General features: G+C 60.0%; 58 protein-coding genes and 1 tRNA gene (2 of these 59 only partly in view). 27 read left to right on the forward strand and 32 right to left on the reverse strand.

Annotated elements, in window-relative coordinates; genetic code table 11:
- On the reverse strand, positions 1–843 hold the 5' portion of the coding sequence (locus tag GGD50_RS18175) for an alpha/beta hydrolase (protein WP_181316002.1). Its footprint begins 462 nt before the window's first position; only the first 843 of its 1305 coding nucleotides appear in the window; it begins with the start codon at positions 841–843; the stop codon falls past the left edge of the window.
- Between the two features lie 277 nt (positions 844–1120).
- Here GGD50_RS18175 and GGD50_RS18180 point away from each other — a divergent pair, with 277 nt between their 5' ends.
- Positions 1121–1318 (forward strand): hypothetical protein, encoded by a 198-nt coding sequence (locus tag GGD50_RS18180; protein WP_181315993.1) that lies wholly within the window; start codon positions 1121–1123, stop codon positions 1316–1318.
- Between the two features lie 190 nt (positions 1319–1508).
- Here GGD50_RS18180 and GGD50_RS18185 read toward each other — a convergent pair whose 3' ends face one another.
- Both GGD50_RS18185 and GGD50_RS18190 read right to left on the reverse strand, forming a co-directional pair.
- On the reverse strand, positions 1509–2390 hold the full coding sequence (locus tag GGD50_RS18185; RefSeq protein ID WP_107106870.1) for an aldo/keto reductase: 882 nt from the start codon (positions 2388–2390) through the stop codon (positions 1509–1511).
- Between the two features lie 28 nt (positions 2391–2418).
- Positions 2419–3267 carry an oxidoreductase gene (locus tag GGD50_RS18190; RefSeq protein ID WP_107106869.1) on the reverse strand — a complete coding sequence of 283 codons (849 nt, stop codon included), beginning with the start codon at positions 3265–3267 and terminating at the stop codon, positions 2419–2421.
- 132 nt (positions 3268–3399) lie between these two features.
- Here GGD50_RS18190 and GGD50_RS18195 point away from each other — a divergent pair, with 132 nt between their 5' ends.
- The gene (locus tag GGD50_RS18195) at positions 3400–4329 is read left to right on the forward strand and encodes a LysR family transcriptional regulator (RefSeq protein ID WP_107106868.1); all 930 of its coding nucleotides are present in this window, start codon (positions 3400–3402) and stop codon (positions 4327–4329) included.
- A 2-nt stretch (positions 4330–4331) separates the two neighbouring features.
- Here the strand turns inward: GGD50_RS18195 and GGD50_RS18200 are convergent, their stop codons facing one another.
- Positions 4332–4985 (reverse strand): TetR family transcriptional regulator, encoded by a 654-nt coding sequence (locus GGD50_RS18200; RefSeq protein ID WP_107106867.1) that lies wholly within the window; start codon positions 4983–4985, stop codon positions 4332–4334.
- A 12-nt stretch (positions 4986–4997) separates the two neighbouring features.
- The gene (locus GGD50_RS18205; protein ID WP_107107043.1) at positions 4998–5687 is read right to left on the reverse strand and encodes a class I SAM-dependent methyltransferase; all 690 of its coding nucleotides are present in this window, start codon (positions 5685–5687) and stop codon (positions 4998–5000) included.
- Between the two features lie 221 nt (positions 5688–5908).
- On the opposite strand from GGD50_RS18205, the gene GGD50_RS18210 reads away from it, so the two are divergent.
- From GGD50_RS18210 to GGD50_RS18245, 8 genes are all read left to right on the forward strand, one after another.
- Entirely contained in the window at positions 5909–6856 is a 948-nt protein-coding gene (locus GGD50_RS18210) for an SDR family oxidoreductase (RefSeq protein ID WP_107106866.1), read from the forward strand.
- A 145-nt stretch (positions 6857–7001) separates the two neighbouring features.
- Positions 7002–7451: a MarR family winged helix-turn-helix transcriptional regulator gene (locus GGD50_RS18215; protein ID WP_107106865.1), complete on the forward strand. Its 450-nt coding sequence runs from the start codon at positions 7002–7004 to the stop codon at positions 7449–7451.
- Positions 7448–9004, forward strand: a complete 1557-nt coding sequence (locus tag GGD50_RS18220; RefSeq protein ID WP_107106864.1) for an MDR family MFS transporter — start codon at positions 7448–7450, stop codon at positions 9002–9004. Before GGD50_RS18215 ends, GGD50_RS18220 begins: the two co-directional genes overlap by 4 nt.
- Before the next feature lie 139 nt (positions 9005–9143).
- Entirely contained in the window at positions 9144–9824 is a 681-nt protein-coding gene (locus tag GGD50_RS18225) for a hypothetical protein (protein ID WP_107106863.1), read from the forward strand.
- 452 nt (positions 9825–10276) lie between these two features.
- Positions 10277–11104, forward strand: coding sequence for a hypothetical protein (locus tag GGD50_RS18230; protein ID WP_146143971.1), 828 nt, complete (start codon positions 10277–10279; stop codon positions 11102–11104).
- 170 nt (positions 11105–11274) lie between these two features.
- Positions 11275–11544, forward strand: coding sequence for a PsiF family protein (locus tag GGD50_RS18235; protein ID WP_107106861.1), 270 nt, complete (start codon positions 11275–11277; stop codon positions 11542–11544).
- A 249-nt stretch (positions 11545–11793) separates the two neighbouring features.
- Positions 11794–12696 carry a GNAT family N-acetyltransferase gene (locus GGD50_RS18240; protein ID WP_107106860.1) on the forward strand — a complete coding sequence of 301 codons (903 nt, stop codon included), beginning with the start codon at positions 11794–11796 and terminating at the stop codon, positions 12694–12696.
- Positions 12697–12950: 254 nt separating this feature from the next.
- Entirely contained in the window at positions 12951–14492 is a 1542-nt protein-coding gene (locus tag GGD50_RS18245) for an FAD-dependent monooxygenase (protein WP_107106859.1), read from the forward strand.
- 38 nt (positions 14493–14530) lie between these two features.
- On the opposite strand, the gene GGD50_RS18250 is transcribed toward GGD50_RS18245, so the two are convergent.
- The 3 genes from GGD50_RS18250 to GGD50_RS18260 all read right to left on the reverse strand — a co-directional run bounded on the left by GGD50_RS18250 (position 14531) and on the right by GGD50_RS18260 (position 18425).
- Positions 14531–14607: transfer RNA gene (locus tag GGD50_RS18250), tRNA-Arg, on the reverse strand.
- Positions 14608–14732: 125 nt separating this feature from the next.
- A complete protein-coding gene (locus GGD50_RS18255) occupies positions 14733–16253 on the reverse strand; it encodes a sensor histidine kinase (RefSeq protein WP_107106858.1) in 1521 nt (506 codons plus the stop codon).
- A 168-nt stretch (positions 16254–16421) separates the two neighbouring features.
- Positions 16422–18425 (reverse strand): HAMP domain-containing methyl-accepting chemotaxis protein, encoded by a 2004-nt coding sequence (locus GGD50_RS18260; protein ID WP_107106857.1) that lies wholly within the window; start codon positions 18423–18425, stop codon positions 16422–16424.
- 420 nt (positions 18426–18845) lie between these two features.
- On the opposite strand from GGD50_RS18260, the gene rpmH reads away from it, so the two are divergent.
- Genes rpmH through yidC form a run of 3 tightly spaced genes read left to right on the forward strand, consistent with a single transcriptional unit; the run spans position 18846 to position 21211 of the window.
- Positions 18846–18980, forward strand: a complete 135-nt coding sequence (gene rpmH, locus GGD50_RS18265; RefSeq protein ID WP_041677194.1) for a 50S ribosomal protein L34 — start codon at positions 18846–18848, stop codon at positions 18978–18980.
- 21 nt (positions 18981–19001) lie between these two features.
- Entirely contained in the window at positions 19002–19403 is a 402-nt protein-coding gene (rnpA, locus tag GGD50_RS18270; RefSeq protein ID WP_107106856.1) for a ribonuclease P protein component, read from the forward strand.
- On the forward strand, positions 19403–21211 hold the full coding sequence (yidC, locus tag GGD50_RS18275) for a membrane protein insertase YidC (RefSeq protein WP_107106855.1): 1809 nt from the start codon (positions 19403–19405) through the stop codon (positions 21209–21211). Before rnpA ends, yidC begins: the two co-directional genes overlap by 1 nt.
- 56 nt (positions 21212–21267) lie before the next feature.
- On the opposite strand, the gene GGD50_RS18280 is transcribed toward yidC, so the two are convergent.
- Positions 21268–22170 (reverse strand): dihydrodipicolinate synthase family protein, encoded by a 903-nt coding sequence (locus GGD50_RS18280; RefSeq protein ID WP_107106854.1) that lies wholly within the window; start codon positions 22168–22170, stop codon positions 21268–21270.
- Positions 22171–22269: 99 nt separating this feature from the next.
- On the reverse strand, positions 22270–22878 hold the full coding sequence (locus tag GGD50_RS18285) for a LysE/ArgO family amino acid transporter (protein ID WP_107107042.1): 609 nt from the start codon (positions 22876–22878) through the stop codon (positions 22270–22272).
- 97 nt (positions 22879–22975) lie between these two features.
- On the opposite strand from GGD50_RS18285, the gene GGD50_RS18290 reads away from it, so the two are divergent.
- Together GGD50_RS18290 and yihA are read left to right on the forward strand one after the other, a co-directional pair.
- Positions 22976–23881: a LysR family transcriptional regulator ArgP gene (locus GGD50_RS18290; protein WP_107106853.1), complete on the forward strand. Its 906-nt coding sequence runs from the start codon at positions 22976–22978 to the stop codon at positions 23879–23881.
- A 109-nt stretch (positions 23882–23990) separates the two neighbouring features.
- Positions 23991–24650, forward strand: coding sequence for a ribosome biogenesis GTP-binding protein YihA/YsxC (gene yihA, locus GGD50_RS18295; RefSeq protein ID WP_107106852.1), 660 nt, complete (start codon positions 23991–23993; stop codon positions 24648–24650).
- Between the two features lie 56 nt (positions 24651–24706).
- Here yihA and GGD50_RS18300 read toward each other — a convergent pair whose 3' ends face one another.
- The 3 genes from GGD50_RS18300 to GGD50_RS18310 all read right to left on the reverse strand — a co-directional run bounded on the left by GGD50_RS18300 (position 24707) and on the right by GGD50_RS18310 (position 26618).
- Complete coding sequence (locus tag GGD50_RS18300; RefSeq protein ID WP_107106851.1) at positions 24707–25264, reverse strand: fasciclin domain-containing protein; 558 nt, start codon at positions 25262–25264, stop codon at positions 24707–24709.
- A gap of 107 nt (positions 25265–25371) precedes the next feature.
- Entirely contained in the window at positions 25372–26082 is a 711-nt protein-coding gene (locus GGD50_RS18305; RefSeq protein WP_107106850.1) for an anti-sigma factor, read from the reverse strand.
- Complete coding sequence (locus tag GGD50_RS18310) at positions 26079–26618, reverse strand: sigma-70 family RNA polymerase sigma factor (RefSeq protein ID WP_107106849.1); 540 nt, start codon at positions 26616–26618, stop codon at positions 26079–26081. The genes GGD50_RS18305 and GGD50_RS18310 overlap by 4 nt, the downstream gene beginning before the upstream one ends.
- Before the next feature lie 205 nt (positions 26619–26823).
- Here GGD50_RS18310 and argB point away from each other — a divergent pair, with 205 nt between their 5' ends.
- Positions 26824–27711 carry an acetylglutamate kinase gene (argB, locus tag GGD50_RS18315; protein ID WP_028751062.1) on the forward strand — a complete coding sequence of 296 codons (888 nt, stop codon included), beginning with the start codon at positions 26824–26826 and terminating at the stop codon, positions 27709–27711.
- Between the two features lie 100 nt (positions 27712–27811).
- Here the strand turns inward: argB and GGD50_RS18320 are convergent, their stop codons facing one another.
- Positions 27812–28582, reverse strand: a complete 771-nt coding sequence (locus GGD50_RS18320; protein WP_107106848.1) for an isocitrate lyase/PEP mutase family protein — start codon at positions 28580–28582, stop codon at positions 27812–27814.
- A gap of 216 nt (positions 28583–28798) precedes the next feature.
- On the opposite strand from GGD50_RS18320, the gene GGD50_RS18325 reads away from it, so the two are divergent.
- Complete coding sequence (locus GGD50_RS18325; protein WP_107106847.1) at positions 28799–29503, forward strand: pyrimidine 5'-nucleotidase; 705 nt, start codon at positions 28799–28801, stop codon at positions 29501–29503.
- Between the two features lie 113 nt (positions 29504–29616).
- Positions 29617–30279 (forward strand): EF-hand domain-containing protein, encoded by a 663-nt coding sequence (locus GGD50_RS18330; protein ID WP_107106846.1) that lies wholly within the window; start codon positions 29617–29619, stop codon positions 30277–30279.
- A gap of 71 nt (positions 30280–30350) precedes the next feature.
- Here GGD50_RS18330 and GGD50_RS18335 read toward each other — a convergent pair whose 3' ends face one another.
- Positions 30351–31223 (reverse strand): LOG family protein, encoded by an 873-nt coding sequence (locus GGD50_RS18335; protein WP_107106845.1) that lies wholly within the window; start codon positions 31221–31223, stop codon positions 30351–30353.
- Between the two features lie 211 nt (positions 31224–31434).
- Between GGD50_RS18335 and dapD the strand changes: the two genes are divergently transcribed.
- From dapD to GGD50_RS18355, 4 genes are all read left to right on the forward strand, one after another.
- Positions 31435–32292: a 2,3,4,5-tetrahydropyridine-2,6-dicarboxylate N-succinyltransferase gene (dapD, locus tag GGD50_RS18340; protein WP_107106844.1), complete on the forward strand. Its 858-nt coding sequence runs from the start codon at positions 31435–31437 to the stop codon at positions 32290–32292.
- Positions 32293–32451: 159 nt separating this feature from the next.
- Positions 32452–33645 carry a succinyl-diaminopimelate desuccinylase gene (dapE, locus tag GGD50_RS18345; RefSeq protein WP_107106843.1) on the forward strand — a complete coding sequence of 398 codons (1194 nt, stop codon included), beginning with the start codon at positions 32452–32454 and terminating at the stop codon, positions 33643–33645.
- Positions 33632–34231 (forward strand): hypothetical protein, encoded by a 600-nt coding sequence (locus GGD50_RS18350; RefSeq protein WP_107106842.1) that lies wholly within the window; start codon positions 33632–33634, stop codon positions 34229–34231. The genes dapE and GGD50_RS18350 overlap by 14 nt, the downstream gene beginning before the upstream one ends.
- A gap of 142 nt (positions 34232–34373) precedes the next feature.
- Complete coding sequence (locus GGD50_RS18355) at positions 34374–34796, forward strand: GNAT family N-acetyltransferase (protein ID WP_107106841.1); 423 nt, start codon at positions 34374–34376, stop codon at positions 34794–34796.
- A gap of 658 nt (positions 34797–35454) precedes the next feature.
- Here GGD50_RS18355 and truA read toward each other — a convergent pair.
- The 5 genes from truA to def form a co-directional block, all read right to left on the reverse strand.
- Positions 35455–36246 carry a tRNA pseudouridine(38-40) synthase TruA gene (gene truA, locus GGD50_RS18360; protein WP_107106840.1) on the reverse strand — a complete coding sequence of 264 codons (792 nt, stop codon included), beginning with the start codon at positions 36244–36246 and terminating at the stop codon, positions 35455–35457.
- A complete protein-coding gene (fmt, locus tag GGD50_RS18365) occupies positions 36246–37193 on the reverse strand; it encodes a methionyl-tRNA formyltransferase (RefSeq protein ID WP_107106839.1) in 948 nt (315 codons plus the stop codon). The genes truA and fmt overlap by 1 nt, the downstream gene beginning before the upstream one ends.
- A 78-nt stretch (positions 37194–37271) precedes the next feature.
- On the reverse strand, positions 37272–37691 hold the full coding sequence (locus GGD50_RS18370; protein ID WP_107106838.1) for a type II toxin-antitoxin system VapC family toxin: 420 nt from the start codon (positions 37689–37691) through the stop codon (positions 37272–37274).
- 21 nt (positions 37692–37712) lie between these two features.
- The gene (locus GGD50_RS18375; RefSeq protein WP_107106837.1) at positions 37713–37973 is read right to left on the reverse strand and encodes a FitA-like ribbon-helix-helix domain-containing protein; all 261 of its coding nucleotides are present in this window, start codon (positions 37971–37973) and stop codon (positions 37713–37715) included.
- Positions 37974–38038: 65 nt separating this feature from the next.
- Positions 38039–38554 (reverse strand): peptide deformylase, encoded by a 516-nt coding sequence (gene def / locus GGD50_RS18380; protein ID WP_107106836.1) that lies wholly within the window; start codon positions 38552–38554, stop codon positions 38039–38041.
- A 184-nt stretch (positions 38555–38738) separates the two neighbouring features.
- Here def and GGD50_RS18385 point away from each other — a divergent pair, with 184 nt between their 5' ends.
- The 3 genes from GGD50_RS18385 to GGD50_RS18395 all read left to right on the forward strand — a co-directional run bounded on the left by GGD50_RS18385 (position 38739) and on the right by GGD50_RS18395 (position 43570).
- Positions 38739–39935, forward strand: coding sequence for a DNA recombination protein RmuC (locus GGD50_RS18385; RefSeq protein WP_107106835.1), 1197 nt, complete (start codon positions 38739–38741; stop codon positions 39933–39935).
- 204 nt (positions 39936–40139) lie between these two features.
- Positions 40140–41039: a ribokinase gene (locus tag GGD50_RS18390; RefSeq protein ID WP_107106834.1), complete on the forward strand. Its 900-nt coding sequence runs from the start codon at positions 40140–40142 to the stop codon at positions 41037–41039.
- Positions 41040–41227: 188 nt separating this feature from the next.
- On the forward strand, positions 41228–43570 hold the full coding sequence (locus GGD50_RS18395) for a methyl-accepting chemotaxis protein (RefSeq protein WP_107107041.1): 2343 nt from the start codon (positions 41228–41230) through the stop codon (positions 43568–43570).
- A 72-nt stretch (positions 43571–43642) separates the two neighbouring features.
- Here the strand turns inward: GGD50_RS18395 and GGD50_RS18400 are convergent, their stop codons facing one another.
- Positions 43643–44587 (reverse strand): nucleoside hydrolase, encoded by a 945-nt coding sequence (locus tag GGD50_RS18400; RefSeq protein ID WP_107106833.1) that lies wholly within the window; start codon positions 44585–44587, stop codon positions 43643–43645.
- 231 nt (positions 44588–44818) lie between these two features.
- Between GGD50_RS18400 and GGD50_RS18405 the strand changes: the two genes are divergently transcribed.
- Positions 44819–45250, forward strand: coding sequence for an Hsp20 family protein (locus tag GGD50_RS18405; protein WP_107106832.1), 432 nt, complete (start codon positions 44819–44821; stop codon positions 45248–45250).
- A 45-nt stretch (positions 45251–45295) separates the two neighbouring features.
- Entirely contained in the window at positions 45296–45553 is a 258-nt protein-coding gene (locus GGD50_RS18410; protein ID WP_107106831.1) for a BQ00720 family protein, read from the forward strand.
- A gap of 75 nt (positions 45554–45628) precedes the next feature.
- On the opposite strand, the gene GGD50_RS18415 is transcribed toward GGD50_RS18410, so the two are convergent.
- From GGD50_RS18415 to GGD50_RS18465, 11 genes are all read right to left on the reverse strand, one after another.
- Positions 45629–46036, reverse strand: coding sequence for a DUF4279 domain-containing protein (locus GGD50_RS18415; RefSeq protein ID WP_107106830.1), 408 nt, complete (start codon positions 46034–46036; stop codon positions 45629–45631).
- 59 nt (positions 46037–46095) lie between these two features.
- Positions 46096–46797 carry a tRNA (guanine(46)-N(7))-methyltransferase TrmB gene (gene trmB / locus GGD50_RS18420; protein ID WP_107106829.1) on the reverse strand — a complete coding sequence of 234 codons (702 nt, stop codon included), beginning with the start codon at positions 46795–46797 and terminating at the stop codon, positions 46096–46098.
- A complete protein-coding gene (gene metK / locus GGD50_RS18425) occupies positions 46794–48047 on the reverse strand; it encodes a methionine adenosyltransferase (protein ID WP_107106828.1) in 1254 nt (417 codons plus the stop codon). The genes trmB and metK overlap by 4 nt, the downstream gene beginning before the upstream one ends.
- Positions 48048–48236: 189 nt before the next feature.
- The gene (locus tag GGD50_RS18430; RefSeq protein ID WP_107106827.1) at positions 48237–48656 is read right to left on the reverse strand and encodes a helix-turn-helix domain-containing protein; all 420 of its coding nucleotides are present in this window, start codon (positions 48654–48656) and stop codon (positions 48237–48239) included.
- 152 nt (positions 48657–48808) lie between these two features.
- The gene (lnt, locus tag GGD50_RS18435) at positions 48809–50407 is read right to left on the reverse strand and encodes an apolipoprotein N-acyltransferase (RefSeq protein WP_107106826.1); all 1599 of its coding nucleotides are present in this window, start codon (positions 50405–50407) and stop codon (positions 48809–48811) included.
- A gap of 79 nt (positions 50408–50486) precedes the next feature.
- Positions 50487–51662 carry a hemolysin family protein gene (locus GGD50_RS18440; RefSeq protein ID WP_107106825.1) on the reverse strand — a complete coding sequence of 392 codons (1176 nt, stop codon included), beginning with the start codon at positions 51660–51662 and terminating at the stop codon, positions 50487–50489.
- Positions 51663–51687: 25 nt separating this feature from the next.
- Complete coding sequence (gene ybeY / locus GGD50_RS18445) at positions 51688–52194, reverse strand: rRNA maturation RNase YbeY (protein ID WP_107106824.1); 507 nt, start codon at positions 52192–52194, stop codon at positions 51688–51690.
- Positions 52194–53252, reverse strand: coding sequence for a PhoH family protein (locus GGD50_RS18450; RefSeq protein WP_107106823.1), 1059 nt, complete (start codon positions 53250–53252; stop codon positions 52194–52196). The genes ybeY and GGD50_RS18450 overlap by 1 nt, the downstream gene beginning before the upstream one ends.
- 29 nt (positions 53253–53281) lie before the next feature.
- A complete protein-coding gene (miaB, locus tag GGD50_RS18455; RefSeq protein WP_107106822.1) occupies positions 53282–54694 on the reverse strand; it encodes a tRNA (N6-isopentenyl adenosine(37)-C2)-methylthiotransferase MiaB in 1413 nt (470 codons plus the stop codon).
- Positions 54695–54754: 60 nt separating this feature from the next.
- Complete coding sequence (olsA, locus tag GGD50_RS18460) at positions 54755–55552, reverse strand: lyso-ornithine lipid O-acyltransferase (protein WP_107106821.1); 798 nt, start codon at positions 55550–55552, stop codon at positions 54755–54757.
- A gap of 30 nt (positions 55553–55582) precedes the next feature.
- Positions 55583–55734, reverse strand: the 3' end of a protein-coding gene (locus GGD50_RS18465; protein WP_107106820.1) for a Fur family transcriptional regulator. Its footprint extends 277 nt past the window's final position; only the last 152 of its 429 coding nucleotides appear in the window; the start codon falls outside the window, past its right edge — the gene reads right to left on this strand; its stop codon occupies positions 55583–55585.

Below are 55734 nucleotides of genomic sequence, written 5' to 3' on the forward strand. Positions count from 1 at the left end.
CCGGTCGTCGCGTGAGACGAACAGGGTGAAATGCGGCTTGTCCTTGCCGAGCGCTGCAAATTGCTGGCCGAAGACATCGACGTCAAGATCGGGAGACGCAAGAATGACGTTCTTGATCTTCGGCGCGACACGGCCATCGCGGATCGCCATCTGCCTCAAGGCCTCGACGGCGAGCCAGGTGCCCATGGAGTGAGCCATGACGGTGATATCGCCGACGGAAGGATTGGAGGAAGCGCGGCGCAGCAGCTCTTCCAGCGCATCGCGGGAATAGTTGGCGCTTTCCTTGTCGTAGGCATAGTCGAAAATGCTGGCGCGCGACGGCCAGGTGAAAACGACCGGCGCGACATCGGCATGGGAATCATGGACGATCTGCGCAAAGCGATAGACCGAATCCTCATAGCGATTGTTGAAGCCGTGCACGAAAATCAGCACGCGCTTGTTCTTCGGCAGATGCGTACGCAGCCACGCCTGATTGTCGGCTACACCCGTCATCGACTGGACGGAGGTGGTGACGAAATTCTTCATGGGATCGCCGGGCAGCCGGCTCGGCCACTGCACCTGACCAGCCTTGCGATTGGCCTCCGGCGGGATCGAGACGCTGACAGCATCTACCTTCAAACCGGGGCCGCGCTCTCCGGAAAACAGGATCGCCGGGTCCTTGTCCGGCAGGCGAGTGGTGGCGACCAGCAGATCGACCTTGGAGGTGCCCGGGACACTGTCGACGACCGGCTGCATGACGCCGATCGGACGGCCGCCGCAGGCGGTGAGCGACAGAGCAGCAGTAACGGCGATAGCCCGGAAGAAGGCCTTCCCGCATCGGCCAGCATCTTCCATGCGCTGCATCGCGCCAACCCTCTTCATCGCAATTCCAATGTCGCCGCCAACATACCCATGGAGGGTCACCGTGCAAGCGACGTTCGCTGTCTTCGCAACGTGATGTGGTGCTAATTCATGGGAGCGAGGCAAAGGCGCAACGGTGGGTTGGAAGAAACGACCACAATCAAGACCGACAGGAATCTTAGAGAACAGGGGGAAATAAAAAGAGCCCGACGCGGGAGGAGGATGCATCGGGCTCTTGATCCGGATTGGCAACTGGGAGGAGGAGGAGTGTTGCCAATCTATGAAGGAGCGCTGGGAGGAGGAGTGCGCTGCCTTCGAGGGATTAGATATAACCGCCGGGCAGGCATTAACAGACTGGCTTTCGCAATGCAGCAATGCACTGAGCGCAAGGCTTTTATCGCATTTACTTGAAATACCGCATATCACTGGCAATTGGAGCATTTCCATCGCCTATTTTACAGTCGCAAATGACGAATGAATGAGATTTACATAGTCGTGATCCGTCATTTTTGCCCGTGCGCCTAACGAGCCCGAGAAGCATCATCGCCGATGAAATAGCGCAGGAGACCGCTGCCATCCGCTACCGATTCGCAAATAAGGACAGGCCGCAGACGTAAAAGAGCGGCCGCTTCGCCAGCGACCGCCCTCATATTCACTCAAGACGACCATTAAGCAGCCGCAAACGCCTTCTTGCCCTCGGCATCCAGCGCCGAGAACTCGTCATCGGACAGCGTGATGTTCACTGCCGCCGTGTTCTCTTCGAGATGCTTGACTTTGCCGGTGCCGGGGATCGGCAGCATGACGGGGCTGCGTTTCAGGACCCAGGCAAGCGCGATCTGGCTCGGAGCGGCGCCATGTTTCTTGGCGATGATGTCGAGCAGCGAGCCCTCCTTGGCGAGGTCGCCGGCAGCAAGCGGATACCAAGGGATGAAGCCGATATTGTGCTTGGCGCAATAATCGAGAACGTCCTCGCTGGTACGGTCGACAAGGTTATAGCGGTTCTGGACCGTCGCCACCTTGAAATGCTTCGAGGCGGCTTCGATGTCGGCGACCGATACTTCGCTGAGGCCTGCGTGGCGGATCATCTTGGCATCGAGCAGCGATTTGACGGCACCGAACTGTTCGGCGGCAGGCACTTTGGGATCAATGCGGTGAAGCTGCCAGAGATCTATCTGCTCGACACCGAGATTGCGCAGGCTCTTATGCGCCTGCTGGATCAGATACTCCGGGCGGCCCAGAGGAATCCACTGGTCGGGACCGGTGCGGGTCAGACCTCCCTTGGTGGCGACGACAAGTTTGTCGCCATAGGGGTGCAGCGCCTCCTTGATCAGACGTTCGGAAACATCGGGGCCATAGGAATCGGCCGTGTCGATGAAATTGATACCAAGCTCCGGCAGGCGCTTGAGGGTGCGGACGGATTCGGCGTGATCCACAGGCTCGCCCCAGATGCCGGAACCGGTGATGCGCATGGCACCGAAACCGAGGCGATTGACGGTGAGGTCGCCGCCGATCTTGAATTGACCGGACTTGGCTGCGTTTAGATCTGACATGGTTTTCGTCCCTATAGTCTGGTTGACGTTATTCGAAATCCGTGGAAGCCGAGACCTGTTCCCAGGCGTCGAACTCGGTCTTGAGCAAGCCGAGCTTTTCGCGAACGAGACTGATGGCGTCGCGACCTAAGAGTAGATGGGTCGGTGGGTTTTCCGAGGCAATGAGCTGCAACATAACTTGTGCCGCCTTCTTCGGATCGCCGGGCTGTTTGCCGCTGCGTTCGAGGCGGCGCTGGCGCAACGGTTCGAAGACCTCGTCATAATCGGGGATCGAGCGCTCGGCCCGCACCATCGAGCGGCCGGCCCAATCGGTGCGGAAGCCGCCCGGCTCGATAGCGGTCACATGGATGCCGAAGCTCTTGACCTCTTTCCCGAGGCTTTCGGAAATCCCCTCCAGCGCGAATTTGCTGCCGTGATAGAAGGAAATGCCCGGCAGAGTGATGATACCGCCCATCGAGGTGATGTTGAGAATGTGGCCGGCTCGGCGCTTGCGCATATAGGGCAGCACCGCCTGGATCACGGCGACGGGGCCGAAGACATTGACCTCGAACTGGCGGCGCAGCTCTTCGATCGTCGATTCCTCGACCAATCCTTCATGCCCATAGCCGGCATTGTTGACGAGAACGTCGATCGCGCCGATCTCGTTCTCGACCTCGGCGATAACAGGCGCGATGGCGGCTGTGTCGGTGACGTCGAGCAGCTTGGCGAAGGCGAAGCCTGGCTTCAGCGCTTCGAATGCGGCGCGGCCGGCTTCCTTGCGCAGCGTGCCGACGACCTTATGACCGGCAGCAAGGGCGGCCTCGGCGAGTGCCCGGCCGAAGCCCGTGGAAACGCCGGTGATGAAAAGTACCTTGGTATCGGATTTTATCGCAGACATAGCGATGTCTCCTTGTTGGATGAAGGCAAGATAGGCCGAGGCGACATTTTCGATAATCTCATCAATCGAAGATGACCTTTTTAGAAAAACTGATTAATCTCGGACAAAATCAAAGTCGTTCGGAGAGCGCTGATGCGTCAGGACGTGTTGGACGGACTGGTGACCTTCGTCATCGTCGCGGAGGAAAAGAGCTTTTCGGCCGCGGCCGTGCGGCTCGGCGTGTCGCCCTCGGCCGTCAGCCAGTCGATCAGCAAACTGGAAGGCCGGATGCGGCTCGCGCTCTTCAACCGCACCACGCGCAGCGTCAGCTTGACCGAGGCCGGGCTACGCTATCTCGAACGTGTCGTACCCGCCGTGCATGATCTAACGGCGGCCGCCCAGGAGCTTGGCGAGTCGGTCGACAGGCCCGCCGGACTGCTACGCATCAACGTGGCGCGCGCCGGCTATATGATCGCGCTTCAACCGATCCTGCGCGATTTCCTCGACGCCTATCCGGAAATCGAGCTGGAGGTGCGCATCGAGGGCTCCTTGGTCGATATTGTCGGCCAGGGCTTCGATGCCGGCATCCGCTTTGGCGATCTGGTGCAGCGCGACATGGTGGCGGTGAAGATCGGGCCGCCGATATCAGCTCATATCATTGCCGCGCCCAGCTATCTCGGCCGGTACGGCATGCCGAAACATCCGCACGATCTGCTCAACCACAATTGCATCGGCTTTCGTCATTCCTCCAGCGGGCAGGTCGAGCGCTGGGAATTCGAGAAGAACGGCGAGAAGACCGAACTTGCCGTCAACGGCCGGCTGATCCTCAACGATTCCGCGGCGCTGACGCAGGCAGCATTGGACGGCATCGGCATTGCCTACATGATCAACGGCTATATCGACCGGTTTCTCGACGACGGGCGGCTAGTGCGCATCCTGTCCGACTGGAGCCCGGCGCTGGCCGGCCTGACGCTGTACTATGCTGACCGCCGTCGCGTGCCGGCAAAGCTTCGGGCGTTGATCGATTTCCTGCGCCATCGACGGCAGGTCGAACCACCGCAAACGGCAGGCGCCTTGACCTGAAATCAGCTCTTCGGATTGCGTTGCCGCAACAGCGTTCCGAGATCGGCGAGCGCGGTCCAGAGCTCTTCGAAGACGCGGTGGGTGAAATCCTGCAGCGACATTTCCTGCGGGCCTTCGTTCCAGCGCTTGCCACCGATACGCAGCGTGCTGACGACGATCGCCGATAGCAGGCGCAATTGGAAATGCTCCTCTTCGTCTCCGCCGGAGCGGGCGAAGAGTGCGTCCGTCAGTTTCTCTTCGAGCTTGGCATATTTCAACTGGTCGCGGGCGCAAAGCGCCGGCGTGTCGCGGATCAGGACGGCGATGGCGAGACGCTGCGGGTCCGAGGAGGCGGCGAGCAGCGCCGACCTTAGAGCACCCTCAATGACCTCGACGACCGACGCATCCTTCGGCTGCGCGGCAACGGCATCGGCGAGTTCGTCGGAAAAGCTGTCCTGCCAGGCGAAGACCACCTCTTCCTTGCTTGGAAAATAATCAAAGAAGCTGCGTTTGGAGACATCGGCGGCCTCGGTAATGTCCTCGATCGTCGTGCCGTCGAAGCCGCGTGCGAGAAAGAGCGACAGCGCCGCCGCCTCGATGCGCTCGCGCGTCTGGCGGCGCTTGCGTTCGCGCCGGCCTTCCTTCACCTCGCCGTCGATCTCTTTCGCATCCGCCATGAACTGCCCCTGCTATGCACCCGCTTCCGGCCGCCCCATATCGGCTTCGGCAGTGTAGGCTGCGATCCCGGCACCCTCTTCCCTGCTGTGATATCTGGAGCGATCGATCGAGATCTCCAGCGGTTTTCTGCGCGAGATTCGGTAGACGCCGGCCGGCGGAATGTTGCGCACCGTGCCGCCGATGCGCTCCGCTTTCAGGCCGAGACGATCGAGGATCGAACGCGACACCGGGCAGCGCGGGCCGTAAGTGAACTGGTAGAAAGAGCCGCCGGACCTCATCGTCGCAAAGGCGCCGCCGACGATCGCGGCGATCTTATCGGGAGACATGGAGAGCAAAGGCAGGCCGCTGACGACGGCGCCGAAGGGCGCATCGGCAAACAGGCCGCATTGGGTAAGCTGCGCCGCATCCATCTGCACCACGCGCGCCTCGGGAAAGCGGCCACGCAATCGAGCGGCAAACTCTTCGCCGAATTCGATCAGCGTCAAGTCGCTCTCCGGAACGCCGCGCCCCATCAGCGCGCGGGTGAAAACGCCGGTGCCGGGGCCAAGTTCGAGGATCGGGCCGTCGAGCGCCTCGATCTCCTGCGTCATCAGACGGGCCAATCGCTCACCGGACGGCGCAATCGCTGAGACACGCATGGGATTGCTGACCCAGGAGCGGAAGAACTGCACGAATTCGGCGCATGTCGTCTTTGTCGTCATCCCAGGAATCCAATCTTTAGCAGAAATATCGAATACGACGCGATCAAGGTCCGAGCAGCGTGGCAATTCGAAGGCACCACAGGCAATTGCGCGGCCAATGTTGCCGATACGCAAATCATAATTGCGATCTCTAGGCAATGCATTTTTTAAACAGTTGTATTTTTGCGTTTAGCGCAATAATTAATCGAATACAAATTTGCAAATCTTCCCAGGAGATCGTCATGCCGAATTGGACCGTGAAAGACATTCCCCCGCAGACCGGCCGCATCGCCGTCGTCACCGGCGCCACCAGCGGCATCGGCTATGAAACCGCCCAAGCCCTGGCGGGTGCCGGCGCCAAGGTCATCATAGCCTCGCGCAACGAACGCAAGGGCGCTGAGGTACTCGCTAAGATTCGCGCCAAGACGCCCGGCGCCGACGTCGCCTTCGAGCCGCTCGATCTCGCCAGCCTCGATTCCGTTGCCCGCACCGCCAAGCGCATCACCGCTTCCGTGCCGCGGATCGACCTTCTCATCAACAATGCCGGCGTCATGGCCATTCCGGACAGACATGAAACCGAGGATGGCTTCGAGATGCAGATGGGGGCGAATTATATCGGCCATTTTGCCTTGAACATGCGGCTGCTGCCGAAAGTCTTGGCCGCCGCGAACCCACGCGTCGTTACCGTCAGCAGCCTGGCGCATCGCAGCGGCAAGATCAATTTCGACGATCTGCAATCGAAGAAAAGCTACAGCTCCTGGGGCGCCTATTGCCAATCGAAGCTGGCGACCTTGATGTTCGGCCTTGAACTCGACCGGATCGCCCGCGCTGAAGGCTGGAACTTGATGAGCATGGCCGCCCATCCCGGCTACGCCGTTACCGGCCTGCAAAGCGCTGGTCCGCGCATGGGCCGCAACAGGCCGGGCTTTCTTGAACGGTTCAGCACATTGATAGCACCAGTCATGGCGCAGTCGGCAACGGCGGGCGCCTTGCCGACGCTTCTCGCCGCTACGTCTTCGGAAGCAGAAGGAGGCGTCATGTACGGTCCGAATGGCTTCTATGAATTGAAGGGACCGCCCGTCCGCGCCAAGATCGTGCCGTATGCACAGAACAAAGCCGTCTGGCGCCGGCTTTGGGAGGTGTCGGAGCAACTGACCGGCCTGAGAATGCCGCTGCCCGTTATGGCGTGACCGCGCCCTCCCCGCCCAGGCAGAGAGAGGGTTTGCACGCTAAAATCACGGCCCGAGGCCTTGCCGCAGGGATTCGCCGCTTGTGCAAGTCGGAAGCGTGGGCTATGCAGATAGATAGGAAGCCTATCTATCTTTATGGATCGCCATGCACGACACCGGAGATCTTCAGGAACTTGAAGAGGCCATGGCGCTTGCCGAAGCATTGCGCCCCGCCCTGCATCGCCTTTATCGACAGTTGCGACGTGAAAACGATGAGCCCGGCATCTCGCCGCTGCAGGCGCTTCTTCTCGTCGCCATTCTCCAGCAGCCGGGCATTGGGGTTGCGGAGCTGGCGCGGCTGGAGAACCTGCGTGGCCCGACCATATCGGGGCACATCAAGGCAATGGAACGTGAAGGCCTCGTCACCCGCTCCGCTCCCGACCCAGAAGACCGGCGACGCAGTGGTCTGATCGCCACCGACAAGGGGCGGGCTCTGATTCAAGGCATAAAGCAGAGGCGAACCGACTGGCTCGCCTTCGAACTCGCCAAATTATCGCCTGAGGCGCGCGCCGCCATCCGCGCCGCCATCGGCCCGCTCGGAGACATCGGACAATGACCTCACAAGTTCGACAGGCCGCTCCGCAGCCGGCGGCGACCGAAGACGACGCGCCCGACCGCCGCGAAATTCGCGCCGTCATCCTTGGCCTGATGATCGTGCTTGGCCTCGGCGCCATCGACCAGAGCATCGTCGCGACCGCCCTGCCGCGCATCGTCAGCGATCTCGGCGGGGTTACTCATTTGTCCTGGGTGGTCAGCGCCTATGTTCTGGCCTCGACCAGCACCATGCCACTCTATGGCAAGCTCAGCGACCAGTATGGCCGTAAGCCGATGATCTACACGGCAATCCTGATTTTCCTTCTCGGCTCCGTCTTGAGCGGCATGGCGCAAACGCTGCTGCAGCTCATCATCTTCCGCGCCATTCAGGGCCTGGGCGCTGGCGGACTGCTGCCTTTGGCGCAGATCATCATCGGCGATCTCGTGCCACCGGCCAGGCGCGGTCGCAATCAAGGCTCGATAGCCGCCGTCTTCGCCGTCTGCAGCGTTATCGGCCCGATCCTCGGCGGCGTCATCACCGATCTGCTCTCCTGGCATTGGATCTTCTACGTCAACCTGCCGATCGGCGCGGTGGCACTCGTCATGATCGGCCGCGCCTTGAAGCGGCGGCATCAGGTACGCAGCCGCCGTATCGATTATCTCGGCGCCGTGCTGCTGACCGGTTGCACCACCAGCTTCCTGCTGGCGCTCGCGCTTGGCGGCAACGAATGGGCCTGGAACTCGCCGCAAATTCTCGGTCTTGCCGCCGCGGCCCTTGTCCTCGGAATTTTCTTCGTCTTCCACATCAGGCGTGAGCCGGAACCGGTGCTGCCGCCCGATCTCTTCCGCAACCGACTGTTCATCATCGCCTGCCTCGTGCTCGCTCTGACCTTCATGGGCATGCTCGGCGCGACCTTGTTCTTCCCCTTGTTCTTCCAGATGGTGATGGGCGTTACCCCTTCGCATTCCGGTTTCCTGACGGGGCCGCTGATGATCGGCTTCGTCATCTCCTCCATGCTCAACGGCCGCGTGCTGCTGCAGCGTTCCGGCCGTTACAAGCCAGCCCAGCTTTGCGGCCTCGGCCTTGCGACGGCGGCCTTCGCCACGCTCGCCTGGGCTATTGCGACCAGCAAGGGGTTCGCCATCATCGAGCCGCCGATCTTCGCGCTCGGACTGGGGCTCGGGCTGGTGATGCCGACCATGACGGTCGCGGTGCAGAATGCCCTGCCCCTTGCGCATCGCGGCGTCGGCACGGCAACGCTTGCCTTCTTCCGTTCGCTCGGCGGCCTGATCGGCGTCACCGGCTCCGGTGCCATCCTGGCCTATCGCGTGCGGCAGGCGACAGGCTCGTCCGGCAGTCTCGACCTATCGTCGCTGACGGAAGGCGGCCTCAAACAGCTCGCCGCCGCGTCGCCGGAAGACCATGCCGCGGCAATAGCGCTTTACCGCCATGCCATCGCCATGACCTTCGCCACCGGAACCGTCATCGTCGCGTTGGCTCTGATCGCGCTGCTGTTCCTGCCGGAATTGCCGCTGAAGATGCATCACGGCGAAGGTGCGCAGCCGCCGCGCTGAAACATCGCACAAGCCCCGGGTAAGTCCATTTCCCTACAGTAGACGGCATCTCCGATGCGCCGCCCGAGCGGGCGCGCGTTGATCGACCGTCAAAGGCGGCTTCCGGCATGATGGCTGCCATATTGGGAAGGAATGACCTATGGTCTCCGCATTGACCACGACCCGATTGCTCTCATCGCAAATGGCGCTGCAGTTGCTGCAAACACCGGACGCTTCGCAGGATTCGAGCAGCGATCCCCTGCTGGACGATAGCAGCAGCAGTAGCAGCAGCAACGACGTCTCCAGCCTGCCCTCGCAATCACAGGCATCGCTCACGAGCATGCTGAACGGCCTGTCGGCAAATCAAACCGACAGCTCCGCGACATCACAATCCGATCCGGACATGACCAGCAGCTCGTTCATGAGTCTTCTGAAACAGAACCTGCAGGATGCAGTCAAAAGCGAGGGGAAGGGCGGCCAGGCTCAAGCCATGCTCGACGCGCTCGACAACGGTACGCTGACGGTCTCCGACCCCACCAAGGGCGTTTCGATCACGGCATGGGATGCCAGTGCCGACAGCGAGCAGGGTACGACCAGCAAGACCGGCGACACGATCCCCACCAGCGATTGGAATGACTTCCTGAAGGCTCATCTCGAACGCGGTTCCGATGGAACCTTTGTCAAGAATTCCGACGGCAGCTTCATCGACAAGGTCACCGGCAATGAGGCCTATTTCGGCCAGGTCGGATCGCAGTATTACTACATCACCTGGCCGTCGGCCTCTTCCGACACCAATGCAGAGAGTTCGGCTGTGTCGGCTTCAGAGAAGACGAGCGCCTAAGCTTCTCCAGGACAAGCTCGGAGCGGGCTTGTCCTCTTCCCGTTAGCGTGATCCAGCACGCCATCAGATGGCAGCGGCATCGGTAGAGAGCAGCACGATCTCTCTCGCCACGCCGGCGGAACCGCACCCTTGCCCGGCCATCTTCCTGATCTTCTTTAGCAAAATCGAATTGATTGTGTGAGCGCATGGGTGCACCCCTTTTTGGGGTAGGTTGATCCGATCGTAGGATGTCCCTCCACCATTGGACTAGATGACAAAAATGTGAACGGCAATCACAGTTTCGTGACGTTTCCAACGTCTCTATCAACTGGGGGATTCCGATCATGCTTACAGCCACCGTGACCAAACCAGCTTCCCTGGATACGCAAAGTATCGCGGTGGGACCGAATGCTTTTAGAAATGACTTCAATAAAAGATCATTCCAATTCAGCCACAACTTGGTCGGACATCAGTTGTTCTCGCTTCCGCGCCTTGCCGAACTTGCGAAATCACTGCTTACGGACACGAGCACGAGAAGCGTGCGCTGGCAGGCGGGTGGGGCGCCAGTGGACGCCGGCTGGGCCGTGCCGCTGAACGACAAGGTGGAGAGCGTCAACGAAGCGATCTCGAACCTGGCTGTGTCAGGATCGTGGGTGCTGCTCTACAGCGTTCAGCGCGATCCCGAATATCGCGCATTGCTTGATCAGCTCATGACCGAAATCCTCGCCGACACCGGTTGCTCGCGGGACGAAGTCACCTGGGAGGATGCCTACATATTCCTGGCCTCGCCCGACGCCGTAACGCCCTATCACATCGACCATGAAGCAACATTTCTGTTCCAGATCCACGGCAACAGAACCGCCAACATATGGGACGCAAACGATCGTTCCGTCCTGCCCGATAAAGAAATCGAAAAATATTACATCGGCGATCTCAACGCCGCCAAATACACCGTCGAAAAACAAAGCAAGGCGACGGTCTATGCCTTGAACCAGGGAACCGGCGTCCACCACCCGTCGAAAGCGCCGCATGCTTTCAAGAACGGCGATATCTATTCGATCGCTCTCGGCATTCATTTCTGCGTGCGCGATTGCGATCAGCAGGCGTCCGTCTACCAGATGAACTATCTGCTGCGGCGCTGCGGCCTGAAGCCGACGGCCCCTGGAAAATCCGCATGGCGCGACAAACTGAAGACCTCGATCATCGGAATGTTTGCCGACAAGAACCCGAAGACCAAGCACGACATGCTGCGCTCCGGCTTCAAGAAGATGACCGCGCCGTTACGGACCGTTCTGAAATAAAGGTGGAGGGCCGGGCTACTGCCCGGCCCCTTCGACATCGCGAAATAGTCCTGTTCGCAGCGGGCCATGGGTCAAAGGGGCGCATTGCTTTTGCTAATATATCGGTTCAGCCTTTCGTTGCTGACCACGCGTCATGCGTGTCATAGGAGTCGGCCAGCGGAGGATTGACCATGAGACTTGTCGCAATATTCGCAGCTACAGCGGTTGTCGCTCTCATCGGCACCAGTGCCATGGGGCAAACAACGACGGCACCGGCAACGACAACTACGCCGATGACCACCACGAAAACGCCGAGCACCACCGCCAAGCAAAAGGCGGCAACGCCCGCGCAATCGGAAATTTCGAAGGCATGCTCAGCACAGGCCGACGCAAAGGGGCTTCATGGCAAGGAACGCTCCAAGTTCCGCAGCCAATGCAAGAAAAATGGCGGCAAGGGGTAAATAGGTCGAACCCGGCCCTGCGGCTGTCTTGGCGGCAACCGCCTGAAATAAGCGCAACAAAGTTGCCGCCACTGACTTCATGCGCGCGTGGCTGAGCAGGCGCGATAGTATCATGGACGATATCTCCGCTCTCCCGTGGCATTGAGAGGTGCTCTCACGGGCTGGGGGTGTCTGAGACCATTCTGAAAACTGGTATAGTTGGCGTTGCGGATCGCGCGCTGTTTCGGAAGCCTTTGCCGGAGCTATTCAATGTCGCTTGTTTACAGACCTGCTCGAGCAGACGATTTGGCCGCGTCCGATGCTCTGGTGGTTGCCGCCATCAACGATCTTACCGTTCGCCATGGCTTCGGCCCGATGGCCACAGCAAGCCCTCCCAGCTTTCAACTCTTTTCGCTCAATGACGACCCGGATGGCCTGTGGGTCGCCGAGGACGGCGGAGAGCTTCTCGGCTTTGCCTGGAGTTGGGTTTGCGGGAATGTTTGGTTTCTCGCGCAGTTGTTCGTCGATCCCGCCCGACAAGGCCAGGGCATCGGAAATGAACTATTGGGACGAACCGTAGAGCATGCCCGGAAATCGGGAGCAGTTCACAAGGCACTTATTACCTTCACCTTCAATCGCGTCTCGCAGGGCCTGTACATGCGGCACGGCCTCTTTCCCAAGATGCCGATTTACCTTTTCAATGCCGCGCGCGAGCGGGTGATGCAGGAACTGCCGGCGCCGCCACTGCGCGCCATCGCGATCGACGGCAGCGCCGCAACCATGAAAAAGCTCGCCGAGATCGACTCCCGCGCCATAGGCGCCTCGCGCGAGAAGCATCATCGCTACCTGCTCGATGACCCGACGACAACGGGAGTGCTGCTCTGCGCCGGCAGCGATTGCGTCGGCTACAGCTATCTCGCATCAAGTGGGCACATCGGCCCCCTCGCCGTCACGCGGCCTGACTTTCTCCACGATGCCTTTACGACTGCGCTGAAACTGGCGGCAGATCGCTCTGCTGAGAACGTATCGGCGTTTCTGCCGGGCACATGCGACAGCGTCCTGAGCCTTGCGGTCAAGCAAGGTATGCGAATCACCTTTCCCATGCTGTTGATGGCATCGCCGGAGTATGGTGACTGGACGCAGTATCTGCCGCGAAATCCGGGGTTTATGTGATCGGTCGTCTGCCTGCGGTAACGAAGAACCCTTGCGGATCAATCGCCACACCGCTATTTACCCGACGTCGGAAAAGGCAGACTTGGTTTGGTAAGCCCAAGTCCTTTTGGTAACGAAAGCTCTGGTCTTTGGCCTCGCGCATGAGACCCCCACGACGAACATCGGGCGCTGCGCCAGCGCCCAACTGTTCGTCCGTGTGGTTCTCAAACCTGAGGAACGCTCCGGTCGAACATCATCGACACAGGAGCCCGTTCATGCCCAACCGCCCCTTAGCTCTTTATGACGTTGTGATTGCTGGAGCCGGTCCCGTCGGCCTGTTCCTCGCCTGCGAGCTGCGCCTTGCCGATCTCTCGGTGCTGGTGCTGGAGCAAGCCGAAGACCCGCGCTCACCCTTGAAGCAACTTCCGTTCGGAATGCGCGGCCTTTCCGCGCCCACTCTCGAAGCCCTTTACCGTCGCGGATTGCTGGACGACATCGTCGCGGCGCAGCGTGCAAACGATGCCTCGGGCAGCACCGTGGCCGCCGCGCACTGGCTGCAGCAGCCGCGCCACCCGGCCGGCCATTTCGCCGGTATCCAATTCTTCCACGACAAAATCGATAGCTCCAAGTGGCCCTATCGCCTGCCAAGTCCGGCCGGCGTCAACATGGCGGTCGACATGGAGACCCTCGAAGCCGTCCTGAGCGCTAGCGCAACCGCCACGGGGGCCGAGATCAGGCGCGGCCTCGGCGTCGAGACGTTCGACCAGTCGGATGACGAGGTGACCATCCGTGCCGGCGGCGAGGCTTTTCGCTGTCGCTGGCTCGTTGGTTGCGATGGCGGGCGCAGCGCAGTGCGCAAGGCCGGCGGCTTCGATTTCGTCGGCACTGATCCCGAATTCACCGGCTATTCGATCGAAGTCGAGATGGCCGATCCGGACATCCTCCGCGTGGGCCGCAGCTACACCTCGACGGGCATGTACACCTATGCGCGGCCCGGGACGATCGCGATGGTCGACTTCGACGGCGGCGCGTTCCACCGGAACCAGCCGATCACCCTCGACCATACACAAGCGGTGTTACGCAGCGTCTCTGGCACAGACGTTGCGTTGACGGCTCTCCGGCTGGCCACGACTTGGACGGATCGCGCGTACCAAGCGGTGTCTTATCGCAACGGGCGAGTGCTGCTTGCCGGGGACGCCGCACACGTACACTCCCCGCTGGGCGGCCAGGGCCTCAATCTCGGGCTCGGTGATGCAATGAATCTCGGCTGGAAGCTGGCCGCCACCCTTCGCGGCGATGCGCCGGTCGATCTGCTAGATACCTATACGAGCGAGCGGCATCCGGTCGGAGCGCAGATACTCGACTGGTCGCGCGCGCAGGTCGCGATCATGCGGCCAAGCCGGAGCTCACGCGCGCTCGAAGCCATCCTCCGCGATCTGATTGAGACGCGCGATGGCGCGACCTATTTCGCCGAACGTGCGTGGGGCGTTTCCCTCCGCTATGATCTTGGCAACAGCCAACCGCTCGTGGGCCGCAGCGTTCCCGACTTCGAATTGGTCGACGGTACGAAGATCGGCGATCTTCTCAGGACCGGAAGGGGCTTACTTTTAGACTTTGACGCTCGCGCACCGCTTCATGGGCTTGCGCGCCGCTGGAGCGGGCGGATCGCTTATGTCGCAAGTGACGTCAAGGATCGGCTGGGCTTGAGCGCTGTATTGGTACGCCCCGATGGCTTCGTCGCTTGGGTTGCCGACACCACCCCTATTCTTGAGGAAGCTATTCAGGTTGCCGCGCGTTGGTTCGGCGAACCAGGGTAGGCTCGTTGTGACCATCATTGTTTTGGAGTTATGAAAAATGGCGCACCCGAAGAGATTCGAACTCCTGACCCCCAGATTCGTAGTCTGGTGCTCTATCCAGCTGAGCTACGGGTGCGTGGCCGAAACGGAAGAAACCGTTGGCGTGGGCGGTTCTCTAAAGGGTCCTTTCGGGGAATGCAAGTGGATTTGTGAAAAAGATCGCGATTTTCGCAAACGATCTGACGAAGCGGCTGAAAACACTCAGTTTTCGTGGAAGGAGCGACTGCGGTAGTCGTCGAGCGAGACCGGGCGGTCGGGGATTTCGATGCGAAATTGGGTGCCGGCGGCCGGTTTTTCCACAAGCGCGATGGTGCCGCCATGGGCAAGCACCAGTTCGCGGGCGATCGCCAGGCCCAAGCCGGTGCCGCCGGAGCGCGCGGAGCCGCGGAAGGCGGTAAAAAGATTTTCCCGCGCCTTTTGCGGCATGCCCGGGCCGGTATCGTCGACAGTGATGCTGACGACACTGCCGATGCGGCGCGCCGACACGGTGATGCGGCGAATGCTGTCGGGCGCGGTCTCGGCGAAGGCGACCAAGGCCTGGTGGGCATTGCGGCAGAGATTGTGGATGATGCGGAACAGTTGCTCGCTGTCGGCGTCGACCTCCAGATCCGGGCTCATCTGCACGACGAATTCGATGCCGCTATCGGGATCGATCGCCAGGATATCGCGCACCTCGTCGATGAGTTCGAGCAGGTGCACGCGGCGGCGCCGCGGGGCCGATTCGGAGGTCTGGCCGAAGGACAGAACCTCGGTCGTATAGCCAACGGCGCGGTCGATGGTGCGCAGCAACTTCGGTGCAAAGCGCTTGACCATCGGATCGTCGACGTCGACCAGGCGGTCGGACATCAGTTGCGCGGCCGACAGGATGTTGCGCATGTCGTGGTTGATCTTGGACACGGCGAGACCGAGGGCAGCGAGGTTTTTCTGCTGCTTCAGCGTCTTCTGCAACTGCGACTGCATGGAAGCAAGGTGGCGGCCGGCCACGGCCAGTTCGTCGCGTCCCCCATCCGACACCAGCACGCGGCTGGGGTCTTCCGGATCCTGCGAAAAGGTCTGCATGCTGTCGGTCAGCCGGCGGATCGGGCGGATCATCATGCGATTGATAGCGAAGAAGATCAGGGTCGCGGTGAACAGCGAAATCAGGATCGAAACGAAAAGGACGCTGCCGGAATAGGCAAGCATGGCGTTGCGCAGCCTTGTATCCTTCAACACCACTTCGATGCCGGTGCTATCGTCGCCGCCGACCGGGCCGAAGACGCGGATGACGCGATTGCCGCCGAACAGCAGCGTGTCCAGCGCATCGCGGATCGCTGTCGGCAGCGAGACGTCGCTCAAATCATATTGCTCGTCGACGGAAGACGGCATCTCGGCGGTCGCCAACAGCCGCGAGGTCCCGTCCTTGCGCAGCACGATGGCGCGCGTGCCCGTCGCCATCAGCGTTTCCTTCTGCAGCGCGCGGGGCAGTTCGACCGGCTGCAGGCCATCGATGACGATGGCGGCGGCGGCGGCCGTGTTCAGCCGGTCTTCCAGCCAGCGCAAACGCATATTGGCGACGGAAGGGACGAAGATCAGCACTTCGGCAAGCAGGATGAAAACGACTGTGAGCATCAGCAGCTTGCCGGAAAGACCGCCGAAAATGCCTGTTGGGCGATAGAAACGCGAGTGAGTCCGAGCCTCGGCCTTGCCGCCTTCGCCGACGTTCCTGTCTTGCTCACTATCCATTTCGGCTGTCCCGCTTTGTTTCAAAGCGATCTGATGACGACATATCGAAGCAGATAATAGGAGATTGTGACAGTTTTTCCAATCGCCTCTGTAACAGTGCGGCCGTTAGCGCATGTCAAAGGCGGGAAAGGCGCACCAGCGCGCCTTTCCGTCTGAGCCCAGGTAGGATCAGAATTCTTCCCAGCCCTGCGCTGCGGGAGCTGCCGCGCCGCCACCCGTGAAGGCACTGGCGACCTTGCCCATCATGCGGCGTGCCGGCGATGCGACGGGGCGATGCGTTTCGGCGCGGGCCGATACGGGCGCCGAGGCGGCGCTGATGTCGACCTTGAAGCGAGCGACGAGCCGAACGAGACCATCGGCCTCGCCCGAGAGGCGATGGGTGGCGGCAGAGGTTTCCTCGACCATGGCGGCGTTGCGCTGCGTCACCTCGTCCATCTGGTTGACCGCCTTGTTCACCTCGGTGAGGCCAGTCGACTGTTCGCGGGCGGCCGTTGCGATCGAATGGATATGATCGTTGATCTTCAGCACCCGCCCCTCGATCGCCGCCAGCGCTTCGCCGGTTGCCTGCACCAGCTTGACGCCGACCTGCACCTCATCACCGGACTTGCTGATCAGCGCCTTGATGTCCTTGGCGGCCGTGGCGGAGCGCTGGGCCAGTTCGCGAACTTCCTGGGCGACGACGGCGAAGCCCTTGCCGGCCTCCCCGGCACGGGCGGCCTCGACGCCGGCATTCAACGCCAGCAGATTGGTCTGGAAGGCGATCTCGTCGATGACGCCGATGATCTGGCTGATCTCGCCGGATGCCTGTTCGATGCGGCCCATGGCATCGACGGCATTGCGAACCACCTTGCCGGAATGAGCGGCGTTCTCCTTGGCTTCCGTCACCATGACGCTCGCCTCCTGCGCCCGCTCGGTCGAGCTTTGCACGACGGCGGTGATCTGGTCGAGCGCAGCCGAGGTCTCTTCCAGGGCGGCGGCCTGCTGTTCCGTACGCTTCGCCAGATCGTCGCTGGCAGCGCGCAGTTCGTTGGTGTTGGTATTGATGGAGCCGGTCGTCTCGCGCACTTCGCGCATGGTGCTCTGGAGGGTCGCAAAGGTGCTGTTGACGTTCTGCTGCAGTTCGGCGAAGGCGCCGTGGAACTCGCCCCGCATGGTCTGGGTCAGATCGCCTTCCGCAAGGCTTGCAAGGACGCGACGGACCTCGCCGACACCAGTGTCGACGCTCGTCAGAAGCTCGTTGATATTGCCGGCAAAGCGATTGAGGTTGACGTCGCCGTAATCCTTTTCGATGCGGCGGCTGAAATCGCCGGCGGCAGCGGCGGAAACGACAAGCGACATGCTGGATTGCAGGTCGTCGCTCTTGGCACGCATGGCCGTTTCCTCGGCATTCATGCGGCGCACAGCATTGCCGTTCTGCTTGAAGACATCGACGGCGGCAGCCATGTCGCCGATTTCGTCGGCGCGGCCGGCAAAGGGAACTTCGATATCGAAATTGCCGTCAGCCACTTGCTTGATGGTCTCCGTCACCTTGCGGATCGGTCGGCTCAGATGCATGGTGCCGATATACATGCCAAGGCCGGCACCGGCGCCAATCGCCGCCACCATCATGCCGAGCACGGCCCACATGACCGTTTGGCGGAAATCCGTGACCTCGTCATCGACAACGTCGAGTGCTGCTTTGTCAGCCTGAACGACCGCATCGATCTCGGCCTGGAATGCCTTACGGTTGGCGCGATTGGCGTCGTTGTTGCCCTGCTTGTTGGCGGCCTCCGGACTGTCGTTCACACCGAGCCGAGCGGTCTCTGTTCGAAACGTACGGAATTCCCGGGCACGATCCTGCAGTTTGGAGAATTCGGTTTTCTGCTCTTCGGGAACCAGTGGCGACCAGGCAGCAATCACCTTGTCGATCTCGTCCAGGTCCTTCATCAATCCATCGGCGAAGTTCTTGGCATCCTTGGCGGTATCGGAGGCATAGATGCCGCGCGATTCCATCACGACCGCGGTGACATAGCGGTTCAGACGCTCGCCCATATAGGCACGGCTCGACGCAAGCTCGTAGGCCTGAAGCTGCCCGTCATATTGATCGACCGCGTAAAGAGCGGTTGCGCCGATCAACAGTGCGGCACCGGCCATTACGGCTACGAGCAGATTGATTTTACCACGAATCTTCAACGATATGCCCCCTCGAAGCGGAAGACCCCAAAAAGCCAGGGTTTTCCCGACATATCGCTAGATATCGACTAAAATTATTAAAGTTATCTTGCGGGCATTTCGAATATAAATTTTCAAAACACTTTCAATTAACTGACGAATTCGCGGCAATCGCCGCATCTAATATTATAAAAAGTGAAGCTTAGTAGTTAAAATACCTGCCTGCGGTTGTATCACCGGGACACGTAAGGTGCGCAAGAAGCCAGGTTCCAGGAATCTGCGCCGGTATAATTGACTTCCGGGGCCTTGATCCGTATAAGCCCGCGCACGTCCGGTCATGGAGCCTGCATTTGCCGGCCAAGCCCGTTCGCCATAATCAACAACGCTCCTTGCTTTTAAAGCAAAGCTCAAGAAGGGCCGCACTCCGCGGTGTTTAAATAAATGAAGCGTACCTATCAACCATCCAAGCTTGTCCGCAAGCGTCGTCACGGTTTCCGTGCGCGCATGGCTACCAAGGGCGGCCGCGCGGTTCTCTCCGCTCGCCGTAACCGCGGTCGCAAGCGTCTTTCGGCCTAAGGGCCGGAATGCCCGATAAAGATGGCGGGCGAATTGACGAATGAACGACCAACAAAGACTGTCGGGCGGCTGAAAAGCCGGCCGCAGTTTCTTGCAGTCCGCGAAGGCGAAAAACGCCGGGGAAGCCTCTTCCTCATCGAAGTGCTGGACCGCAAGCTCTCCGACGCCGAACCCCGCGTTGGATTTACCGTCACCAAAAAACATGGCAACGCGGTCGAACGAAACCGCATGCGGCGCAGGCTGAAAGAAGCTGTGCGACTTCATGCGGGATTTGCAATGCAGCCCGGACACGACTATGTGGTTGTCGCGCGGCGCGATGTGCTGACCGCATCTTTCGAGAAATTGACGGGCGAGCTCGTCAGCCGCATCGAAACCAGGCCGAAACACCGGCGGCCGGAAACGGACCGCTCCAGGAAAGTATGATGGAAAATAACCGCAATTACTTCATTGCAATTGCCCTGTCTGTGCTGATCGTTCTCGGCTGGCAGTTTTTCTACATGAACCCGCGCCTCGAAGCGCAGCGCCAGGCCGAACAGGCCGCCAAGCTGCAGCAGCAGACGCAGCAGGCTCAGACGACGCAGACGCAGGCCCCGGCCGCAGGCACCACCGTGAACGGCTCGGCTCCGGCGAACGGCCAGACCGCACCGACGACCCTCGACCGCAATCAATCGGTTGCCAAGACGTCGTCCTCGCGCGTCATCATCGACACGCCCGCGCTTGCCGGTTCCATCAATCTGGAAGGTGCCCGTTTCGACGATCTGCAGCTCAAGGCCTATCATGAGACGGTAGACAAGAGCAGCCCGATCATCACGCTGTTCAGCCCGGCCGACACCAAGGACGGCTATTTCACCGAACTCGGCTTTATCGGCAGCGATGTAGCCGGCACCGTTCCCGGCCCCTCGACGGTCTGGACGCTGGCCAGCGGCGACAAGCTGACCGAGAAGACGCCGGTAACGCTCTCCTATACCAACGACAAGGGCGTCACCTTTACCCGCACCATTTCGGTCGACGAACGCTACATGTTCACGATCACCGACAAGATCGCCAACGCCGGTCAGGCGCCGGTGACACTCTCGACCTATGGCCGCGTGACCCGCTACAACAAGCCGACCACGCCCACGGCCTATGTGTTGCATGAAGGCTTTATCGGCGTCATCGGCGATGATGGCCTGATCGAGACCAAATATACCGCTGCCGAAAAGGAAGCCGTCAATCCGGCGAAGGCGACCGGCGGCTGGCTCGGCATCACGGACAAGTACTGGGCCGCGACGATTGTGCCGCCGCAGTCGACCGCCTACGATGCCCACTTCTCGCACTTTACCGATGGCCAGCCACGCTATCAGGCCGACTATAAGCAGGATCCGGTCACCATCGCCCCCGGCCAGACGCAGGAGCTGAAGAGCCTGGTCTTCGCCGGTGCCAAGGAAGTTCCGGTCATCGACCGCTACGAGACGAGCTATTCGATCCCGCGTTTCGACCGCCTGATCGACTGGGGCTGGTTCTATTTCATCACCAAGCCGATGTTCAAGTTGATGGATTTCTTCTTCCACTTCTTCGGCAATTTCGGCGTCGCCATCCTCTGCACGACCATCGTCGTCAAGGCGTTGTTCTTCCCGCTCGCCAGCAAGCAATATGCCTCCATGGCGAACATGAAGCGCATGCAGCCGAAGATGGAAGAGCTGAAGGCCAAGTTCGGCGACGATCGCATGGGCCTGCAGCAGGCGACGATGCAGCTCTACAAGGAAGAGAAGATCAACCCGATCGCGGGCTGCTGGCCGGTGCTGCTGCAGATCCCGATCTTCTTCTCGCTCTACAAGGTGATCTACATCACCATCGAGATGCGCCATGCACCGTTCTTCGGCTGGATTCAGGACCTTTCTGCTCCCGATCCGACGTCGATCGTCAACCTGTTCGGCCTGCTGCCGTTTGCCGCACCGACCATCCTGCATCTGGGTGTCTGGCCGCTGATCATGGGCGTGACCATGTTCCTGCAGATGCGCATGAACCCGACGCCGCCGGACCCGACACAGGCGATGATCTTCACCTGGATGCCGCTGGTGTTCATGTTCATGCTCTCCAGCTTCCCGGCGGGCCTCGTGATCTACTGGGCGTGGAACAACACGCTGTCGGTCATCCAGCAGTCGATCATCATGAAGCGCCACGGCGTGAAGGTGGAACTCTTCGACAATCTGAAGGGCCTCTTCAAACGAAAACCGGCGCCATCGAAATGATGATACAAGCCCCGCTTCGGCGGGGCTTTTCTTTTATATGCGGATATGGTGCTGACCTACAGGCCCGAGACCGAACCCAACGTCTTCAATGCCTCCGTAACGCGCTGCCGCGCGGACGCGGGGAGCCCAAGAACGGGCCGAGGCGGCTCGAACCTGCCGAGATCGAGGGCTTCTGCGATCGCGAACATGACACGGAAGCTGCCGAATTCCTTGAACAGCGACCACAGCGGCTCGAATGCCTTGTTGATGGTTCGTGCCTTCTCCACATCACCACTTTGTGCCGCTCTCGTCAGAGCGAGCGCCTCGGCCGGCAAAAGCCCGGCAACGACGCTGTACCACGCGTCCGCTCCTGCCAGCAGAGCGTCGGCGGCGCCCCAATCGCCGCTATAACCTATCGCGAAGCCGGATTGGGTCTCCGATCTCAGGCTCTCAAGCTCTGACCGGAAATCTGCGTCCGATGGTAGCGGCATCTTTACGGCCTGGATGTTCGCAACCTTTGCCAGCCTGGCGATCAGCTTGTTGCTGAACGTGAATTTCGTGGTGCCGGGATTGTTGTAGATGCACAAGGGAAGCTGACCGGCGTCGGCCACAGCCGCGAAGTGTTCGTAGACCTCATCATCTGTCAGCGGCGTGTATGAAACTGGCGCAAGGAGAAGGGCGTCCGCTCCTGCCTGCACGGCATCGCGTGCTAAGGCTTGAGCCTCATCCGTACGCAGCGCACCGACCCCAACGATGACCGGTATCGTTCCTCCGACGGCCGACATCGCGGCATCGACGGCGCGGCGTCGCTGATCGCGAGACAGAAACATATATCCGCCCGTGCTCCCGAGCAAGCCGATCGAGTCAGCCTTCGCTGCGGCGATACGCATCAAAAGCCGAGCCAGTGCAGCGGTATCGACGACGCCGGGCTCATCGGTTGGCGTGATCGGAAAAGCCGAAAGACCGTGAAAAAGCGTCATACCCTGTTCCCTTCTGAACTCGCGAAAGTAGGAGCTTCATGCCCGCCGCGCCTTCCAATGCAGGTCGTATGGCATGGCGTTCCTCGATCCCGGCGAACTTCACATTCCGCCGAGAAGTTTGAAAGCGATCAGCCACATGACGCAAGCGACGATTGCCTCGAGAATGCGCCAGGACGCCGGCCGCGAAAAGATAGGCTTAAGTCGGGTCGCGCCGTATCCCAGTGAAAAGAAAAACAGGAACGACCCCGTCATGGCCCCTGCGGCAAACTCCGCCTGATGTCCTGGAAAGCGTGTCGCGATCGTTCCGAGAAGCACGACGGTGTCGAGGTAGACGTGAGGATTGAGCCAGGTCAGGGCGAGGCACATGGCCATGGTCTTGCCGAAGCTCGCCGAACTGCTGTTCGCCACCGAGAGAGCGCCGGTGGATCGTATCGCGGATAACAGGCTTTTCGCCCCATACCAGACGAGAAATGCCGTCCCGCCATAACGCATGGCGGGATCGAGCCATGGCAGCACTGCGATGACCTGCTTTAAGCTCGTAACACCAATCACGATGAGAACAGCGTCCGACAGAGCGCAAGCAAGGCAGACCGCAAAGACGTATTCGTGGCGCAGACCTTGGCGAAGAATGAACGCGTTTTGCGCGCCAATGGCGACAATGAGACTGAGCCCCATCGTCATTCCGGTAAAATATGTCGAAAAGTCCATGCCCAAATCGCCCGCCTGAAAACCTCTCGGCTCCATAGACCGGGGCGCTGATTTAGGGTACTTAAACCTACTAACTCTGATTAAGTACAGCTTATCCATGATCGACTACCCGGCTCTTCGCGTTCTCTTCGCCGTTGTTCAATCTGGCAGCTTCGAAAAAGCGGCGGCGGTATTGAACGTCACGCCATCGGCTGTTTCTCAGCGGATCAAGCAACTCGAAGAACGGGTCGGCACCGCACTTGTCATCAGAGGGACGCCCTGCATCGCCACGGAACAGGGCGACTGGCTTTGCCGGCACATGGAAAACGTCGGCATTCTGGAAAGCGAATTGCTCGAACATCTCCCCTCTCTCAGCGAGCGTGGAAAACTTCAGCAGCGGGTCACGCTTCAGGTCGCGACGAACGCCGATAGCCTTGGAACCTGGTTTCTGGAAGCAGCGGCGCAGTTCGCCAAAACCTCCGACTATCTTCTCAATGTCTCGGTAGACGATCAGGATTACACGGCGGAATGGCTTCAGCGCGGAAGGGTCATTGCTGCCGTCACCAGCATGGAACAACCGATTTCCGGATGCCGCCGATATTCCCTGGGCGCTATGCGCTACCATGCCACGGCAAGCCCCGACTTTATTCGGCGGTATTTTCCGGGCGGCGTGACGCCGGAGGCCATAGCCATCGCGCCTTCATTGATCTTCAGCCAGAAGGATCGCCTTCAGATCGATTGGCTCCAGCGTGTGTTCGGAGGAGTTGACCGCAACGTGCCAACACACTGGCTGCCCTCCACACAAGGTTTCGTGGAAGCCAGCCTGCGAGGGATGGGCTGGGGTATGAACCCGGTTCACCTCATCCAGGACCATATTCGGGCCGGCCGGCTGGTCGAACTGGTGCCGGAAACGCCGCTTGATGTCACCCTCTACTGGCAGATTAGCCGTCTCGCCGCAGACCGGCTTGCGCTGCTGACCCAAACCGTCATCGACGTTGCAAAAAGATCGCTGATTCCGTCGTGACGACCACCATGGGCCGCCAACACCAACGATGAGCTGGCGATCAAAACTTGACTTTCGCGGGTAAAACCTCGAAGCCAGTCAGCCAAGTGAACCGGAAGACCGCGAGCGCATGGCAGAACAGACGACAAAAGACGACAAGCCGCTTTTCGGGCGCCCCTGGATCTTCATCCGCGGCGTGCCGTCCATGAAGTTCCTGCCGCCGGAGGGGCCATTGGAAGTGGCGTTTGCCGGACGCTCGAATGTCGGCAAGTCGTCGCTGATCAATGCGCTGGTCGGCCATAAAGGTTTGGCGCGCACCTCGAACACGCCGGGCCGCACACAGGAACTCAACTATTTCGTCCCCGACGGCTTTTCCGGCGAAGGCACCGACCTGCCGCCGATGGCCTTGGTGGATATGCCTGGCTACGGCTATGCCGAAGCGCCGAAGGATCAGGTGGATGCCTGGACGAAGCTGGTTTTCGACTATCTGCGGGGCCGGGCGACGCTAAAGCGCGTCTATGTGCTGATCGACAGCCGTCACGGCATCAAGAAAAACGACGAAGAAGTTCTGTCGCTGCTCGACAAGGCCGCCGTTTCCTACCAGATCGTGTTGACCAAAACCGACAAGATCAAGCCCGCGGGCCTGCCGAAGCTGATGGCCGATACGGCTGAAAAGATCCGCAAACGCCCCGCCGCCTATCCCGGCATCCTCGCCACCTCCTCGGAAAAGAGCGAGGGCCTGCAGGAACTACGTCAGGCAATCGGACTCACCGTCGGCATTGCCGTCTGACAAAAAAAGCCGCCGCCCTCGACGCTCGAAGGCGGCGGCAGCTTTGCCGATGGTCGTTACATTTTCGGCAATAACACCTTGTCGACCACATGGATCACGCCGTTCGACTGCTTGACGTCGGCGATGGTGATGTGGGCGGTGCCGCCGGCTTCGTCGGTCAGCGTCAGCTTGCCGCCCATCTCGGTGGCCTTGATCGTGCAGCCGCCGACCGTCTTCAGGTCGTACTCGCCGCCATTGCCCATCGACATCTTCTTGATGGCGGCCGCCATGTCATCGCCAGCAACGACATGACAGGTCAGCACCTTCGTCAACATCGCCTTGTTTTCCGGCTTCAGCAGCGTCTCGACCGTGCCGGGCGGCAGCTTCTTGAAGGCTTCGTTGGTGGGCGCGAAGACGGTGAAGGGGCCTTTGCCTTCCAGTGTGTCGACAAGGCCGGCAGCCTTGACGGCGGCGACCAGCGTCGTGTGGTCCTTCGAGTTGACGGCATTTTCAATGATATTCTTATTGGCGAACATCGGCGCGCCGCCGACGGTCGGGTTCTTCGCATAGACGAGGCCGGTCGCGGCTGAAAGCGTTACGGCCACAGCGGCGATGCGGATTGCGGTCTTGATCATGGCTTGTCCTCTTCCTCTCTTGCCCCGATCAGGCGGGGTCAGAGCAAGATACGGAGGCGCCGAAAGAAGAGTTTCAGCCGCAGTTCTTTTTTCGGAAAAAGATGTCTTCAGGGCAGATGGATGGTGCCGGAAGCGATTACGTCACCCGTGGGCTTGCCCGTCGGCGAACCGCCGAAAGGTTCGACGCTGACGGCGATGATGGCGCCTTCCGTCAGTTTGCCGTGAATCTCCTGCGGCAGAACGATCTCACCCTCGCCGGTCTGCGGCAAGACGCCGAGCGCCTCGGCCGGCTCGCTGCCACGGATCAGCCAGAGTTCCAGCGATTTTTCCTGGGGTTGACCGGCGGCGACCGGTGTCACCTTCAGCCGCCCGCTTGTGACGTCATAATCAGCCAGCAAGTTGATAGCGCTGCTCTGTCCGGCAAGGGAAGCGGTGAGCTGCCTACCCGGTGTCGGTTTCGAGACGCTGTTGGTGACGGTGAAAACCAGGACGCCGGCTGCGATAAACAACGAACCGAAGGCGACTGACCGCCAAAGAAGCAGCGAATTCCAGAGATGAGCACCGAAAGCGGCATCTCCGAAAATGCGCCTCTCGATCTTGGGGAACACTGAGGCCGCCGGCGCGACCATATCGTAATCGTCGTTGAAGCCCGAAAGATTCTGCTCCCAGCGACTGACGATAGCGGCAAACTGCCGATCGCTGCGCATGCGTCGCTCTACCTTTTGTCGGTCCTCCAATGACAGCACGCCAAGCACATATTCTCCGGCCAGGACTTCATCGCGGGAGCGGCCTCCCTTGCTTTGATCGGGCGTACTCATCGGTCCATGCACTCTCTCAGTCTAATCAGGCTTCGGCGCAGCCAGGTACGCATTGTATTCAAAGGCACCGCATATTGCTCAGCTAGTTCCTGGTAGCTCAGGCCGTCCACATAGGCGCTGCGAACAGCCTTGGCTCGATCAGCTTCCAACTCTTCCATGCACCTGTCAATGCGCCTTCCCTCTCCCTTCACCATTGCCTGCTCTTCGGGGCCAGGTTCGGTATCGGCAAGATCATAGGCGGTATCAATTTCATCTGCGACAGGTTTTCGGGCACGGATAGCATCGATCGATTGATTGCGCGCAATCGTGGTCAGCCACGGCATTGCCGGCCCTTCCGAGGCGATAAAACGCTCGGCCCGCTGCCAGATTTTCACGTAGATTTCCTGCAAAACTTCCTCGGCATCCGTCCTGTTGCCGAGGATACGCAGGCAGACGGCATAGAGTTTCGGACTGGTCCTTTTGTAGAGCACGGCAAAAGCTTTCTGGTCGCGCATCGCGACCCGGCCGATGAGCGCCTCTATCTCCTCGCTCGCCATCCGATCCCCCCGATCGCGGCTTCTTCATATTAACTTAAGCGAAAACTATCCGGCGACAAGCTCACTCAAAGGGCAACAAGCTCATTCAAAGGATGAGACTGCGCGGGACGCGCGATATGACGCAGGAAAAACTAATCCTGTCATCATTATTCCCTCTGTCAAAAACTTGAGATAAAAGGCCGCGAACAATTGTACGGGGTGCCCCATGTCCGAATCCCAAAGCGAACTCCAAGCCAGCCTGCTGGCGCAGGCCCTGCCCTACATGCAGCGCTATGAAAACAAGACCATCGTGGTGAAATACGGTGGCCATGCCATGGGCAATGCCGAGCTTGGCAAAGCTTTTGCGGCCGATATCGCACTTCTGAAACAGTCGGGCGTCAACCCGATCGTCGTCCACGGCGGCGGCCCGCAGATCGGCTCCATGCTGACGAAGATGGGCATCGAATCGAAATTCGAAGGCGGCCTGCGCGTGACTGACGCCAAGACCGTCGAGATCGTCGAAATGGTGCTGGCCGGCTCGATCAACAAGGAAATCGTCGCGCTGATCAACCAGACCGGCGAATGGGCGATCGGCCTCTGCGGCAAGGACGGCAACATGGTCTTCGCCGAGAAGGCGCATAAGACCATCAAGGACCCGGATTCCAACATCGAGCGCGTGCTCGATCTCGGCTTCGTCGGCGAGGTGGTCGAAGTCGATCGCACGCTGCTCGACCTGCTTGCCAAGTCCGAGATGATCCCGGTCATCGCTCCGGTCGCCCCTGGCCGTGATGGCGCAACCTATAACATCAACGCCGACACCTTCGCCGGCGCCATTGCCGGCGCGCTCAGCGCCACCCGCCTGCTCTTCCTGACCGACGTTCCGGGCGTGCTCGACAAGCAGGGACAGTTGATCAAGGAACTCTCCGTCGCCCAGGCACATGCGCTGATCGCCGACGGCACGATTTCCGGCGGCATGATCCCGAAGGTCGAGACCTGCATCGACGCCATCAAGGCGGGTGTCCAGGGCGTCGTCATCCTCAACGGCAAGACCGCCCATTCCGTGCTGCTCGAAATCTTTACCGAACACGGGGCCGGCACGCTGATCGTCCCTTAAGAAAAACGCGCCCTCTCCAAGTCTGGAAAGGGCGCTGTTCTCGCTTTGTCGGCAATTGCGCGTTCAACCGAAAACGGTCAACCGCGTCGGGGCATGACGATCAAGTCTGCTGATAGAGCGCCTCGGCCTCGCTCTTCAGCATTCCCATCACTGTCCGGTAGGGAGCGGGGCCGTAGCTGATGCGGCTGACGCCGAGCCTGCCCATCGCAATGTTGTCGGGTGTTGTCGGACGCACCATGATGTTGACCGGCAGAGGAGAGCGATCACAGACGGCTTCGATCAGATCGGCGTCCACAAGCCCCGGCGTGAAAAAGCCGCTGGCGCCGGCCTCCGCAAAAGCATCGGCGCGCCGGTAGGCTTCATCCAGCAGAATCTGATGATGGGCGGTATCGCTTTCCTGTAGGAAAAGATCGGTGCGGGCATTGATGAATAGCGGCATTTCCCGCCGATCGGCCATCTCCCGGATGGCGCGGATACGGGCCACCTGCATCTCTATCGGATGAACGCCGCGGCCGCCGACCACCTGATCCTCGAAATTGATGCCGACTGCGCCATGATCCATAATCTTTTCGACATTGGCGGCGACAGCGTCCGGCTCTATGGCATAGCCGCCTTCGAAATCGACGGAGAGCGGCAGGGGGCTCGTCACTGAAATCAGGCGGGCGATGACCGCCAGCAACGATAGCGGTATCGCCTCGCCATCGCCGAACCCATTGGCGGCAGCGACCGACCAGCTCCCGGTGGCCAGCGCCTTGGCTCCTGCTTCGGTGACCACCTTGGCCGAGCCGGCATCCCAGATATTGAAGAGGATCAGCGGATCGCCCTTCCGATGCAGCCGGGCAAACTCCGCTGCCTTTTCTACCTGACTCATCTTGTCCCCTCCTCAAAAGCCCCACCGGGCGCATCGTGTCCTTCGTAACCGAAGAGGCACAAACTCCTCTCCCCTCCGGCAAATAGTGCAAAACCTTAGAAATCAATCGGTAAAACCATAGCCTGCATTGGAATAGCCGGCAATGTCTGCAGCATTTCTCATATACGCCGCATATTTTCCTTTTCCTCAAGCAATAGTGCGTGCCATAAGGCCGCCATGACCCAAACGAGAACGCTGCCTGAACCCGCCGATTTCTCGGATATCCGCGACTGGGTATTCGATCTCGACAACACGCTCTATCCTCATCATGTCGATCTCTTCGCGCAGATCGACAAGAACATGACGTCATATGTTTCGGCGCTCCTGCAAATGGAACGGGACGAGGCGCGAAAGCTGCAGAAGCAATATTATCGCGACCACGGCACGACGTTGCAGGGGCTGATGATCCATCATCGCATCGACCCCAATGATTTCCTGGAGAAGGCGCATGCGATCGATTACTCGGCTCTGATGCCCCAGCCGGAACTCGCCGCCGCCATCAAGGCGCTGCCGGGGCGCAAATTCATCTTCACCAATGGCAGCGTCAAGCATGCGCAGGCGACCGCCGGCGCGCTCGGCATCCTCGACAACTTCGATGATATTTTCGACATCGTCGCCGCCGATTACGTGCCGAAACCGGCCGGCAGCACCTATGACAAGTTCATGAGCCTCAACCGGGTGGATACCACGCGGGCCGCGATGTTCGAGGACCTGCCGCGCAATCTTACCGTGCCGAAAGCGCTCGGCATGAAGACAGTGCTGCTCGTACCGCAGAATCTTGAGGGCACCGTGGTCGAATGGTGGGAGAAGACGAGCGGCGAGGACGATCATATCGACTATGTGACCGACGATCTCACCGCTTTTCTCAAAACACTCGTTTAACGGTTTTTTAGGATCGGGTTACGAAAGTTTCATCCGCCTTACCGATGTTTAATTGGCCGTTTTTTGCCCTCAGCCGTATCGTTTGACCATTCTTCAGCACGAAAGGAAAAACGATGAACGGGAAAAAAATTCTTCTGGCAGGACTTTCCGCAACGCTTCTGGTCGGCGCCGCCGTCCAGGCAAGTTTTGCCGCTCCGCAGGGCAATGACGACATGCGCGGCCACGGCGGTCGCTGGCATCACCCGGGCTTTTCACCGGAAGTCGCCTATGTGCGCATGCTGAAGCAATTCGACACCAATGGCGACATGAAGATTTCCAAGGACGAGCTCAAGGCCGGTGTCGACAAGATCTTCGATGAGATCGACACGAACAAGGACGGCGAGATCACCCCCGGTGAACTGCGCGCCTATCGCCAGGAACGCGTCAAGCAGTGGAAGGCCGAGCACGCCAAGGACGGCGACGATCAAGCTCAAGCTCAAGCTGATCAAGGCAAGGGTGACCAGGGCAAGGGCGATCAGACCCAAGGCGATCAAGCCCAAAACGGCGACAATCAGGATGGCGGCAAACATCACGGTCACCACCCGCGCGGCCACTTCATGCACGAAGCCGCTATGATGCGCACCACCCTGTTGTTCCAGCGTATCGATACGGATGAAAACGGTCAGATCAGCAAGCAGGAGGCCGAAGACGCCGGCAACAAGCTCTTCGACCGCATGGACCGCAACCATGACGGCGTGATCTCGCTGGACGACATGCCGAACCGTCCGCTGCTCTGACTATTCGATTGGGTATAATTTCTTAGGACAAAGAGGCCCGCCTCGCAGATGCGACGGCGGGCCTTTCAATTTTAATGTCCGTTGTCGTGCTCGTAGAAATCCGCGACGATCTTCCAGGCGTCATCGGCGGTGTCGACGAAGCTGATCAGCTTGACGTCGTCGGGCGCGATGGTGCCGAATTCGGCGAGCGCATCGAAGTTGATGATATCACGCCAGAATTTTTCGCCGAAAAGGATCAGCGGCAGGCGTTCCATGCGGCCGGTCTGTATGAGGGTCAAGCATTCGAACAGCTCGTCCAGCGTGCCAAAACCACCCGGAAACACCGCAATCGCCTTGGCGCGCACCATGAAATGCATCTTGCGGATCGCGAAATAATGGAAATTGAAGCTGAGTTCCGGCGTCACGTAGACGTTCGGCGCCTGTTCGTGCGGCAGCACGATGTTGAGGCCGATGGAGGGCGCCCCCTCTTCCGAAGCACCGCGATTGCCGGCCTCCATGACGCCGGGGCCGCCGCCGGTGACCACCACATATTCATGGAAATCGAAACCGGCGGAATAGCGCGCGCAAAGCCTCGCGAATTTACGGGCTTCCTCGTAATAAACCGATGCCGCTTCGAGATTGGCCCGCTGCACCTCGTTGCGGGCCGCCCAGGCGCTAGTGCCGGGCGCGGGAATACGCGCGCCGCCGAACATGACCACCGTCGATTTGATGCCGCGTTCGGTGAGAGACATCTCGGTCTTCAAAAGTTCGAGCTGCAGCCGGATCGGCCGCAGTTCCTCGCGGCAGAGGAAATCCTCGTCGGCATAGGCGAGCCGGTAGGACGGCGACATGGATTGCGGCGTCTTCGGTACGGATTCGGCGCGTTTCTTGTCGGTCGAGCTCGACTTCAAAGGGTCCCATACCCCATCCTTGCGCCTCAGCCTGCCGTTCTTCGCCTTGCTCATATACTCATGCCTTTCAAATCGATCATGACGGGCCACTCACCCGCGGAGAGGAATGGCCAAGCTCTTGCATATGCCCTACAACGCCTCGAATCCAAGCTCAATCGGCGCGGAAAAGACATTCCATTCTCAATGTCCATGCTATAGGACCAATCGACCGCTTCCGGACCATTTCCGGAAATTACGATAGGCACTGACGTTTTAAGGAATTCCCATGAGCGCTAACGATCTCGCCTCCCTCGAGAAGTCCATCGAGGCTGCCTTCGACAATCGCGACAATGTGAACACGTCGACGCGCGGCGAAGTTCGCGACGCCGTCGAGACGGCGCTGAATCTTCTCGACAGCGGCAAAGTCCGCGTGGCTGAGCGTGGTTCGGACGGCAATTGGACGGTCAACCAGTGGCTCAAGAAAGCCGTGCTGCTGTCCTTCCGCCTGAACGATATGCAGATCGTCGAAGGCGGTTCGGGCGGCTCGACCTGGTGGGACAAGGTGCCCTCGAAGTTCGAAGGCTGGGGCGAGAACCGCTTCCGTGAAGCTGGCTTCCGCGCCGTGCCGAACGCCGTCGTCCGCCGCTCGGCCTACATCGCCCCGAACGCCATCCTGATGCCCTCCTTCGTCAATCTCGGCGCCTATGTCGGCGAAGGCACCATGGTCGACACCTGGGCGACCGTCGGCTCCTGCGCACAGATCGGCAAGCATGTGCATCTTTCGGGCGGCGTCGGCATCGGCGGCGTGCTGGAGCCGATGCAGGCCGGCCCGACGATCATCGAAGACAATTGCTTCATCGGCGCGCGCTCGGAAGTCGTCGAAGGCTGCATCGTTCGCGAAGGCTCGGTGCTCGGCATGGGCGTCTTCATCGGCAAGTCCACGAAGATCGTCGATCGCGCTACCGGCGAGATCACCTATGGCGAAGTACCGCCCTACTCGGTCGTCGTTGCCGGTTCGCTGCCGAGCGGCAACACCATGGCGAACGGCCAGCCGGCTCCCAGCCTCTACTGCGCCGTGATCGTCAAGCGCGTCGATGAAAAGACCCGCTCGAAGACCGGCATCAACGAGTTGCTGCGCGACTGATTTACAATTTTTTTGGAAGCGCGGTTGTCATATCGCGCTTCCCTCATGCTTGTCGGGTGAGCATGCCTGTGCGATTGCTGGAATCGCGGCAAAGATTTTCGGCCTATCGCCGATCCTTTGCCATCGCTTTGCCATTTCTCGCCGGATAAGTTGCCTCCAATGACCGTTACCGATCCCGTCACAAACCTGCAAACTCTCATTCGCTGTGCCTCCGTCACGCCTGCCGAAGGTGGTGCGCTGACCGCTCTGACCGATATGCTGCTGCCACTCGGCTTCCAGGTCGAACGCATGACGGCGAGCGAGCCGGGAACGCCCGATATCGAAAACCTTTATGCCCGCCTCGGCACCGATGGTCCGCATCTGATGTTTGCCGGGCACACGGATGTCGTGCCGGTCGGCGATGCCGCTTCCTGGAGCCATCCGCCCTTTGCCGCCGAAATCGCCGATGGCGAGCTTTTCGGCCGCGGTGCTGTCGATATGAAGGGCGGCATTGCCTGCTTCGTGGCCGCTGTGGCGCGTCATATCGAGAAGCATGGCAAGCCTGCCGGCTCGGTCTCCTTCCTGATCACCGGCGACGAGGAAGGCCCGTCCATCAACGGCACGATCAAGCTGCTGCAATGGGCGGCCGAGCGCGGCGAGACATGGGATGCGTCGCTCGTCGGCGAGCCGACCAATCCCGACCAGCTCGGCGATATGATCAAGATTGGCCGTCGCGGCTCGATCTCCGGCTTCATCACCGTCCACGGCGTCCAGGGCCATGCCGCCTATCCGCACCTCGCCGACAACCCCGTGCGCAGCATCATCAAGCTGACGGAAGCACTGCTCCACCCGCCTTTCGACGCCGGCACGGATAATTTCCAGCCGTCGAACCTCGAAGTGACGACGATCGACGTCGGCAATGCCGCCACCAATGTCATCCCCGCCAAGGCGAAGGCCGCCTTCAACATCCGCTTCAACGACACCTGGACGGCCGACACGCTGAAGGCCGAAATCCTTGCCCGCCTGGACGCTGCGGCCGTAGATGAGACGCTTCGGCCCGGACGTTCGCCGACGAAATACGACATCACCTGGTCGGAGCGTCCGAGCCAAGTCTTCCTGACGCGCAACAATGCGCTGATCGCCTCGCTTTCTTCCGCCGTCGAAAACATCACCGGTCTAAGGCCGGCGCTTTCGACCACCGGCGGTACCTCGGATGCCCGCTACATCAAGGATTATTGCCCTGTCGTGGAGTTCGGTCTTGTCGGCCAGACCATGCACATGGTCGATGAGCGGGTGGCGCTATCGGATCTCGAAACCCTGACCGAGATCTACGAGACCTTCCTTCAACGCTGGTTTGCGAATGCCGACCTTTAGGGAAGTCCAATACTATCTGGCAGGCCTGTGGCTGCTGATCCGCATGGACGCGCGCGGCTTCCAATATCTCGATATATCAGATCGCGGCATGTTGCGGTCGTTCTGGGCGATCCTCTGGAGCCTGCCGGCCATCGGCATTTCGTGGCTCTGGTGGCAACAGGCCTATCTCACCGCCATGCCGCCGGAAACCTCGACCGGCATGGCCTTCTTCTTTCGCCTGACGCTGGTCGAGGCAGCAAGCTGGCTGGCGCCGTTGATACTCGCCGGCGTATTGCTGATGATCTTTCGTTTCGGCGACAAATTCGAGGCCATCGTCGTAGTGGTCAACTGGCTCGGCTTGCCGACATCCTATCTGAATTCCCTGCTGATTGCGCTGCTCGCCTTCGTGCCCGGCTCCAGCGGCCTGGCGGCCATCCTATGGCTGGCATTGATGATGGCGATCATCTTCTCACTGGCGCGTATTCTCCGGATGATCTGCGGCACGCATCCGCTTTTCGTCGGCGCGCTGACGCTGATACTGCTGATCCCGACCATGCTGCTGACGGATTTCCTGCAGCGCTTCCTTGGCGTCTATCCGCCGGGTTGAGCGATTAGGCACCTCTGACAAAGTGCTCCGTCATGTGCCTTGCGGTTCAGAAGAAGATTTCCTATCGGAATTTAGCTTCCGCAGATAGCAGAAGCGATTGTAGTATTTGGGCGAGAGTCTTTTCCAAAGGGAATTATGAAGCATGCCAAAGGCTACCATCGCAATTCTCGACAATCCGTCGGAGGAAGATCACCAGGCGATAGTCAATCCGTTGCTCGCCTTCAACAATGCCCAAACCGGCGATGACGGATATGAGCAGATCGCAATTATGCTCAAAAACGAAGCAGGCAGCGCCGTAGGTGGCCTGTGGGCTAAACTCTACTACGACTGGCTTTTCGTAGAGTTGCTTTTCGTTCCCGAGAACCTCCGTGGCGAAGATTTCGGAACGAAGCTTCTCGCGCAGGCAGAACAGATCGCGCGACAAAAGACCTGCGTCGGCATCTGGCTGGACACGTTCAGCTTCCAAGCTCCGGGCTTTTACGAAAAGAACGGTTATGAGCGGTTCGGGACTTTGGAAGACTATCCGAAAGGGCGGGCGCGCATCTTTTTTCGTAAGGTCTTCTGAACCGGCGAACCGAGACAGACGGCTGGATGCGCTGGGCGAAGGACGCCATTTACGTCTCGTCGCGGTAAAATATTGATGTGTTATATCGCGACATTTTCAATTATGATGAATGTGCGAAATATAAACCATATGTTAACCGCAATCCTAATGTATTTCTACAGTAGATGGTCATTAACGCATTCCAGTTTATTGTAGCTCGTCTGCATGATGCAGCGATAAATTAGAGAGCTATGATATGCTTGATCTGCCAAAAATGATGCAATTACTATTGTTTGCAGCTTTGATTATTTTATTTTTCCGCTGGGTGGTTGAGGACATGAACAGGTGACGCTCTGTTGCACCTGAGGATCTCAGTGCCGCGATAACCTGCTCCCCCCACAGTCTGCTACTCAAGTCGAGTCCCTCCCATATTGGCATGGCGTTTGACCAGACCGCGATGTGCGGCCACATTTGGTGTGGACGCAATTCGTGGCAATGGCGCGCTTGTGTTCAATTTCGGTGGCGCAGCTCAGACACTGAGTGTGTCGATTGACGGAGGCGGCCGCCGCCCGATGGGCAGGTTGCCGCTCTCGGGGCTGAGGAGAGGGTGGAATCGACGCAGAAATGTTGTCGAAGGATCGTGTCGTCGCTGACAGGCATCCCGAGCCGTCCAACGAGGCTAGGAATCGTCCTGTTCATCATCGGCGTCAACAGGTCCAACGCCGTCGCGATAATCCACCTGCATGAAATAGAGCCCATCCGGTGGAGCAACGGGGCCGCATGCCTTGCGGTCTCGCGCGTCCAGCGCAGCGCGCACGTCGTCCACAGTCCACTTTCCCTCACCTGCAAGCTTCAGCGTGCCGGCGAAGGAACGGATTTGATTGTGCAGGAAACTCTGCGCCGTCGCGCGGATTTCGATGAGCTCGCCATTGCGGGTCACATCCAGCCGGTCGAGCGTGCGCACCGGGCTATTGGCCTGGCAATGCACCGAACGGAAGGTGGTGAAATCGTGCCGGCCGACGAGCGTCTGCGCCGCCGCGTGCATGACCTCATGATCCATATCCTTCGGCACCCACCAGGCACGTCCGGCTTCCAATGCCAAGGGCGCGCGGCGGGTGATGATGCGATAAAGATAGTGGCGGCGGATGGCCGAAAAGCGTGCGTCGAAATGCGCATCGACCTCGGCGATATCGAGAATGGCGACTCGCTCTTTGGCAAGCCTCAGATGCGCATTGAGCGCATTGCGGAGCGTATAGGTCTTCCATTCCTTGGAGAGGTCGGCATGCATGACCTGACCCATGGCGTGGACGCCGGAATCGGTGCGTCCCGCGCCGCGGATCGAAACCTTCTCGCCCGTTAGAGACAGAATGGCGCCTTCAATCGCGCCCTGTACGGATGGGCCATTGTCCTGGCGCTGCCAACCGACATAGGGGATGCCGTCATATTCGACGGTCATGCGGTAGCGCGGCATCAGGCTAATCCCGCCGCCAACATCGTGCCCGGCGCAATCGGCGTGCCGCGCAGGAAATCGTCCGCCGTCAACGGCTTGCCGCCGGCCTTCTGCAGCTTCGTCAGCCTGATGGCACCGGTACCGCAGGCAATCACGAGATCACTGCTCAGCACCTCGCCGGCCACGCCTTTGCCATCAGCAAGTTCGGAGCCAAGAACCTTGATGCGCTCCGCCCGACCGGCAATTTCAGCCTCGAACCAGGCACCGGGAAAGGGCGAGAGGCCGCGAATGTGATTGTGAACATCCGTAGCCGGCTTACTGAAATCGATGCGGGTCTCGCCCTTGTCGATCTTGGCGGCGTAGACGACGCCCTCGGCGGACTGTCCGGTCAACGGCAACTCATCATGCTCAAGCTTGCTCATCGCCTCGACGATCGCCTTGGCGCCGACCAGCATCAGCTTGTCATGCAACTCGCCCGCCGTCATCGTATCGCCGATCTCGACTTCTCGCGTGAGTGCAACCGGGCCGGTATCGAGGCCCTTGTCCATCTTCATCACCATCATGCCTGTCTTCTTGTCACCGGCCATGATCGCCCGCTGAATGGGCGCGGCACCCCGCCAACGCGGCAACAGCGAGGCATGGCCATTATAGCAGCCGAACCGGGTGCCCGTGAGGATCTCCTCTGGCAGCAGCAAGCCATAGGCGACAACAACGGCGACCTGAGCATCGAACTCGCGAAAACGCTGACGCTCTTCCGGGTCCTTGAAATTGACTGGCGTGAACACCGGCAGGCCCAGCAACTCCGCCGCCTGATGCACCGGCGATTTCTGCAGGTCGAGCCCTCGCCGGCCACCCGGCCGTGGCGGCTGCGTATAAACAGCGCGAATCCTATGCCCCGCATCGACCAGCGACCGCAATGTCGGCACGGAAAATTCGGGCGTTCCCATAAAGATGATGCTGAGCGACATGCGATCCGTCCGGCTAAGAGATATCTAGTTTGGCCTGATCCTGTCCAAAAACCGCTTCGCACTTTTTGGGATCATGCATCAGCCGCCTTCAAATGGGTTTACGAGCTTCAGATCAAGCCCCTCGAAGTCTTTTGTGTTCCGCGTTGCCAATGTCGCGCCATTGGCCAGGCAGATGGCGGCGATCATGGCGTCCTTGGTTTCCATTCTTCGACCTATCTTGTGGCGTCGAGCAGAAATTATTCCATATTGATGGGCCGCATTGCTTGAAAAGCCCAGAACACGGCCGGAAAACTCTGCTTCTATCGCTTCCAGCTCCGCGATCAACGCCGCCTTGCGCTTTCCATCAGCAAGGAGCTCCAGCCCGAAGCGAATCTCTCCGATGGTGATGGCGGTTAAGAAAACCGATTCGACGGCAAAACCATCAAGCCAAGACAATATGCGATCGCTGTACAGTCGCCCTTGCAGCTCGGATACGACATTTGTGTCCAGAACAATCATCTGGGATTATCCCGGCACAAACTATTCGAAACGCGGCGGTTCGCGATCCGGCGCGTGCCGAAAGGCATTGATTACCTCGATTTCTTCCTCGCTCAGCTTCTCTGCACCAAGAACCGCTCGCAATCGCTGACCTACTGAACTGTTCAAATCCTGCTGACGGCCAAGCGACTGGCGCAGCAGAGCGATCGCCTCCTCGGAGAGGCTTCGGCCATGCAGGCTGGCATTCGCTTGCAACTGCTTCTTCAACGCGTCGTCCAGGCCACGCAGTAAAAGATCGCCCATCCGCGCCTCCATTTGATATCAATGATATCATAGGCGCTTCAAGCCTGTCTTTCAACAGCCGCTGCTCAAAGAGCCTTCGACTTCGCAGCCTTGGTGAACTTCTTGATCACCATGTCGCGCTTTAGGCGCGAGATGTAGTCGATGAACAGGACGCCGTTCAGATGGTCGATCTCGTGCTGCAGGCAGGTAGCGAGCAGGCCGTCGGCCTCCACGACTTGTTCCTTGCCGTCGCGGTCGAGATGCTTGACGGTGACGCGGGCCGGACGCTCGACTTCGGCGTAGTAATCCGGAATGGAGAGACAGCCTTCCTCATAAACCGAACGCTCGTCGGAAGAGCTGACGATTTCGGGATTGATGAAGACCAGCGGCTGCTTGTCCTCGCCTTCGCGCGACACGTCGATCACCAACATCCGGCGGGCAACGCCGATCTGGATGGCAGCGAGGCCGATGCCTGGAGCATCATACATGGTTGCCAGCATATCGTCGGCAAGGCGTTGAACTTCGGTATCGACGCGCTCGATGGGCTTAGAGGCCTGGCGGAGCAACGGATCGGGCAAAATGATGAGTGGCTTGATCGTCATGAAGTTTCCCATAACGCATCTTGCTGTGCGATGGAATTATTTAGATGGCTGTTGACGGGTGTTTTTTCAACGCTTGCGACTTCAGGTCGACTATAGCTCCCTAAAATTTTGTTCACGTTTTGATCTGGATATTCCCTGCGGTTTTGTTATGGTGCCGGCACGAGTTCCACGAGTATCCGATATCATGTCCTTTATCCTCTTCGGCCAAGAGATCCCCGCAGTGCCGGTTCTGACCGGCCTCGTCATCCTGCTGCTGATCGCCGTCATCGTTCTTGTCATCAACAACAGAGGGCGACAGTCGGAGGAGGATATGCTGCGGGCCGAGGATGCCGAGCACAACATGGCGGCGCTGCTCCGGGCACAGGCGGAAATGCAGGGACGGCTTGCCACCATGGCCGAGGTCTTCGGTTCGCGGCAGGCGGAGTTCAACCATGCCATCAATCAACGGCTCGACGGCATGTCGCAGCGGGTGACGGCGACGATCGGCGAACAGACGCGCTCGACACATGAGAACCTGCGCCGCCTGCAGGAGCGGCTTGCCGTTATCGACGCCGCCCAGAGCAATATTCAGTCCCTGGCAAAGGATGTCGTCGGCCTGCAGGCAATCCTCTCCAACAAGCAGACGCGGGGCGCCTTCGGCCAGGCCCGCATGGAGACGATCATCGCGGACGGATTGCCGATGGGCGCCTATGCCTTCCAGCCAACGCTTTCCAACGGATCGCGGCCGGACTGCACCGTGCGCATGCCGAACGGCTCGCCGCCGCTGGTCATCGACGCCAAATTTCCGCTGGAAGCCTGGAACGCCATCCGCAACGCCGCGGCGGCAAATCCCGACCAGGGCAGGCTTGCCGCGCAGCAATTCCGCCGGGACCTCGAAGTGCATATTCGCGATATCGCGGAGAAATATCTCATTCAGGGGGAGACGCAGGATACGGCCTTCCTCTTCGTTCCCTCCGAATCAATCTTTGCCGAAATCCACGAGAATTTCGAAGCGATCGTGCAGAAGGCGCAGCGCTCGCGCATCGTCATCGTCTCGCCGTCCCTGCTGATGCTGTCGATCCAGGTCATCCAGGCAGTATTGAAGGACCAGCGCATGCGCGAGCAGGCGCATGTGATCCAGGGCGAAGTGGCCCAGCTCATGAACGATCTCTCCCGCCTCGACGAGCGGGTGCGCAAGCTGCAGGGGCATTTCGCCATGGCGCAGAAAGACGTCGACATGATCGTCACCTCCGCCGACAAGCTGGCACGCCGCGGCGAGAGGATAGAAGCGCTGGAATTCGAGGCCGCTGGCGAGCCGGCGAAGGCGCCCACCGAGGACCGGCCGAAACCAATCGACAACCGCACCGGCCAACTCAAGCTCAGGGTGGTTGACGAGGACTGATCGCTTCGGGCAGTGTCGCGCCAAATCAATGCATGATCCCCAAACGTATGAAACGGTTTTGGATGGGATCACGCGAGATCAACAAGAGCGGTTCAGCTTTTCACGGAATCTGAGAGCCGCTCTATCTTTTTTGTTTTTTGCAATTCCGGACGGAAAACCGCTGCGCACTTTTCCTGGAATTGCTCTAGCAGGGCGGGACATCTCATGATTACCATTTTCGGTTCCATCAATATGGACCTCATCGCCACTACCGACCGTCTGCCTAAGCCGGGCGAGACGGTGGCCGGTAACGGTTTTTCCACCGCCGCCGGCGGTAAGGGCGCCAATCAGGCATTGGCAGCGCGGCGCGCCGGCTCGACGGTGCGTTTGACCGGCGCTGTCGGCAATGATGGTTTCGCCGCGCCGGCACTTGCCCTGCTCGACGCCGCCGGCGCCGATCTCTCTACCGTCAGCCACGTTTCCGAGCCGACCGGCACCGCGCTGATCCTAGTCGGCGGCGACGGCGAAAACATGATCGCGGTCGTGCCCGGCGCCAACGGCACGATGACGGCCGAGCATGCGACCAAAGCCGTCAATGCGCTAAGCCCGGGCGATACGCTCATGCTGCAGTTCGAAATCCCCGTCGCAGCCGTCGAGGCGGCACTCGCTGCGGCAAAGGCCAAGGGCGTCCGCACCGTTCTCAATCTCGCCCCCCTCATTCCCGATGCCGCGCGGCTCGGGCGCCTTGCCGACATCGTCATCGCCAACGAGACGGAATTCGAGCGACTGGCGGGCCAGGAAAATATGTCGGCCAGCGACCGCGAGGCGGCGCTTGCCCGCCTGCACGCCGAAACAGGGCAGACGCTGATCGTCACGCTGGGCCCCGACGGAGTCATCGCCATCCGCAATGGTGAATTGTCGCGCGCCAAGGGCCTCGTCATCGAACCGGTCGATACCGTCGGCGCCGGCGACACCTTCTGCGGTTACCTGGCCGCCAGCCTCGACCAAGGTCTCGATTTTCACGCGGCGCTGCGCCGTGCGGCCGTTGCCGGTTCGCTGGCTTGCCTGAAGCCAGGCGCGCAGCCGGCCATCCCAATTGCGAGCAATGTCGCTGCGCATCTTTAAGACCTGCCATTCCTAGCCGCAAAATTTAATTAAATTTTTGCGCTTCACGATCATTCTCCTCACGCCTGCCGCGCATGGCTGTCTCGCAGCGGCAGGCGCTTTCACGGCGGGCCCCATGATGGGGTCATCCTGTGCTGACCTTGCATCCGGATAATGTGCATCCGACGCATCGTTCTCTCGAGGAAATGATGTCCATCTTTCGTATGAAATCGCTTGCGGCCAAGCTCATCTTGGTCACTGGGGTAGCGATTGCGCTGGTTCTGTTCGTCTCAAACTTCCTGCTGATTTCGCAGAACCGCGATCGCGTGCAAATGCTGACCATGGATCAGGCCAATAGCGAGGCCAAATCCATCTCCAATGAAATTGCCGCCAATGTCGGCGAGCTTGCCAGCGCCGCCCGTTCCATGGCGGCCATTATCGGGCGCGGCCACGAGGGCCATACGTTCGATCGCAAGGGCATCATCAATATCCTCAAGGCCAATGTCGAGCAGAACGCCTTCGCCTTCGGTAGCTGGTTCTGCGAAAAACTTGGCACGTTCGACGGCAAGACGACTGAACTTGCCAACAACAAGGACGAAGGCGTCAACGACAAGGGCGTGTTCACACCCTATTGGTCGAAGACCAAGGATGGCGGCATCCAGTTCTCCACCTTCGACAACGACTACACCGCCGCCTGGTGGAAGCTCGCCGCCGATAGCGGCAAGGGCGCGATCACGCCGCCATACCTGGCCGAAGGCACCGAAGTTCCGACAACCATGAGCTCGATCGCCTATCCCGTCATGTCCGGCGGCAAGGTGATCGGCGTCTCCGGCGTCGACATCTCGCTCGCTTCGCTCTCCATCAAGCTGCAGAACCTGCATCCCTTCGGCTCCGGCCGCGTCCTCCTGGTGTCCCAAGACAATAAGTGGCTGGTGGCGCCGAACAAGGACCTGCTGATGAAGGACTATAGCGGCGAGGGCGCCGACGCCATCAAGGCGGCATTGACCTCATCGAAGGCGGGTCTCGTGAAGAACCTTGCCGATGGCGACACGGAAGGCTTCGACCGCGTGGTCTATCCCTTCGCAGTGCCCGGCCTCAATGCCACCTGGGTCGTGCTCATTGACGTGCCTCACAGTGCGATTGCCGGACCGGTGCGCGAGCAAACCTATATGATGATCATCGGCGGCATCCTCGTGCTCGCTGCCGTCATGCTGGCGCTTTACGCCGCCGTACGCACCTTCGTGCAGAAGCCACTTGGCGGATTGGTCGCCACCGTCAATAGCCTCAGTGCCGGCAACTATGCCGAACCCGTGGAGGGGCAGGACCGCGCCGACGAGATCGGCTCGGTCGCCAAGGCGCTCGAAGGCTTCCGCTTCGCCCTTGCCGATACCAAGCGGCTGGAGGCTGAAGCCAACGACCAGCGTCGTGCCGCCGAAGGCGAACGTTACCGTTCAGAAGCGGAGCGGGGCGAAACCGTGGCGCTGCAGAGGCGCGTCGTCACCATTCTCGGCCAGAGCCTGGCCGAACTCTCCAAGGGCAATCTCAGCCACCGCATCGCGGAGGAATTCCCCGGCGAGTACGCTCAGTTGAAACAGGACTTCAATGCCGCGCTCGCCAGCCTGGAAGAGACGGTGCATACCGTGAACCTCAGCGTCGGCAATATCGGCGGCGGCACGGGCGAGATCAGCAACAGCGCCTCGGACCTTGCCCGCCGTACCGAGCAGCAGGCGGCAAGCCTGGAAGAAACCGCCGCTGCGCTCAACGAGCTCACGGCTCAGGTCAATTCCAGCGCCGAAAATGCCCGCACGGCTGCCAGCAGCGTCAACGCGGCATCCGATGATGCCGGACGCTCCGGCGAGATCGTGCAGAAGGCGATCGCTTCCATGCATGGCATCGAGCAGTCCTCGCAGGAAGTTTCACGCATCATCGGCGTGATCGACGAGATCGCTTTCCAGACCAACCTTCTCGCTCTGAATGCCGGTGTCGAAGCGGCCCGCGCCGGAGAAGCCGGCAAGGGCTTTGCCGTCGTGGCGCAGGAAGTGCGTGAACTGGCGCAACGGTCGGCCAATGCCGCCAAAGAGATCAAGACCCTGATCAACACCTCGGCCGGCCAGGTCAAGGAAGGCGTCGATCTCGTCGGCCGCACGGGCAGTGCGCTGCACAAGATCGCCGAGCAGGTGATGGAGATCAACGGCCTCATCCGCCAGATCTCGGCTTCCGCCAGCGAACAGGCGATCGGGCTGAAGGAAATCAACTCGGCCATGAACCAGATGGATCAGGTGACGCAGCAGAATGCCGCAATGGTGGAAGAAACCACCGCCGCCAGCGTGACGCTGAACGACGAGGCTCAAACGTTGAAATCGCTGGTCGCCCGCTTCCGCACGTCACGCAGTGGTCAGGATAATGCTACCGCACTGCGGGCTACCGCCCAGCAGATGCGCGCGCCTAGCCCTGCCCGCCGCGCCGCCCCTTCTGCTGCTCCGGCTCGCAAAGTGCAGCCGCAGACCCAGGGCGCGAATGCGCTGGCGCAGAGTGAATGGGAAGAATTCTGAGCCGACTAATGATAAACAGGAAAGGCCGCCGGAGCGATCCGGCGGCCTTTTCATTTTCATGCTGCAGCCAAATCAGATGCGTGTAAAACGCTCAGTCAGCAGCGCGAAGAAACCGTCTGAATCAACATGGCGCATGACCTTGGCGTTGTGCTTGCGGTCGGTGACATGCCACCAGTCGACAACGGTCATGCCGACGGTCAGTTCCGACGTCACCTCGATCTCGACATTGCAATCGCGGCCTTTGAAAAGCTCCGGCTTCAGAAGATAGGCGATGACGGTCGGGTCGTGCAGCGGACCGCCATCAGAGCCGTATTTTTCGATATCGAAACGTTCGAAGAATTCCAGCATCTCGACCATGGCCTTGGCCGGGGCGGAGCCTACGGCGGCGATCCGCGCCACGCGATCCTTGCGGGTCAGAAGCTGGTGCGTCACGTCGAGCGGCATCATCACGATCGGTACACCCGAACGGAAGACAACATCGGCGGCCTCGGGATCGACATAGATGTTGAATTCGGCAGCCGGCGTGATGTTACCGCCCTCAAAGAAGCCGCCGCCCATCATTACCAGCTCACGGACGCGGGCGATGATGTCTGGCGCCTTCTGGAAGGCGAGCGCGATATTGGTGAGCGGACCGAGCGTGCAGAGCGTGACCGCGCCCGCCGGCCCGTTTCTCAGGGTCTCCACGATGAAATCGACGGCATGGCCGGGCTGAAGCTCCATGGTCGGTTCCGGCACGTTGGGGCCGTCGAGGCCGGTTTTGCCGTGAACATGTTCAGCGGTGACCAGCTTGCGCTTGAGCGGCGCATCGGCACCGGCAAAAACCTTCACATCGCGGCGGTCGCAGAGCTCACAGACGATACGGGCATTGCGGCTCGTCAGACGCAGCGGCACATTGCCGGCGACCGTGGTGATGCCGAGCACGTCGATCTCCTCGCGGCTTCCGAAGGCGAGGAAAATCGCGGCAGCATCGTCCTGGCCGGGATCGGTATCGATGATAATTTTTCTGGGCTCGGTCATATCTGTCGCTTTCCTCCGGTGCAGTTCGGCAAACCTTGATGCGAGGCCCTTTGTGCTTTGTCAAGCAGCCGCACGCCGGCGCTATCATCGGCATTCCTGCACCATAATCAATCTCGCAAATGCGAAGGCGACGCCTCCTTGCACTCCCCTGCCCCTGCTCCCATATTAGACATAACCGGGTGCTGAAAGATCAGGTCCGGAAAGGTCGCTTGCTACCAAGGACTTGAGACAATGAGCCGGACGACTCCCTTTGCCAGCCCTCTGCTTCTGGGCTTTGACACCATGGAAAAGACGCTGGAGCGGATTTCCAAGGCCAGCGATGGTTATCCTCCTTACAATATCGAACGCATGCGGGCTGACCGCCTCTCGGGCGAGCCTGAGCGCCTGCGCATCACGCTTGCGGTTGCCGGCTTCTCGGAAGATGAGCTCGATATCACCACGGAAGAAAACCAGCTTTTGATCCGCGGACGGCAGGTGGAGCAAGAGGAGCGTGATTATCTCTATCGCGGCATTGCGGCGCGTCAGTTCCAGCGCGTCTTCGTTTTGGCTGACGGCATGCAGGTGCTTGGCGCCGTCTTGAAGAATGGCCTCCTTTCCGTTGATCTCATTCGGCCGGAACCGGACCGGATGGTAAAGAAAATTAACATTTCGGTCTCACAGTAAGACAACGGCTGATTGCCGTTGGTCTCTCATGCTGGAGGTGCGAACATGCTTTTGAGAGAAGCCACTGCCTGCCTGACTCAATCCGAACTGGCCGATATCGGTGCCGGTGAAGTTGCTTATGTCAGAAAGATACATTCGGACGAAGTTTCCCGTTGCTTCCCCGAGGCGCCGGACATCGATCCAAGCGTCGATCTGTGGGCGCTCTTCGGTGCCGACGGCACCCCGATCCTGTTGACGGATAACCGCTCCAGCACCTTTTACAAGGCGGCTGAAGACGAGTTGAAGACTGTCAGCCTGCATTAAGGCCCTTAAACGCAGCGATTAAGCGGACGACAGCGGTTAGGCTGTCGTTTTCGGCATAAGCGCCTCACGGCGCTCCTAAGCTCCGTAGACATCGAAAGCCAGCGCGATCCCCAGCCTTGATGCTTGCCCCAGAAGCTCGGGTGGAAATGTATCCCCGCCATTGCGATCGATAAACCAGCCGATGAAAAGCTCCAATTCACCGCCGCTCTCCTTGAGGGCTGCCAAGCCGTCCGCGCGACTTTCCAGCTTGGTGAGGATACCGGAAAGCGCTTCCGCCAACGGGGTGCTCTGGCCGGCGGCGAGTTCGAAGGTACAGTAATTGGCTTCCGATACCATGTTCAGAAGCTGTCCGTCGCTGCCGCGCATAGGCTCGCCGGCTTGATAGGCTGCTACCGGCCTCAATCCGACGGCCGCGGCGATGGACGCCGGATCAAATTCCGGATGCCAGATACGCAGGGAGATTCGAAACTGATAGTCGCTCATTCCGGCAGCCTATGGCAGTGGAATTCAATTGCAACGCCGGATGATCCAGCGATATCGGGTCAAACGCGGCGGAACGTCAGATAGGCCGAAGATCGGCCCTCACGCCGAGCCTTGGCTTCATAGCGTGTGCTCGGCCAGCCCTCATAGGGCGTCAGCCAGTCGCTGGCATTTTCTGCCATCCATTCAAAGCCGCCATGGGCATGGCAGTGCTGCAGCGTCCAATTGACATAGGTGTCGATATCGGAGGCAAAGCAGAAGAAGGCGCCGGGTTTCAGGACACGATGGAAGCGATCGAGATTGACCTGAGAAACGAAGCGGCGCTTCCAATGTTTTTTCTTCGGCCAGGGATCGGGATAGAGCAGATCGATCTGGTCGAGGCAGGTATCTGGCAGCCAGTCCAGCAGTTGGGTTGCGTCGTCATTATAGACGCGGATATTGCGCGCGCCGGTCTCGTCGACGCGGGCAAGCAGCTTCTGCATGGAATTGACGAAGGGCTCGACGCCGATGAAGCCAGTTGACTGATATTCCAGCGCCCGGTGGATCAGGTGCTCGCCGCCGCCGAAGCCGATTTCCAGGCGCAGACGTTCGGTCGGCACCTGGAACAGATCATTCAGCGGCTGCGGTGCCGGTGCGGAGAGATCGACGAGATATTGCGGCAGCAGTGCTTCCAGCCTTTCGGCCTGCTGGCCGCGCAAGGCTTTTCCCTTGCGCCGGCCGAAGAATGCTTCCGTCGCCCGCGACCGGCGCTCGGTATCGGTCATGCAGCTTCCCGGGTCTTCACGGCTTCCTTCAGCGCCTTGACGAGGTCGGTGCGCTCCCAGGAGAACGAACCGTCGCGGCCTGCCTTGCGGCCGAAATGACCGTAAGCCGAGGTCTTGGCGTAGATCGGCTTGTTGAGGTCAAGGTGACGACGGATGCCGGTCGGCGACAGGTCCATGTTCTTGCGGATAGCCGCTTCAACCTGATCCTCGGTGACGCCCTTGCCCGTGCCGTGTAGGTCGACATAGATCGACAGCGGCTGGGCAACGCCGATGGCGTAAGAAAGCTGGATCGTGCAGCGATCGGACAGACCCGCCGCAACGACGTTCTTGGCGAGATAGCGAGCTGCGTAGGCTGCGGAACGGTCGACCTTGGTCGTGTCCTTGCCGGAGAATGCGCCGCCGCCGTGCGGGGCTGCGCCGCCGTAGGTGTCGACGATGATCTTGCGGCCGGTGAGGCCAGCGTCGCCGTCCGGGCCGCCGATGACGAACTTGCCGGTGGGGTTGATGTACCACTTGCAATCGGAGGCGATCTTCAGGTCGCCGAGCGCTTCGATGATGTAGGGCTCAACAACGGAGCGAACCTTCTTCGAGTCCCAGCTATCGTCGAGATGCTGGGTGGAAAGAACGATCGAGGTCACTTCGGACGGCTTGCCGTCAACATAGCGGACCGTGACCTGGCTCTTGGCGTCCGGGCCGAGCTTTGCGACTTCGCCTTCGCCCTTCTTGCGGGCAGAAGCGAGCAACTGCAGGATCTTGTGCGAATAGTAGATCGGCGCCGGCATGAGGTCGGGCGTTTCCTTGCAGGCGTAGCCGAACATGATGCCCTGGTCGCCGGCACCCTCGTCACCCTGCTGGTCGGCCGCGCTGTCAACGCCCTGGGCGATGTCGGCGGACTGCGAGTGCAGGAGAACGTCAATGCGCGCCTTCTTCCAATGGAAGCCGTCCTGCTCGTAGCCGATATCCTTGATGGCGCGGCGGGCAGCGGCCTTGAACTTCGAGGGATTGATGACGTCGTTGCCGTCCTTGTCCTTCTTCATCAGGCTCGGCGGCAGACGAACTTCGCCAGCGATGACGACGCGGTTGGTGGTGGCAAGGGTCTCGCAGGCAATGCGCACGCCCCAGGGGTTGACGCCAGTCTTTGCCGCTTCGCGGTAAACCAGATCGACGATTTCGTCGGAGATGCGGTCACAGACTTTATCCGGGTGACCTTCGGCAACAGACTCGCTGGTGAACAGATAATTCGCGCGCATATGGGATTCCCCTCAAAGAACAAATCTCCGCTTTTGATATTCGTGTCGGGCACGAAAAACAAGCCACAGAAGGACATAAATATATCTTTATATCCCGGCGAAAGTGATAAAATTTTGCCATAAACATGGAAAAGGCGGCCAAAATGACCGCCTTACGACTTTGCCGCTCTACAGTGGTGCTTCGAAAGCTTATTCGGCGTCTGCCTCGGCGGCGAGCGCCTTGACGAGTTCGACCACCTTGCGACGGACCTTGCCGTCGGAGATCTTCACGAAGGCGCGGTTGAGCTGCAGCCCTTCGGAGGAAGAGAGGAAATCGACCACGTAATTGGAGCTGGAGGCCTCGGCCATGCCGCCGGCGCTTGCCGCGTGCTCACCCGGCGCGTCCTCGAAGAAAAAGGAAACCGGAACGTTAAGAATGCTGGAAATATTCTGGAGACGGCTGGCGCCAACGCGGTTGGTGCCCTTCTCGTACTTCTGAATCTGCTGAAAGGTGATACCGAGACTCTCGCCCAGCTTTTCCTGGCTCATGCCCAGCATAGTGCGGCGAAGGCGGATGCGGCTCCCGACATGAATGTCGATGGGGTTCGGCTTTTTTTTGTTCTCAATCATCATATTGCCCTAACATAGGTTGAATCCAGGTCCTGCCAACCGGTGCCCTTAACCACCCCTATAACGCTACGTTGCAGCCGACGCCCCACCCGGCTTCTAGTTTACGTTCAAAAGGCAGACAACAACCACTATGCAATTTTAGGGTTTTTTGGTCAATTCGCCCTTGGAATAAAACCCATGCGTGAAATCACAGCGATCATACCGACTCCCCCGATCGCCAACCAGAAGTACATATTTCGCATTCTATCATCGATTGCTGAGACGGTTGCGCTACTCAAAGTGGCATCGACAAATCCTTGCTCATTAAAGTCGATTCCGGAAATCAAACGTCCGTGAGCGTCGACATAGGCCGAAACCCCTGTATTGGCGCTGCGAATCAGCGGCAAACCCTGTTCGACGGCCCTCACCCGCGCCTGCAGGAAATGCTGATAGGGGCCTGGCGTATCGCCGAACCAGGCATCGTTCGTAACGTTCAGAATCGCGTCGGCCTGCCGGATTTCCGGCGTCATTTCGTTTGGAAAAATGATCTCGTAGCAGATCAGCGGGTAGAGTTTGACGCCGCTTGGCAGCGTCAGCAAATGCCGGCTGGCGGCGGCCGAAAAGCCGCCCGGCAGCTCGATGACGTTCTGAATGCCGAGATAGCCGAGAATGTTTTCGAAGGGCACATACTCGCCGAAAGGCACGAGATGGGTCTTGTCGGAAGCGCCGATGATCTGACCGCGACCGTCGATCACGTAGATGGAGTTGTAGTAGCGCGGCTCGAGACCGGGACCCATGTCCTCGACGCGAACGGCGCCGGTGATCAGGATCTGGTCGTCATCGAGCTGATCGGCAATGCGGGTCAGCGCGTCCTGATTATCCGTCAGGATGAAGGGCACAGAGGTCTCCGGCCAGACGATGATGTCGGGCCGCTTGCCGCCATTAACGGGCGGCTGGACCGAGAGCGAGAGATGCTTGTCGAAGATGGCGGCGCGATCGGCATCCGTGTTCATCTTGGCTTCCTGATCGATCGCAGGCTGGACGATGCGCACCACCGGGGCCGCCTTGCCGCCGGCCGGCGGTGCCGGCAGACTGAGCGCATAATAGCCGTAACCGAAATGCGCGGCGGCGATGAGCACGGCAAGCCCGATCCCCGGCACCCGCCCCTGGCGCGTTCCGAGCAGTGCCGGAGCGGCAAAGACAAAAACAGCAAGCGTGGTGACGCCGAGCACGCCGAGCACATGCGCCGACTGCATCATCAGCGGTGTGGGCATGGCGCCATAGCCGATGGCATTCCAGGGAAAGCCGGTGAAAAGGAAGCTGCGCAGCCATTCGAGCAGCCCGAAAGCGAAGGCAAGCGCGGCAATGCGCCCCATGCCGTCGGACCAGAGCAGCCGGGCCAGAGCCGCCGCCACGCCGTAGAAAATCGCCAGAAACGCCGGCAGGCCGAGGATTGCCAGCGGTAGTGCCCAGGCGAATTCATCGGCGTCGATCAGCAGCGCGTGGCCGAGCCACCAGAGACCGGCGACGAAATAGCCGAAGCCGAACAGCCAGCCGATGGCAAAGGCCGGCCAGAGACGACCGAGGAAGCCGCTATCGGGGCCGGCGGCAGCGCCATCCAGCAGCCAGACAAGCAGCGTGAAAGAAACGAACATCGCCGCGAAGAAGCCGAAGGGCGGCAAAGCGAGAACGCCGATGGCCCCGGCAAGGATGGCAAGAAGTGCGCGCTTGAAACCCCAGACGAGGATTACCCTGCCCGAAAGTCGTTCCATGCGCGCGCTCCGTCCAAACTGCGAATCAATTGGCGGCAGTCTTTCAAAAAAGCAGCGATTTGTCCTGCTGAAGCACCATTTATTGGCTGGCAGTCTTTTGCTCGGCCTGAGATTCGTCCGGAAGCGTATCCGGCGACGGCAGATCGCGCTCAAGCACGCCGCCTTCGCCCTCCGCCTTAGCCGGACGGCGGCGCAGGGCATGACGCTTGCGGGTGATGCGCAGCCGCTTGATGCGACGCGGATCGGCATCGAGAATGTGGAATTCGAAGCCCGGTAGCGCCTGGACCACCTCGCCGCGAACCGGAATACGGCCGAGTGCGGAGAAGATCAGGCCTCCGAGCGTATCCACCTCGTCCACCTGCTCGCTGATGTCGAAATCCGGGCCGATCGCTTCGGCGATCTCCTCCAGTTCGACGCGGGCATCGGCGACGAAGACGTCCTCGGAGATGCGCTTGAACATGACTTCCTCGTCGTCGTGTTCGTCGTCGATGTCGCCCACGACCATTTCGACGATGTCTTCATGCGAGGCGAGGCCGTCGGTGCCGCCATATTCGTCGATGACGAGCGCCATCTGCGTGCGGTTGACCTGCATGCGGCGGAGAAGATCAGACGCCAGCATGGAGGGCGGCACGAACAGGATCTTGCGGATGATGCCGGCTTCAGCCAGCGTCTTCTGAAGATCGACGCGCGAAAGGTCGAAATTCGGCTTGGCGGAGCGCGTTGGCTTCTCGGCCGGGCCTGTAGCCGATGCAGACGCCGCAGCGGCTGCCGCTTTGCCGTTGCCGCCGCGGCGCTTGTTGCGCGCCTGCTTGGCGACATAGGACAGGAGATCGCGGATATGCACCATGCCGCGCGGATCATCGAGCGTTTCGGCATAGACCGGCATGCGCGAGCGGCCGCTCTCCTCGAACAGGATCATCAGCTCGCCGATGGTGATGTTCTGGTCGACCGCCTCGATATCGGCGCGCGGCACCATGACGTCCTCGACCCGCACCTCGCGGAAACGGAGGATGTTGTGCAGCATCGCCCGCTCGTCCGGCGAGAAAGCGTCGTCATCGGTGGCATTGGTCATCAGGGCATCGGCGAGATCCTCGCGCAGACGCGCCGATCCTTGAGCTGGGCGCAGAATGCGCGCAGCGCGGGCCCAGAAGGATGAGTGTGATCGTTTGCCGCTACTACTGCCTACCTCATCGGAGGAGGCGGTTTCAGCTCCGTCTTTGGCCTCGGAGGCCGGTCTTGTCGTAAAGTCGCTCATTGTTCCTGATCAGACAGGGTTCAAGTCAAATGGGGTCCTGCCCCGCATAGGGATCAGATAGGCCAAGACCCGCCAAAATGCGAGTCTCCAGCCCCTCCATTCTTTCGGCTTCGCTATTATTCATATGGTCGTAGCCGAAGAGATGCAAGAAACCATGCACCATCAAATGGGTCAGATGGTCGTTAAAACTCTTTTCCAGCTCGACAGCTTCCCGCTCCACCGTCTCTTTGGCGACGATGATATCGCCGAGCATCGGGCCGGGTTTACCGCCGGGCGCCAGCGGAAAAGCGGGGAAGGACAGGACGTTGGTCGCCTTGTCCTGCTCACGCCATTCCGCATTGATCTCGCGGATCGAGGCATCGTCGGTGAAAACCAGCGACAATTCCGTCGCCATTTTCGGGAAGGGCTGCTTCTCGTTTTTCTCGAGATAGGCCGCAGCCGCGCCCAACACGCGCTCGGCCAGAGCCTGCAACTCATCCTCGGAAGGCCAATCGCCCTCCTCGACGCTAATCTGTATATCGAGATCGGCCATCAGATCTGCGGATCGACCTCACCGCCCTCGACGGGCGAGGCGTAGGTCGAGTCGTAAGCCCTGACGATGCGCGCCACCAGCGGATGGCGGACGACGTCCGTATCCTTGAAGCGGATGATGGATATCCCTTCCACGCCGTGGAGGAGCTGCAAGGCTTCCACCAGGCCTGACTTGACACCGCGCGGCAGGTCGATCTGGCTGGGGTCGCCCGTGATGATCATGCGCGAATTCTCGCCGAGACGCGTCAGGAACATCTTCATCTGCATCGAGGTGGTGTTCTGCGCTTCGTCGAGGATGACGGCGGCGTTGGCAAGCGTGCGACCGCGCATAAAGGCGAGCGGCGCGATTTCGATGACGCCGGCGGTGATGGCGCGTTCAACCTTGTCGCCCGGCATCATATCGTAGAGCGCGTCATAGAGCGGGCGGAGATAGGGGTCGACCTTCTCCTTCATATCGCCGGGCAGGAAGCCCAGACGCTCGCCGGCTTCGACGGCCGGGCGCGACAGGATGATCTTTTCGACTGCGCCGCGCTCCAGAAGCTGAGCGGCATGGGCGACGGCGAGATAGGTCTTGCCCGTACCGGCCGGGCCGACGCCGAAAACCATTTCGGAACGGTCCATCGCCCTGATATAGGCGTCCTGAGTGGGCGTACGCGCGATGATCGTCTTCTTGCGCGTCGAAATCTGCGCCATCGTCAGCTTGGCTTTTTTCTCCATCGTCGGCAGCGTCAGTTGGTCGTCGGCGGCAACCGCCATGCGGATTGCTCCTTCCACGTCGGAGCGCTCCACATTCCCACCTTTCTGCAGCTTGTCATAAAGATAATCGAGTGTGCGGCGTGCCTGGTTGGTGGCCAGCACATCGCCCGTGATGATGACGGAGTTGCCGCGGGCGCGCGCGTCGATACCAAGGCGCTCCTCCAGCAGCTTCAAATTCTGATCGAACTGTCCGAAAAGCTCGCTGGCGAACCGATTGTTCTCGAACGTCAGGATGAAGTGATTGGCGTCGCTCGCGGTGCGTGGCTGGCGCGATGAAGAAGAAACCAATTCCTGTCCGTTCAAGCGGTCCGGCTCCTTTGCCTGTCCGGAACCTAAAGCAACTCAGCAAAAAGGCTGTTCGTGCTGGTTCCGGTGATTCGTACATTGATAATGTCACCGATTTGCGATGCTTTTGCATCAACATTCACAGATTGCAGCCAAGGAGATCGGCCGATCAACTGACCCGGCATGCGGCCCGGCTTTTCCAGCAGAATATCGACCACCTTGCCGACGCAGGCATCAGCAAAATCATGCTGCTGCTTCAAAAGCAGCGCCTGCAATCGTTCCAGCCGTTCCGCCTTGATCTCTTCCGGCACTTGGCCCTTCAATTCCGCACCCGGCGTTCCAGGGCGCGTCGAATATTTAAACGAGAAGGCTTGCGCATAGTTCACCTCCTCCACAAGACGAAGTGTATCCGCAAAATCCTGCTCTGTCTCCCCCGGGAAACCGACAATGAAATCACCCGAAAGGGCGATATCCGACCGCGCTGCACGGATTTTTTCGATCAAAGCGAGATATTCCGCCGCCGTATGCCGCCGATTCATCGCTTTGAGGATGCGGTCGGAACCGGACTGAACCGGCAGATGCAGATAGGGCATCAGCGTACGCAGATCGCGATGGGCCGCTATCAGCCGGTCGTCCATGTCGCGCGGGTGGCTGGTGGTATAGCGCAGCCGGGCAAGGCCCGGAATTTCCGCCAGCCGGTAAAGCAGGTCGCCGAGGCTCCAGGCTTCGCCCGAAGGTCCGGTTCCGTGCCAGGCATTGACGTTTTGGCCGAGCAGCGTGATTTCACGCACACCGCCATCCACAAGTTTTTCAGCCTCTTCGACGATCTGGGCGACCGGACGGGAGACTTCGGAGCCGCGCGTATAAGGCACGACGCAGAAAGTGCAGAACTTATCGCAGCCTTCCTGCACGGTCAGGAAGGCCGTGACACCGCGGGCACGGATCTTCGTCTTCTCGGCAATCGGCAGATGCTCGAACTTGTCCTCGATCGCATATTCCGTATCGACGACGCGCTGGCCTTCCTTGGCGCGCCGTAGCGCCTCCGGCAGGCGATGATAGGTCTGCGGGCCGATGACGACGTCGACGGCTGGCGCGCGGCGGAGAATTTCCTCACCCTCGGCCTGGGCAACGCAACCGGTGACGCCGATCATCATGTCGCGGCCGTCGGCTGCTTTGCGCTTCTTCATCTCACGCAGACGTCCGAGCGCGGAATAGACCTTCTCGGCAGCCTTCTCGCGGATATGACAGGTGTTCAGTAGGACGAGATCGGCTTCTTCCATGTCTTCGGTCGGCTCGTAGCCATCACGGGCGAGCGCATCGCTCATCCGCGTCGAGTCGTAGACATTCATCTGGCAGCCGTAGGTCTTGATGAAGACCTTACGGCTGTTGGAGCCATCGCGCAGGCCAAGCTCCAAAGCATTGGGCTGCGGGGCATCGAGAAGTGCACTGTCCTTGGTCATGGCCGCTATGTAGTGGCTTTTGCTTCTGGAGAAAATGAAAAAGTTAAAATCGCCGGAATATCAGGCGATCTCGCGGCCAAGCAGCCGGCCCGCCAGCATCGAGCGGATGCGCCGCGCCACCGTGGCGCTCACCTCCTTGCGGTTGGTGTCGGCGCGATAATCCACCGCCTCGCCAAAGCAGACGTCGACATCGATGGCCCCGCAGGCAAAGATGCCCTTCAGGTGCGGCATCAGCTCGATGTCACCCGGCCAAGCCGCAAGGGGACGATAATAGCGGCCCATGGCGACGCCGTGGACACGGGTGTAGGCAACCGCGACCGGCTGGACGTGAACGACGGCATCCGGCGTCTTTGGCAAAGCCGCAGCAGCCGCGCCGAACAACGAGGATTTGACGTCGAGTAGGCGATTGCCATCCGATGTCGTGCCTTCCGGAAACAACACCATGATCTCGCCATTAGCCATCCGCTCGGCGATCTCGCTCACCTGATCGCCGGTCTTGCGCTTCTGCTCACGCTCGATGAACACGCTCTTCTGCCATTGGGCGAAGAGGCCGAAGACCGGCCAGTCCCGCACTTCCGATTTTGCGATAAAGGCGACATCGGCAACGGCGGAAAGCACCAGAATATCGAGCCAGGAAGCGTGGTTCGAGGCCAGCATCAGCGGCCGGCGACGCTCAAGCTCCCCGACGACATGGATGCGGATACCGAGCCAGTAGCAAATAATGCGATGCCAGGAGCGCGGCAGATAGCGCCTGAGCTTCCAGTCGAAGCGCAGGCAGAGGATCTGCAGCGGTAGCAGAACAAGGCTGACAACGCATATGACGAAGACGGCACAGCCGATGCGCAGCCAAGTTATCAAATCATCCGCTCCCGTACGATCGCCGCCACTTCAGCGTTCGTCCTTATTCAGCGGAATACCGTAAAGCTCCAGCCGATGGTCGACGAGCTTGAAACCGTGTTCGCGAGCGATACGCTCCTGCAGCGCCTCGATCTCCGGCGAGTGGAATTCGATCACTTCACCGCTCTTCAGGTCGATCAGGT

It is taken from the genome of Martinezella paranaensis (assembly GCF_014200235.1).
In the GTDB taxonomy this organism is placed as follows: domain Bacteria; phylum Pseudomonadota; class Alphaproteobacteria; order Rhizobiales; family Rhizobiaceae; genus Rhizobium; species Rhizobium paranaense.

Bases quoted from the DNA above. Each gene is read 5' to 3' on its own strand.
- GGD50_RS18395 (WP_107107041.1), top strand. From the start codon at position 41,228: ATGTCCATCTTTCGTATGAAATCGCTTGCGGCCAAGCTCATCTTGGTC.
- GGD50_RS18350 (WP_107106842.1), top strand. From the start codon at position 33,632: ATGCCGACCTTTAGGGAAGTCCAATACTATCTGGCAGGCCTGTGGCTG.
- lnt (WP_107106826.1), bottom strand. From the start codon at position 50,407: ATGGAACGACTTTCGGGCAGGGTAATCCTCGTCTGGGGTTTCAAGCGC.
- GGD50_RS18220 (WP_107106864.1), top strand. From the start codon at position 7,448: ATGACCTCACAAGTTCGACAGGCCGCTCCGCAGCCGGCGGCGACCGAA.
- GGD50_RS18195 (WP_107106868.1), top strand. From the start codon at position 3,400: ATGCGTCAGGACGTGTTGGACGGACTGGTGACCTTCGTCATCGTCGCG.
- GGD50_RS18190 (WP_107106869.1), bottom strand. From the start codon at position 3,267: ATGTCTGCGATAAAATCCGATACCAAGGTACTTTTCATCACCGGCGTT.
- def (WP_107106836.1), bottom strand. From the start codon at position 38,554: ATGACGATCAAGCCACTCATCATTTTGCCCGATCCGTTGCTCCGCCAG.
- GGD50_RS18375 (WP_107106837.1), bottom strand. From the start codon at position 37,973: ATGGGCGATCTTTTACTGCGTGGCCTGGACGACGCGTTGAAGAAGCAG.
- GGD50_RS18205 (WP_107107043.1), bottom strand. From the start codon at position 5,687: ATGACGACAAAGACGACATGCGCCGAATTCGTGCAGTTCTTCCGCTCC.
- GGD50_RS18415 (WP_107106830.1), bottom strand. From the start codon at position 46,036: ATGAGCGACTATCAGTTTCGAATCTCCCTGCGTATCTGGCATCCGGAA.
- dapD (WP_107106844.1), top strand. From the start codon at position 31,435: ATGAGCGCTAACGATCTCGCCTCCCTCGAGAAGTCCATCGAGGCTGCC.
- GGD50_RS18305 (WP_107106850.1), bottom strand. From the start codon at position 26,082: ATGAGTACGCCCGATCAAAGCAAGGGAGGCCGCTCCCGCGATGAAGTC.
- GGD50_RS18355 (WP_107106841.1), top strand. From the start codon at position 34,374: ATGCCAAAGGCTACCATCGCAATTCTCGACAATCCGTCGGAGGAAGAT.
- GGD50_RS18185 (WP_107106870.1), bottom strand. From the start codon at position 2,390: ATGTCAGATCTAAACGCAGCCAAGTCCGGTCAATTCAAGATCGGCGGC.
- GGD50_RS18370 (WP_107106838.1), bottom strand. From the start codon at position 37,691: ATGATTGTTCTGGACACAAATGTCGTATCCGAGCTGCAAGGGCGACTG.
- GGD50_RS18245 (WP_107106859.1), top strand. From the start codon at position 12,951: ATGCCCAACCGCCCCTTAGCTCTTTATGACGTTGTGATTGCTGGAGCC.
- rnpA (WP_107106856.1), top strand. From the start codon at position 19,002: ATGGCGGGCGAATTGACGAATGAACGACCAACAAAGACTGTCGGGCGG.
- GGD50_RS18390 (WP_107106834.1), top strand. From the start codon at position 40,140: ATGATTACCATTTTCGGTTCCATCAATATGGACCTCATCGCCACTACC.
- GGD50_RS18320 (WP_107106848.1), bottom strand. From the start codon at position 28,582: ATGAGTCAGGTAGAAAAGGCAGCGGAGTTTGCCCGGCTGCATCGGAAG.
- ybeY (WP_107106824.1), bottom strand. From the start codon at position 52,194: ATGGCCGATCTCGATATACAGATTAGCGTCGAGGAGGGCGATTGGCCT.
- argB (WP_028751062.1), top strand. From the start codon at position 26,824: ATGTCCGAATCCCAAAGCGAACTCCAAGCCAGCCTGCTGGCGCAGGCC.
- GGD50_RS18240 (WP_107106860.1), top strand. From the start codon at position 11,794: ATGTCGCTTGTTTACAGACCTGCTCGAGCAGACGATTTGGCCGCGTCC.
- GGD50_RS18235 (WP_107106861.1), top strand. From the start codon at position 11,275: ATGAGACTTGTCGCAATATTCGCAGCTACAGCGGTTGTCGCTCTCATC.
- GGD50_RS18290 (WP_107106853.1), top strand. From the start codon at position 22,976: ATGATCGACTACCCGGCTCTTCGCGTTCTCTTCGCCGTTGTTCAATCT.
- GGD50_RS18225 (WP_107106863.1), top strand. From the start codon at position 9,144: ATGGTCTCCGCATTGACCACGACCCGATTGCTCTCATCGCAAATGGCG.
- GGD50_RS18310 (WP_107106849.1), bottom strand. From the start codon at position 26,618: ATGGCGAGCGAGGAGATAGAGGCGCTCATCGGCCGGGTCGCGATGCGC.
- GGD50_RS18200 (WP_107106867.1), bottom strand. From the start codon at position 4,985: ATGGCGGATGCGAAAGAGATCGACGGCGAGGTGAAGGAAGGCCGGCGC.
- GGD50_RS18215 (WP_107106865.1), top strand. From the start codon at position 7,002: ATGCACGACACCGGAGATCTTCAGGAACTTGAAGAGGCCATGGCGCTT.
- GGD50_RS18255 (WP_107106858.1), bottom strand. From the start codon at position 16,253: ATGGATAGTGAGCAAGACAGGAACGTCGGCGAAGGCGGCAAGGCCGAG.
- GGD50_RS18300 (WP_107106851.1), bottom strand. From the start codon at position 25,264: ATGATCAAGACCGCAATCCGCATCGCCGCTGTGGCCGTAACGCTTTCA.
- GGD50_RS18325 (WP_107106847.1), top strand. From the start codon at position 28,799: ATGACCCAAACGAGAACGCTGCCTGAACCCGCCGATTTCTCGGATATC.
- GGD50_RS18410 (WP_107106831.1), top strand. From the start codon at position 45,296: ATGCTTTTGAGAGAAGCCACTGCCTGCCTGACTCAATCCGAACTGGCC.
- fmt (WP_107106839.1), bottom strand. From the start codon at position 37,193: ATGTCGCTCAGCATCATCTTTATGGGAACGCCCGAATTTTCCGTGCCG.
- rpmH (WP_041677194.1), top strand. From the start codon at position 18,846: ATGAAGCGTACCTATCAACCATCCAAGCTTGTCCGCAAGCGTCGTCAC.
- GGD50_RS18335 (WP_107106845.1), bottom strand. From the start codon at position 31,223: ATGAGCAAGGCGAAGAACGGCAGGCTGAGGCGCAAGGATGGGGTATGG.
- truA (WP_107106840.1), bottom strand. From the start codon at position 36,246: ATGCCGCGCTACCGCATGACCGTCGAATATGACGGCATCCCCTATGTC.
- GGD50_RS18400 (WP_107106833.1), bottom strand. From the start codon at position 44,587: ATGACCGAGCCCAGAAAAATTATCATCGATACCGATCCCGGCCAGGAC.
- GGD50_RS18430 (WP_107106827.1), bottom strand. From the start codon at position 48,656: ATGATTGAGAACAAAAAAAAGCCGAACCCCATCGACATTCATGTCGGG.
- metK (WP_107106828.1), bottom strand. From the start codon at position 48,047: ATGCGCGCGAATTATCTGTTCACCAGCGAGTCTGTTGCCGAAGGTCAC.
- trmB (WP_107106829.1), bottom strand. From the start codon at position 46,797: ATGACCGATACCGAGCGCCGGTCGCGGGCGACGGAAGCATTCTTCGGC.
- GGD50_RS18180 (WP_181315993.1), top strand. From the start codon at position 1,121: ATGAAGGAGCGCTGGGAGGAGGAGTGCGCTGCCTTCGAGGGATTAGAT.
- yidC (WP_107106855.1), top strand. From the start codon at position 19,403: ATGGAAAATAACCGCAATTACTTCATTGCAATTGCCCTGTCTGTGCTG.
- GGD50_RS18285 (WP_107107042.1), bottom strand. From the start codon at position 22,878: ATGGACTTTTCGACATATTTTACCGGAATGACGATGGGGCTCAGTCTC.
- miaB (WP_107106822.1), bottom strand. From the start codon at position 54,694: ATGACCAAGGACAGTGCACTTCTCGATGCCCCGCAGCCCAATGCTTTG.
- GGD50_RS18405 (WP_107106832.1), top strand. From the start codon at position 44,819: ATGAGCCGGACGACTCCCTTTGCCAGCCCTCTGCTTCTGGGCTTTGAC.
- GGD50_RS18280 (WP_107106854.1), bottom strand. From the start codon at position 22,170: ATGACGCTTTTTCACGGTCTTTCGGCTTTTCCGATCACGCCAACCGAT.
- GGD50_RS18330 (WP_107106846.1), top strand. From the start codon at position 29,617: ATGAACGGGAAAAAAATTCTTCTGGCAGGACTTTCCGCAACGCTTCTG.
- dapE (WP_107106843.1), top strand. From the start codon at position 32,452: ATGACCGTTACCGATCCCGTCACAAACCTGCAAACTCTCATTCGCTGT.
- GGD50_RS18210 (WP_107106866.1), top strand. From the start codon at position 5,909: ATGCCGAATTGGACCGTGAAAGACATTCCCCCGCAGACCGGCCGCATC.
- GGD50_RS18385 (WP_107106835.1), top strand. From the start codon at position 38,739: ATGTCCTTTATCCTCTTCGGCCAAGAGATCCCCGCAGTGCCGGTTCTG.
- GGD50_RS18440 (WP_107106825.1), bottom strand. From the start codon at position 51,662: ATGAGCGACTTTACGACAAGACCGGCCTCCGAGGCCAAAGACGGAGCT.
- yihA (WP_107106852.1), top strand. From the start codon at position 23,991: ATGGCAGAACAGACGACAAAAGACGACAAGCCGCTTTTCGGGCGCCCC.